63 protein-coding genes and 1 pseudogene (2 of these 64 running past the window's edge) are annotated in these 57,671 nt (G+C 38.4%); 52 read left to right on the top strand and 12 right to left on the bottom strand.

From position 1 onward, the window contains the following. The 3 genes from MHI10_RS13000 to MHI10_RS12990 form a co-directional block, all read left to right on the top strand. Positions 1–186: the final stretch of a DUF4362 domain-containing protein gene (locus MHI10_RS13000; RefSeq protein WP_340785962.1), read on the top strand. The gene continues 267 nt to the left of window position 1, outside the view; the window shows 186 of its 453 coding nt (coding positions 268–453); the start codon falls outside the window, past its left edge; it ends in the stop codon at positions 184–186. A gap of 118 nt (positions 187–304) precedes the next feature. After that, positions 305–679 carry a DUF5412 family protein gene (locus MHI10_RS12995; protein WP_340785960.1) on the top strand — a complete coding sequence of 125 codons (375 nt, stop codon included), beginning with the start codon at positions 305–307 and terminating at the stop codon, positions 677–679. 198 nt (positions 680–877) lie between these two features. Then, positions 878–1,033, top strand: coding sequence for a hypothetical protein (locus MHI10_RS12990; RefSeq protein WP_340785958.1), 156 nt, complete (start codon positions 878–880; stop codon positions 1,031–1,033). Positions 1,034–1,139: 106 nt separating this feature from the next. Here the strand turns inward: MHI10_RS12990 and MHI10_RS12985 are convergent, their stop codons facing one another. Further along, a complete protein-coding gene (locus tag MHI10_RS12985) occupies positions 1,140–2,027 on the bottom strand; it encodes a DUF1385 domain-containing protein (protein ID WP_340789231.1) in 888 nt (295 codons plus the stop codon). A gap of 189 nt (positions 2,028–2,216) precedes the next feature. On the opposite strand from MHI10_RS12985, the gene MHI10_RS12980 reads away from it, so the two are divergent. The 31 genes and pseudogenes from MHI10_RS12980 (at position 2,217) to spo0A (ending at position 30,231) form a co-directional block, all read left to right on the top strand. Next, complete coding sequence (locus tag MHI10_RS12980) at positions 2,217–2,639, top strand: DNA helicase (protein ID WP_340785956.1); 423 nt, start codon at positions 2,217–2,219, stop codon at positions 2,637–2,639. Between the two features lie 63 nt (positions 2,640–2,702). Continuing rightward, a complete protein-coding gene (aroQ, locus tag MHI10_RS12975; RefSeq protein WP_340785955.1) occupies positions 2,703–3,131 on the top strand; it encodes a type II 3-dehydroquinate dehydratase in 429 nt (142 codons plus the stop codon). A 19-nt stretch (positions 3,132–3,150) separates the two neighbouring features. Next, positions 3,151–4,209: a M24 family metallopeptidase gene (locus MHI10_RS12970; protein ID WP_340785954.1), complete on the top strand. Its 1,059-nt coding sequence runs from the start codon at positions 3,151–3,153 to the stop codon at positions 4,207–4,209. A gap of 17 nt (positions 4,210–4,226) precedes the next feature. Next, positions 4,227–4,784 carry an elongation factor P gene (efp, locus tag MHI10_RS12965; RefSeq protein WP_340785953.1) on the top strand — a complete coding sequence of 186 codons (558 nt, stop codon included), beginning with the start codon at positions 4,227–4,229 and terminating at the stop codon, positions 4,782–4,784. Positions 4,785–4,983: 199 nt separating this feature from the next. Beyond that, the gene (locus MHI10_RS12960) at positions 4,984–5,994 is read left to right on the top strand and encodes an NAD(P)H-dependent flavin oxidoreductase (protein WP_340785952.1); all 1,011 of its coding nucleotides are present in this window, start codon (positions 4,984–4,986) and stop codon (positions 5,992–5,994) included. Positions 5,995–6,467: 473 nt separating this feature from the next. Continuing rightward, complete coding sequence (locus MHI10_RS12955) at positions 6,468–6,677, top strand: stage III sporulation protein AC (protein WP_099424374.1); 210 nt, start codon at positions 6,468–6,470, stop codon at positions 6,675–6,677. Beyond that, a complete protein-coding gene (locus MHI10_RS12950) occupies positions 6,678–7,055 on the top strand; it encodes a pyruvate formate-lyase (protein ID WP_340785951.1) in 378 nt (125 codons plus the stop codon). Beyond that, the gene (locus tag MHI10_RS12945) at positions 7,055–7,966 is read left to right on the top strand and encodes a stage III sporulation protein AE (protein WP_340785950.1); all 912 of its coding nucleotides are present in this window, start codon (positions 7,055–7,057) and stop codon (positions 7,964–7,966) included. Before MHI10_RS12950 ends, MHI10_RS12945 begins: the two co-directional genes overlap by 1 nt. Then, positions 7,963–8,097, top strand: coding sequence for a hypothetical protein (locus tag MHI10_RS12940; protein ID WP_256376287.1), 135 nt, complete (start codon positions 7,963–7,965; stop codon positions 8,095–8,097). Before MHI10_RS12945 ends, MHI10_RS12940 begins: the two co-directional genes overlap by 4 nt. A 62-nt stretch (positions 8,098–8,159) precedes the next feature. Continuing rightward, complete coding sequence (locus MHI10_RS12935) at positions 8,160–8,540, top strand: hypothetical protein (RefSeq protein WP_340785946.1); 381 nt, start codon at positions 8,160–8,162, stop codon at positions 8,538–8,540. Beyond that, positions 8,537–9,073: a SpoIIIAH-like family protein gene (locus MHI10_RS12930; protein WP_340785945.1), complete on the top strand. Its 537-nt coding sequence runs from the start codon at positions 8,537–8,539 to the stop codon at positions 9,071–9,073. Before MHI10_RS12935 ends, MHI10_RS12930 begins: the two co-directional genes overlap by 4 nt. 195 nt (positions 9,074–9,268) lie before the next feature. Continuing rightward, positions 9,269–9,754 (top strand): acetyl-CoA carboxylase biotin carboxyl carrier protein, encoded by a 486-nt coding sequence (accB, locus tag MHI10_RS12925; protein ID WP_340785944.1) that lies wholly within the window; start codon positions 9,269–9,271, stop codon positions 9,752–9,754. Positions 9,755–9,769: 15 nt separating this feature from the next. Beyond that, positions 9,770–11,134, top strand: coding sequence for an acetyl-CoA carboxylase biotin carboxylase subunit (accC, locus tag MHI10_RS12920; protein ID WP_340785943.1), 1,365 nt, complete (start codon positions 9,770–9,772; stop codon positions 11,132–11,134). A 404-nt stretch (positions 11,135–11,538) separates the two neighbouring features. Next, a pseudogene (locus MHI10_RS12915) lies at positions 11,539–11,637 on the top strand (PD-(D/E)XK nuclease family transposase); the annotation flags it as partial. Then, a complete protein-coding gene (locus tag MHI10_RS12910; RefSeq protein ID WP_340785942.1) occupies positions 11,618–11,857 on the top strand; it encodes a hypothetical protein in 240 nt (79 codons plus the stop codon). The pseudogene MHI10_RS12915 and the gene MHI10_RS12910, both read left to right, overlap by 20 nt. Before the next feature lie 313 nt (positions 11,858–12,170). Next, complete coding sequence (locus MHI10_RS12905; RefSeq protein WP_340785941.1) at positions 12,171–13,106, top strand: hypothetical protein; 936 nt, start codon at positions 12,171–12,173, stop codon at positions 13,104–13,106. Between the two features lie 470 nt (positions 13,107–13,576). Further along, positions 13,577–14,650, top strand: a complete 1,074-nt coding sequence (locus MHI10_RS12900; RefSeq protein WP_340785940.1) for a mechanosensitive ion channel family protein — start codon at positions 13,577–13,579, stop codon at positions 14,648–14,650. Positions 14,651–14,791: 141 nt separating this feature from the next. Continuing rightward, the gene (locus tag MHI10_RS12895; protein ID WP_340785939.1) at positions 14,792–15,196 is read left to right on the top strand and encodes an Asp23/Gls24 family envelope stress response protein; all 405 of its coding nucleotides are present in this window, start codon (positions 14,792–14,794) and stop codon (positions 15,194–15,196) included. Between the two features lie 142 nt (positions 15,197–15,338). Beyond that, on the top strand, positions 15,339–16,982 hold the full coding sequence (locus MHI10_RS12890) for a glycerol-3-phosphate dehydrogenase/oxidase (protein ID WP_340785937.1): 1,644 nt from the start codon (positions 15,339–15,341) through the stop codon (positions 16,980–16,982). 27 nt (positions 16,983–17,009) lie between these two features. Beyond that, a complete protein-coding gene (gene glpK, locus MHI10_RS12885; protein ID WP_340785935.1) occupies positions 17,010–18,500 on the top strand; it encodes a glycerol kinase GlpK in 1,491 nt (496 codons plus the stop codon). 112 nt (positions 18,501–18,612) lie between these two features. Next, on the top strand, positions 18,613–19,002 hold the full coding sequence (gene nusB / locus MHI10_RS12880; RefSeq protein ID WP_340785934.1) for a transcription antitermination factor NusB: 390 nt from the start codon (positions 18,613–18,615) through the stop codon (positions 19,000–19,002). Positions 19,003–19,160: 158 nt separating this feature from the next. Then, complete coding sequence (gene folD / locus MHI10_RS12875) at positions 19,161–20,024, top strand: bifunctional methylenetetrahydrofolate dehydrogenase/methenyltetrahydrofolate cyclohydrolase FolD (protein WP_340785933.1); 864 nt, start codon at positions 19,161–19,163, stop codon at positions 20,022–20,024. Positions 20,025–20,175: 151 nt separating this feature from the next. After that, the gene (xseA, locus tag MHI10_RS12870; RefSeq protein ID WP_340785932.1) at positions 20,176–21,531 is read left to right on the top strand and encodes an exodeoxyribonuclease VII large subunit; all 1,356 of its coding nucleotides are present in this window, start codon (positions 20,176–20,178) and stop codon (positions 21,529–21,531) included. After that, positions 21,531–21,758, top strand: coding sequence for an exodeoxyribonuclease VII small subunit (xseB, locus tag MHI10_RS12865; protein WP_340785931.1), 228 nt, complete (start codon positions 21,531–21,533; stop codon positions 21,756–21,758). The genes xseA and xseB overlap by 1 nt, the downstream gene beginning before the upstream one ends. Before the next feature lie 3 nt (positions 21,759–21,761). Next, positions 21,762–22,643 carry a polyprenyl synthetase family protein gene (locus tag MHI10_RS12860; protein ID WP_340785930.1) on the top strand — a complete coding sequence of 294 codons (882 nt, stop codon included), beginning with the start codon at positions 21,762–21,764 and terminating at the stop codon, positions 22,641–22,643. Positions 22,644–22,731: 88 nt separating this feature from the next. After that, the gene (dxs, locus tag MHI10_RS12855) at positions 22,732–24,627 is read left to right on the top strand and encodes a 1-deoxy-D-xylulose-5-phosphate synthase (protein WP_340785928.1); all 1,896 of its coding nucleotides are present in this window, start codon (positions 22,732–22,734) and stop codon (positions 24,625–24,627) included. 6 nt (positions 24,628–24,633) lie between these two features. Beyond that, positions 24,634–25,452: a TlyA family RNA methyltransferase gene (locus MHI10_RS12850; protein WP_340785927.1), complete on the top strand. Its 819-nt coding sequence runs from the start codon at positions 24,634–24,636 to the stop codon at positions 25,450–25,452. Between the two features lie 169 nt (positions 25,453–25,621). Next, the gene (ahrC, locus tag MHI10_RS12845) at positions 25,622–26,071 is read left to right on the top strand and encodes a transcriptional regulator AhrC/ArgR (protein WP_340785926.1); all 450 of its coding nucleotides are present in this window, start codon (positions 25,622–25,624) and stop codon (positions 26,069–26,071) included. 16 nt (positions 26,072–26,087) lie between these two features. Continuing rightward, positions 26,088–27,785, top strand: a complete 1,698-nt coding sequence (gene recN, locus MHI10_RS12840) for a DNA repair protein RecN (RefSeq protein ID WP_340785925.1) — start codon at positions 26,088–26,090, stop codon at positions 27,783–27,785. A gap of 347 nt (positions 27,786–28,132) precedes the next feature. Further along, entirely contained in the window at positions 28,133–29,062 is a 930-nt protein-coding gene (locus tag MHI10_RS12835) for a SpoIVB peptidase S55 domain-containing protein (RefSeq protein ID WP_340785924.1), read from the top strand. 377 nt (positions 29,063–29,439) lie between these two features. Then, positions 29,440–30,231 (top strand): sporulation transcription factor Spo0A, encoded by a 792-nt coding sequence (spo0A, locus tag MHI10_RS12830; RefSeq protein ID WP_340785923.1) that lies wholly within the window; start codon positions 29,440–29,442, stop codon positions 30,229–30,231. Positions 30,232–30,446: 215 nt separating this feature from the next. On the opposite strand, the gene MHI10_RS12825 is transcribed toward spo0A, so the two are convergent. After that, the gene (locus MHI10_RS12825; protein ID WP_340785921.1) at positions 30,447–30,929 is read right to left on the bottom strand and encodes a hypothetical protein; all 483 of its coding nucleotides are present in this window, start codon (positions 30,927–30,929) and stop codon (positions 30,447–30,449) included. Positions 30,930–31,106: 177 nt separating this feature from the next. Between MHI10_RS12825 and MHI10_RS12820 the strand changes: the two genes are divergently transcribed. The 3 genes from MHI10_RS12820 to MHI10_RS12810 all read left to right on the top strand — a co-directional run bounded on the left by MHI10_RS12820 (position 31,107) and on the right by MHI10_RS12810 (position 33,043). Next, on the top strand, positions 31,107–31,907 hold the full coding sequence (locus MHI10_RS12820) for a copper amine oxidase N-terminal domain-containing protein (RefSeq protein ID WP_340785919.1): 801 nt from the start codon (positions 31,107–31,109) through the stop codon (positions 31,905–31,907). Positions 31,908–32,158: 251 nt separating this feature from the next. Continuing rightward, positions 32,159–32,635: a DUF2975 domain-containing protein gene (locus MHI10_RS12815; protein WP_340785917.1), complete on the top strand. Its 477-nt coding sequence runs from the start codon at positions 32,159–32,161 to the stop codon at positions 32,633–32,635. Between the two features lie 33 nt (positions 32,636–32,668). Continuing rightward, on the top strand, positions 32,669–33,043 hold the full coding sequence (locus tag MHI10_RS12810) for a hypothetical protein (RefSeq protein ID WP_340785915.1): 375 nt from the start codon (positions 32,669–32,671) through the stop codon (positions 33,041–33,043). Positions 33,044–33,051: 8 nt separating this feature from the next. On the opposite strand, the gene MHI10_RS12805 is transcribed toward MHI10_RS12810, so the two are convergent. Together MHI10_RS12805 and MHI10_RS12800 are read right to left on the bottom strand one after the other, a co-directional pair. Then, positions 33,052–33,603: a nucleotidyltransferase family protein gene (locus tag MHI10_RS12805; protein WP_340785913.1), complete on the bottom strand. Its 552-nt coding sequence runs from the start codon at positions 33,601–33,603 to the stop codon at positions 33,052–33,054. Between the two features lie 179 nt (positions 33,604–33,782). Then, positions 33,783–33,953 carry a hypothetical protein gene (locus MHI10_RS12800; RefSeq protein WP_340785912.1) on the bottom strand — a complete coding sequence of 57 codons (171 nt, stop codon included), beginning with the start codon at positions 33,951–33,953 and terminating at the stop codon, positions 33,783–33,785. Between the two features lie 809 nt (positions 33,954–34,762). Here MHI10_RS12800 and MHI10_RS12795 point away from each other — a divergent pair. Both MHI10_RS12795 and MHI10_RS12790 read left to right on the top strand, forming a co-directional pair. Then, positions 34,763–36,334, top strand: a complete 1,572-nt coding sequence (locus MHI10_RS12795; RefSeq protein ID WP_340785911.1) for a DUF342 domain-containing protein — start codon at positions 34,763–34,765, stop codon at positions 36,332–36,334. Further along, on the top strand, positions 36,334–37,065 hold the full coding sequence (locus tag MHI10_RS12790; protein WP_340785909.1) for a glycerophosphodiester phosphodiesterase: 732 nt from the start codon (positions 36,334–36,336) through the stop codon (positions 37,063–37,065). Before MHI10_RS12795 ends, MHI10_RS12790 begins: the two co-directional genes overlap by 1 nt. Positions 37,066–37,089: 24 nt before the next feature. Here the strand turns inward: MHI10_RS12790 and MHI10_RS12785 are convergent, their stop codons facing one another. After that, positions 37,090–37,323, bottom strand: coding sequence for a DUF2627 domain-containing protein (locus tag MHI10_RS12785; RefSeq protein ID WP_340785907.1), 234 nt, complete (start codon positions 37,321–37,323; stop codon positions 37,090–37,092). Between the two features lie 375 nt (positions 37,324–37,698). Between MHI10_RS12785 and MHI10_RS12780 the strand changes: the two genes are divergently transcribed. The 10 genes from MHI10_RS12780 to MHI10_RS12735 all read left to right on the top strand — a co-directional run bounded on the left by MHI10_RS12780 (position 37,699) and on the right by MHI10_RS12735 (position 50,528). Beyond that, entirely contained in the window at positions 37,699–38,793 is a 1,095-nt protein-coding gene (locus MHI10_RS12780; RefSeq protein WP_340785906.1) for a Glu/Leu/Phe/Val family dehydrogenase, read from the top strand. Positions 38,794–38,883: 90 nt separating this feature from the next. Further along, positions 38,884–40,296, top strand: coding sequence for a dihydrolipoyl dehydrogenase (gene lpdA, locus MHI10_RS12775; RefSeq protein WP_340785904.1), 1,413 nt, complete (start codon positions 38,884–38,886; stop codon positions 40,294–40,296). Positions 40,297–40,506: 210 nt separating this feature from the next. After that, positions 40,507–41,517: a thiamine pyrophosphate-dependent dehydrogenase E1 component subunit alpha gene (locus tag MHI10_RS12770; RefSeq protein WP_340785903.1), complete on the top strand. Its 1,011-nt coding sequence runs from the start codon at positions 40,507–40,509 to the stop codon at positions 41,515–41,517. Further along, the gene (locus MHI10_RS12765; protein WP_340785901.1) at positions 41,517–42,500 is read left to right on the top strand and encodes an alpha-ketoacid dehydrogenase subunit beta; all 984 of its coding nucleotides are present in this window, start codon (positions 41,517–41,519) and stop codon (positions 42,498–42,500) included. The genes MHI10_RS12770 and MHI10_RS12765 overlap by 1 nt, the downstream gene beginning before the upstream one ends. 90 nt (positions 42,501–42,590) lie before the next feature. After that, complete coding sequence (locus MHI10_RS12760) at positions 42,591–43,931, top strand: dihydrolipoamide acetyltransferase family protein (protein ID WP_340785898.1); 1,341 nt, start codon at positions 42,591–42,593, stop codon at positions 43,929–43,931. 132 nt (positions 43,932–44,063) lie between these two features. Continuing rightward, positions 44,064–45,743, top strand: coding sequence for a methylmalonyl-CoA mutase family protein (locus tag MHI10_RS12755; protein WP_340785896.1), 1,680 nt, complete (start codon positions 44,064–44,066; stop codon positions 45,741–45,743). Beyond that, positions 45,740–47,890, top strand: coding sequence for a methylmalonyl-CoA mutase (gene scpA / locus MHI10_RS12750; protein ID WP_340785894.1), 2,151 nt, complete (start codon positions 45,740–45,742; stop codon positions 47,888–47,890). The genes MHI10_RS12755 and scpA overlap by 4 nt, the downstream gene beginning before the upstream one ends. Next, the gene (meaB, locus tag MHI10_RS12745) at positions 47,890–48,972 is read left to right on the top strand and encodes a methylmalonyl Co-A mutase-associated GTPase MeaB (protein WP_340785892.1); all 1,083 of its coding nucleotides are present in this window, start codon (positions 47,890–47,892) and stop codon (positions 48,970–48,972) included. Before scpA ends, meaB begins: the two co-directional genes overlap by 1 nt. An 85-nt stretch (positions 48,973–49,057) precedes the next feature. Next, positions 49,058–49,498: a BrxA/BrxB family bacilliredoxin gene (locus MHI10_RS12740; RefSeq protein WP_340785890.1), complete on the top strand. Its 441-nt coding sequence runs from the start codon at positions 49,058–49,060 to the stop codon at positions 49,496–49,498. Positions 49,499–49,574: 76 nt separating this feature from the next. Further along, on the top strand, positions 49,575–50,528 hold the full coding sequence (locus MHI10_RS12735) for an aromatic acid exporter family protein (RefSeq protein ID WP_340785888.1): 954 nt from the start codon (positions 49,575–49,577) through the stop codon (positions 50,526–50,528). Positions 50,529–50,556: 28 nt separating this feature from the next. Here the strand turns inward: MHI10_RS12735 and prli42 are convergent, their stop codons facing one another. After that, on the bottom strand, positions 50,557–50,652 hold the full coding sequence (gene prli42, locus MHI10_RS12730) for a stressosome-associated protein Prli42 (protein ID WP_008404197.1): 96 nt from the start codon (positions 50,650–50,652) through the stop codon (positions 50,557–50,559). A 352-nt stretch (positions 50,653–51,004) separates the two neighbouring features. On the opposite strand from prli42, the gene mce reads away from it, so the two are divergent. Continuing rightward, positions 51,005–51,418, top strand: coding sequence for a methylmalonyl-CoA epimerase (mce, locus tag MHI10_RS12725; protein ID WP_340785886.1), 414 nt, complete (start codon positions 51,005–51,007; stop codon positions 51,416–51,418). Positions 51,419–51,420: 2 nt separating this feature from the next. Further along, complete coding sequence (locus tag MHI10_RS12720; protein ID WP_340785884.1) at positions 51,421–52,980, top strand: acyl-CoA carboxylase subunit beta; 1,560 nt, start codon at positions 51,421–51,423, stop codon at positions 52,978–52,980. Positions 52,981–53,312: 332 nt separating this feature from the next. Here the strand turns inward: MHI10_RS12720 and MHI10_RS12715 are convergent, their stop codons facing one another. The 6 genes from MHI10_RS12715 to MHI10_RS12690 form a co-directional block, all read right to left on the bottom strand. Then, complete coding sequence (locus MHI10_RS12715; RefSeq protein WP_340785882.1) at positions 53,313–53,729, bottom strand: GNAT family N-acetyltransferase; 417 nt, start codon at positions 53,727–53,729, stop codon at positions 53,313–53,315. A 25-nt stretch (positions 53,730–53,754) separates the two neighbouring features. Beyond that, positions 53,755–53,988: a DUF6366 family protein gene (locus tag MHI10_RS12710; protein ID WP_340785881.1), complete on the bottom strand. Its 234-nt coding sequence runs from the start codon at positions 53,986–53,988 to the stop codon at positions 53,755–53,757. A gap of 144 nt (positions 53,989–54,132) precedes the next feature. After that, a complete protein-coding gene (locus MHI10_RS12705; protein WP_340785880.1) occupies positions 54,133–54,519 on the bottom strand; it encodes a DUF5071 domain-containing protein in 387 nt (128 codons plus the stop codon). A 188-nt stretch (positions 54,520–54,707) separates the two neighbouring features. Continuing rightward, on the bottom strand, positions 54,708–55,316 hold the full coding sequence (locus tag MHI10_RS12700) for a cysteine peptidase family C39 domain-containing protein (RefSeq protein ID WP_340785878.1): 609 nt from the start codon (positions 55,314–55,316) through the stop codon (positions 54,708–54,710). Position 55,317: 1 nt separating this feature from the next. Then, positions 55,318–55,482, bottom strand: coding sequence for a hypothetical protein (locus MHI10_RS12695; protein WP_340785877.1), 165 nt, complete (start codon positions 55,480–55,482; stop codon positions 55,318–55,320). Between the two features lie 51 nt (positions 55,483–55,533). Beyond that, on the bottom strand, positions 55,534–56,175 hold the full coding sequence (locus MHI10_RS12690) for a DUF3885 domain-containing protein (protein ID WP_340785875.1): 642 nt from the start codon (positions 56,173–56,175) through the stop codon (positions 55,534–55,536). A 256-nt stretch (positions 56,176–56,431) separates the two neighbouring features. Here MHI10_RS12690 and MHI10_RS12685 point away from each other — a divergent pair, with 256 nt between their 5' ends. Beyond that, a protein-coding gene (locus MHI10_RS12685; RefSeq protein ID WP_340785874.1) for an FAD-dependent oxidoreductase crosses the window boundary here: on the top strand, positions 56,432–57,671 show its 5' portion. Its footprint extends 452 nt past the window's final position; only the first 1,240 of its 1,692 coding nucleotides appear in the window; the start codon lies at positions 56,432–56,434; its stop codon lies off the right edge, out of view.

Here is a 57,671-nt window from a genome sequence, read left to right as displayed (position 1 = left end):
TATGAATTTGAAAATGAAGTAATAAGCGTAACAATTGATACAAGAAGAGATGGTTATGGTCAAGGTAACATAGTTTATACAACTTGTACTTCAATAATAGTGAATGAAGATAACGAAAAAACAAGCTACGAACTTGAGGATTGTAGACCATCAATAGGAGACAACATAATTTTAACCATTGAATAGAGAAATCTTAGAAACTAGCTATAAAATAAAAGAAAATCGAACTTCAAGAATGTTGATTACGTCCTTTGAATAGTCTAAATATTTTTATAAAAATACTGATATAGGCTTATTTAAGGGAGTGAATGAAATAAGTAAGTTAAAAAAAATTACATCACTGGTTTTTGGAATCATTGTTTTGTATGGCATATTTTCTTTGTATCAAGTGTTAAACCCTACGTTAAGCAGTATTCAAGTGAATGAGAAAAATGAAGAAGGTATTTATGTTTCACCAGATAGGGAGAAAAGTATAACGGTTTATTTTAACGGAGGTCTAATTTTTCATAACGATGTAACCTATGTGGGTGTGTTAGAGGATTTTAACTCAGGATTGAAAAAGAATATTTTTCTGGTGATGCCAAGTGTTAGAGAGGTTCGATGGATAAATAATCAAACAATTGTTGTGAATGGTATAGAAATTGCTATTGATGATACCTATGACTTTAGGAATAAATAGAGAATTCTTATTCAATTAATGGGTGCTTCGTGTAGAGAAACCATTGTTCTATTCTTTAAGATTAAACGAAACAGAAGAAGGGCGTATTATGAAAAAAATAATTATTCTTTTGGCAATTTGTCTAACACTTTTTTTGTTGGTGTCATTCAGTGGAAAGACAAAGCGATATCTGACAAAATCATCGGAGAAATACCGTATATGGGCATGTTACATGAAAGTGGAAACAATAAATTAATTACAGATAATGGAGATTACGTGTTGGGTGTTTTTGGTTATTTAACAGATGAAGACGCTGCATCATCGTTTCCAAAAATCAAACTTGAGGAACGCCAAAATTTCATCGAAGCTTATTAAACGTATCCAATTGCGTATGTAGTAGTTGCTGAGGTTCGTTAACTAAATAGGAGACACAAAAAAAGCGATGCAAAGGAAAAACATACATCGCTTTTTTAACATTCAATTAATCATGCGCTAACGTAGCAGCAATTTCTGGATTTTTTTCGATTTCGTGTAGCTTTTTAAATGAAGCAATTGCTACTTCCACCATATCATCTTTAGGCTCTTTTGTTGTTAATAATTGCAGCCATAAGCCAGGGTAGCCTAAATAACGGAGCACTGGAACATTACGTACCGCATTCGTTGCTTGCAATACTTCAAAAGAAATACCTAGAACAACTGGAATTAATAAAATACGGCTAACTAAACGTACCCATAAAGGATCGACTGGCACAAGGAAATATGTAAACATGCCGACAAAAACGGTAAATAAAATAAAACTAGAGCCACAGCGATAATGTAAACGAGACTGTTTTTGAACGTTTTCAACCGTTAATTCCATCCCTGCTTCGTGACAATTAATGACTTTATGTTCGGCGCCGTGATATTGGAATACGCGTTTAATTAAAGGCGTCATCGCAATAATCTGTAAGTAACCGAGTAATAAAACAAGTTTAAAAGCCGATTCGATTAAAATTTGGACCGTTTTCCCTGGGAACCAAGGCTTAAATAATTCGGCCATAAACATTGGCACTAATGTAAAAACAAATTTACTAAATAAAAATGTTAAAACACCAACAACTGCAACGCCTAAAATTAACATTAACTTAGAAGGCTCTTCGCTTTCTTCTACGTGTTCCTCCCCTGGATCAACATCATAGCGATCTGATGCAAATTGGAGATGACGCGAACCGAAACTAGCCGATTCGATTAGCGCTACGACACCACGTACAAAAGGGATCTTTTTTAGTTTTTGATAAATCGGTTTTTTCTCTTTTTTAATATGGAAATAATCAATGGAGTCATCATTACGACGAACCGCTGTCACCATATGATCTTGCCCAGCGAACATCACACCTTCAAGAAGTGCTTGTCCCCCGTATACCGGCGCATTATTACTCACTTGCAGTACACCACTCTCTTTAAATAGATTCTAAATATTGATTCTATTATTGTACTAGATTTTATGAAAAAGCACTATGCAAAGGTATAGGAAATTTTTCGTTTGGTGAAACTTAAGTAAAAAAGAGGTGTATGCGCAATGGCAATTTTATCTACAGCGCTTTTAGTGACGATTTATTTTGTAGGGAGTATTAAACTGCTTCATTTATTCCATATGATTAAGTGGAGCCCGGTTAAGTTTATGAAAAAGTGGGAGTTTATTCATCCCAATATGTTTGAAAGATGGTTGATCTTTTTTATCGGTGTGTTTGTCATTGTATGTATCGTTTATTTTTTAGCACGAACAATTATCGGAAAATCCCCTTTTGCCTTTTCGCTCATTGCGGGGCTACTTATCGCGATTTTATTGGAGTTCCGAATTTTACATTTACCGATGGAGCTAAATTCGATTAAAAAGTTATCCATCCCTTTTATCATCATTGTCATTATCGGGTTACGCGTTCTAACAGAAACTGCCCAATACTATCGCTTACATTTGACGGAGAACTCGAAAGAAATGTAAGTATTGATGTCTGAAAACTCTATGATAAAATAGGAGGAGTAACGAAAAAAGGGGAATTCACATATGAAATTGGTAATATTGAATGGTCCAAATTTAAACCGATTAGGCAAGCGTGAACCAGAAATTTATGGCTCCGAGACATTAGCAGATGTGCAGGCGAAATGTGAAGCGTTAGCAGCAACTTTTGATGCGACAATTGATTTTCACCAATCGAATCATGAAGGCGTGCTCATTGACTTACTTCATGACGCGGCGGATCGCGGAATTGACGGCATAATTTTTAACCCAGGAGCATTTACACATACATCTATTGCGCTGCGCGATGCAATTGCGTCAATAGATGTGCCTGTAATTGAAGTACATATTTCCAATATTCATGCACGCGAAGCATTTCGTCATGAATCCAAATTAGCGGCAGAATGCATTGGTCAAATTTGTGGTCTTGGCACTTTTGGCTATGAGCTCGCAATGCGAAAGTTTTTACAGAGATAATAAACTAGGGGGAACTCACATGAAACTAGCAAAATTACGCCAAGCATTACTCGATCATGGTGTCGATGCACTATTAATTACAAATGAATATAACCGCCGTTACATGACAGGTTTTACAGGTACGGCTGGTGTTGCCATTGTTTCGCAGAATGATGCAGTATTTATTACCGATTTCCGCTATACAGAACAAGCGGCGGCGCAAATTACCGATTTCCGTATTGTTCAGCATAAAGGAACGATTTTTGAAGAAGTAGGTAAGCAAGCGGCATTAATGGGCATTAAAACGCTTGGATTTGAGAAAGATGCATTGCTTTATGGGTTGTATGAAGTGTATAAAGTGTCAGTAAAAGCGGATTTTGTTCCACTTTCAGGGTTAATTGAAAAAATTCGCTTGATTAAGACACCTGAAGAGATTAATATTATTAAGGTTGCATGTGAAATTGCAGATAATGCATTTACACATATATTAAACTTTATTAAGCCTGGTCAAACAGAGCTTGATGTTTCGAATGAATTAGAATTTTTCATGCGTAAACAAGGCGCGACAAGTTCTTCTTTTGATATTATCGTAGCAAGTGGTTTACGATCAGCGTTACCACACGGCGTCGCAACTGATAAAATTATCGAGCAAGGAGACTTTGTAACGCTTGATTTTGGTGCATACTATAACGGATACATTTCAGATATTACGCGCACAATTGCAGTAGGGCAACCTTCAGATAAATTAGTGGAGATGTACAATGTTGTATTAGCTTCTCAGTTATTAGCACTTGAAAAAGTAGGTCCAAGTATGACAGGTATTGAAGCGGATGCGGTCGCTCGTGACTATTTAAAAGCAAATGGTTACGGTGAAGCGTTTGGTCACTCAACAGGTCACGGGATTGGTTTAGAAGTGCATGAAGGACCTGGATTATCATTCCGGTCAGAAACGGTTTTAGAGCCGAATATGACGGTAACAATTGAGCCTGGTGTCTATTTACCTGGAATTGGTGGCGTTCGAATTGAGGACGATATTTTAATCACTAAAACGGGTAATGAAGTACTAACGCATTCGACAAAGCAATTAATCATTTTATAATTTGGAGGAAAAAACTCATGATCTCAGTAAACGATTTCCGTACGGGTTTAACAATCATCGCTGATGGTAACTTATACCGCGTACTAGAATTCCAACACGTAAAACCAGGTAAAGGTGCTGCTTTCGTACGTTCAAAATTACGTAACCTACGCAACGGTAACGTGCAAGAAAAAACATTCCGCGCGGGTGAAAAAGTAGAAAAAGCGATGATCGAAAACCGCAAAATGCAATATTTATATGCACAAGGTGACGAACATGTATTCATGGACATGGAGTCTTATGATCAAACAACTTTAACTGAAGCACAAATTGAAGATGAGTTATTATACTTATTAGAAAACATGGAAATTCACATCCAAACTTTCCAAGGTGAAATGTTAGGTCTTGAATTACCAAACACAGTTGTTCTTGAAGTAGCTGAAACGGAGCCTGGTATTAAAGGTGATACAGCTTCAGGCGGTTCAAAACCAGCAAAAATGCAAACTGGTTTAATGGTAAACGTACCATTCTTCGTAAACCAAGGCGACAAATTAATTATTAACACAGAAGAAGGTTCATACGTTTCACGTGCTTAATATAAAAAAGACAGACAATTTATTTTGTCTGTCTTTTTTTGACGTGGCTATATATTCTTAGCTGATGTCCATAATTGAGGGAATTTGATGTGAGGAAGCGTCTAGCTGTTGACGCGGAATAAATTTTAAACAGGAAAATACATACATTTATAACCGAATTTAACGAAAATAAAGTATAATTAAACAAAGGAGTGATTTTATGATACAAAATTTCGCTTTAAGAAAACCAGTGATTCAAGCACCGATGGCAGGAGTCACGTCACCCAAATTTGTTGCGGCATGTTGTGAAGCGGGCATATTAGGATCGATTGGAGCAGGCTATTTAAATGGGGCTGAAACAAAGGAATTCATTCAGCAAGTAAAAGCACTCACAGATAAACGATTTTGTGTAAACTTATTTGTGCAAGAAGAACCAAGAATTGATATTGGGGTACTGCAAGATGCGCGCGTTGCATTGCAACCATTTTATGAAGAGCTCGGGGTATCTAATACACAGCGCGTTGTTTCAACGGAAGTATTTGATGGGCAAGTACAGGCAGTTATCGATGAAGATGTGAAAGTTTGTACGTTTACATTCGGCCTTCCAAATGAAAAAACGATATCTAAACTAAAAGCACATGGTGTTTATTTAATTGGAACCGCCACGACTGTAGAGGAAGCGGTGGCAGTTGAAAATGCAGGCTTAGATGCAGTTGTAATTCAAGGTAGTGAAGCGGGAGGACATCGCGGCTCGTTTACAGATCCGATTGAACTGATTCCGACAAAACAATTGCTGCAAGATGTACGGGGGAAAATATCGATTAATTGTATCGCAGCAGGTGGGATTATGACGGCTGCGCATGTAAAAGAGATGCTGGAAGCTGGCGCAACGGCGGTTCAAATTGGCACAGCCTTATTAACGGCACATGAGTGTGAAATAAGCAATGTGCATAAAAAGGCGGTTTTGGAGTCGGAGCAAAAGGCAACTACTTTGACAAAAGCGTTTACTGGCAAATATGCGCGCGGCTTAAAAAATGAATTTACAGAAAAGCTAAAGGATTCGGTTGTCGCACCTTATCCAGTCCAGCATTATTTAACGCTAGCGATTCGCAAGGAAAGTGCTAAGCAAAATAAACCGCAATATTTATCGCTATGGATGGGTGAAAATAGTTATTTAGCGAAAGAGGCTTCCGTTCGAGAGATTGTTGATGAGTTAACCCCAACAGATTGAATTAATTATAGAAAGCGCAGAAATGGATGTATCCTTTCTGCGCTTTTTCCTGTAGTTATTTATGTTTAACTTAATTCAGCATTCATCTCCTACTTCTATAAGTAGGGGATGAATGCCAAAAAGGTAATTTTATTCAGTGAGGGTTCAAACCCCGGCTGAATTGGGGAACAAAGGCTAAAACCCGTCACGTCCTGTGACAACGCCTTTGTGATCAACATCGTGTTGACCCAAGCTCTGGCGGATGTCACAGATTTTTAAGGGAAGTTTTTCGAGCGAGCTCGAAAAAATCTGGACGCAATTACGCCGAGGCGTAATTGATTGACTCGCTCCTCTACCAAACAATTTCCGACACATAAGCTAAAGTCAGCTGGCTAAAAATTATGCATAAGAGAATTTGATGGCATGAAGTATCTATCTTAAGTGCTTAAATTCATTCAGGCTGCATATAGTTTCGGTAAGGGGGGAGGGCTTTTTTGGAATTGCAAGATGTGCTTCGAGTAGCAGGAGTAGGTTTAGTCATAGCACTTCTTCATATATTCTTTGAACAGCTAGGAAAAAAGGAGTTTTCATTTTTTTTATTCTTTGTAGCGTATCTGTATATAACAGTAGAATTAATACGATTTTTACGGTTGTTCTTTAATGAAATCGTCGTATTTTTTCAATGGTTATCTGTCATTAGTTAAATGAGTATACTATTTGCAAGTGTCATCTTTTTATTGCTCCTTCAGCTGATTAAACAATCTATGGACAGGCTTCATGCGATTATTCTCATCGTCTTTTTTTTTATATTTGCTCAATTCGTTATTCGACGACAGCTCATCCCGTCCTGGCAATTACTAGAGGAAACATTTAGGAAAGCCCCTTATACAAAAGGACTTTTATTCACCGCATTTTTATTAATTTTAAGTGATTTATTTTGTGAACTGTTAGCGCAAATGGAATATGATGCATTTGCTACTGTTGTGAAGCTGTCCATTCGATTAACTTTAGTTGGGTATTGGTTTAATGAATTACAACCAGCGTTTAAATCCGTCTTGGAATTGCTAGAGAGGTTACAATAATGGATTATTTTCTATCAATGTTTTCGCAACCGATTCAGTCAATCCTAACATCGATCTCATTCGTAGTCCTCTATATTTTACTCTATTTGCTACTAATTGCTGTTTTACCACAGCATACGGCGATTATCGAACAATTATTTATACTCCTCTTCATCGTGACATTCGCACAAAAAATTATGGATGCATTCCTCGTATTAAGTGAACTAATCACGGTGCTTCAAAGTTTTTTTATCCTAATGATTCCAATTATTTCGACCATGCTCATTGCGGTTTCAACGATTTTTACCTTTATTGCTTGGAATCCCGTCATCATAATGGTTATTCATTTTTTATTATTTATTTGTACGAAACTATTAATCCCATCGCTTTTGATTGCGCTATTTTTGGATGTTTGTACAAAAGTTTATCCAGCTATTTCATTCTCAAAAGCGGCTGATCTCATTCGGTCCTCATCTCTAAGCATAATTGTAGCTTCTGTTCTAGCACTCACGTCGATTTTATCTTTTTCTGGGGTGGCCTTTTTTCAATTAAATGATGCGGTGAAATCTCCTATAAAAAAATTAGTAGAACAAAATATACCCCTCATCGGCAATTTGATTGTAGAAGGGCTGTCTTTATTTCAAAAAACGCAATCAACCATATCGACTGTTTTCGGCATTACTTTTTTGGCAATTGTTTGGAGTGCGGCGTTTTATCCAGCAATGACGCTTTTACTGCATGCACTCATGTTTAAATTCATCGGGGCGCTCGTGGAACCTTTTTCGAATACACGGATCAGCAGTTTGTTTGATGATGTCGGTAAAACTTTGATGGTGCTCTGTGCAATCGCATTGTTACTCGGTTTTTCGATTATTTTTATTGTGATGCTCTGTATTGTTTTAATGCAGCTTTCATTTGGAGGTAACACATGATTGATATACTTTTGATTGTTTTACTCGGTAGCAGCCTATTATTTTTTGTAGAAGAAAAGGAGTGGCAAGTGTATGTGAAACTAGCACTTTATATTTCAGTCTCTCATTTATTCTTGTCCTTATTTGCATAAAGTATCAAACTCTCTCATACATTGAGATGAAAAAATGAAAAGGGGGCGCATTACGCAAACATGTGGATAAAAAACAAGCGAATCGTCCTCTTTTACTAATTGGGAGCGTCGTCGTAATCGTAGTAATATTTATGTTCACATTGAATTCAACAAATAAAGGACAACAGCGATTGACGGATGAACAGCAGTTGGCCCAAATTTTAAGTGAAATTGATGCTGTAGGACAAGTTCAAGTGTATTTTCATTATGAGCAAGAGGTAGAAAGCGGCAATTTCTTATCGCTCTCAAAAGGGCAAAAAATGACAGGGGTCATAATCGTTGCAGAAGGCGCGCATCATTCGACTGTAAAAAGTTTATTGAAAACGACGGTCAGCACAGCATTGCAAATACCAGCGCATCGCATTCAAATTGTCCCTATGCAAATGAAGGAGGAAGAAAAATGAAGGTAAAAAAACGTACAGTATGGTTTTTAACATTATTTAGTTTAGTGGCGGTAATTGGTGTGTATTATGCTGTAGATGGCAACAGAACAGGAAATATGCTTGCGATTTTTACAAGTGATACGTTAGATGAAACGGATATTTTAGGGGTTACTACAGACGTTACAAAAACAGTGAACTCAGAAAGTGATCTATTCCAAGAAATGCGTTTAGAATTAAGCAATAAAAGAAGCCAATTACGCGAACAGTTAACATTAAAAACGGCGTCCTCAGAATATACTGCCGAACAAAAAAGTGCAGCATTTGATGAAATGGAGCAGCTTATTAATCGAGAATCATCAGAGGCGACGTTAGAAATGCTTGTCAAATCATTCGGATACGACGACGCATTAGTCCGCATTGAGGATGAGAAAGTAGCGGTTACCGTGATGTCTGACGAAAACTCTACGAAACTAGCAGATGAAATTATTCACTTAATTAAAACGGAAGTAGATGAAAACGTAAAGGTAACAGTGGACATTAAGCCATTTTATTGAGAAAATAATAATAATGATGCATTAAATGGTGACTGTGTTATACAGCAGATAATGATAAGTTATTTGTTTTAACACAGTTATTCTCTATTTTATGTGATATTTTATTAATATTGCAAGAAAGTATTTCAAAAGTATTCAAAAAATTATAAAATAGATAATGTGTTATTATTATTTTGATTAAAGGGAGAGTTCAGAATGTTCAAAGTTCAAGAGATTAGAGAGATTATTAAATTAGTAGATGCGTCATCTATTGATGAATTTGTTTATGAAGCAGACGGGGCAAAAGTAAAGCTTAAGAAAAATAGCGGAGTTACAGAAGTAGTAGCACCAAAACAAGTAGTAGCAGCACCGGCTCCAGTAGCGGTAGTAGCAGCACCAGTAGCAGCACCAAAAGTGGAAGCACCAGTAGAAGTAGTAGCACCAGTAGCTGACACAACTGATTTACACAAAATCACTTCTCCGATGGTTGGGACATTCTATCAATCGCCAAACCCAGAATCACCTGCATTTGTTAAAGTGGGCGATAAAGTAGGCGACGAGTCAATCGTATGTATCGTTGAAGCGATGAAATTATTCAACGAGATTGAAGCTGAAATTAAAGGTGAAATCGTAGAAGTTTTAGTTAAAGATGGCCAATTAGTAGAATATGGTCAACCTCTATTCCTAGTAAAAGCTGAATAAGGAGTGCTGACACCGATGAAAAAAGTATTAATTGCAAACCGTGGTGAAATTGCAGTACGTATTATTCGTGCTTGTAAGGAACTAGGTATTCAAACTGTAGCAGTATATTCTGAAGCTGATGCAGATGCATTACATGTAAAATTAGCGGACGAGGCATATTGCATTGGTCCTAAATTATCAAAAGATTCTTATTTGAGTTTCCCAGCTGTTTTAGGCGTTGCGCAAAAAACAGGTGTTGACGGGATTCACCCTGGCTATGGTTTCTTAGCTGAAAACGCTGCATTTGCAGAAGCATGTGAAAATGCAGGTATTAAATTTATCGGTCCATCATCTGATGCGATTAAGATCATGGGGATTAAAGACGTGGCACGCGACACAATGGAAGCGGCAAACGTTCCTTTAGTACCAGGTACAGGGATCGTTCCTGATATCGAAACAGGTAAAGAATGGGCTGCAAAAATCGGTTACCCAGTCATCATTAAAGCAACTGCTGGTGGTGGCGGTAAAGGGATTCGCGTAGCACGTACGGAAGAAGACCTTATTAAAGGCATCGACATTACACAAAAAGAAGCGGCTGCGGCATTCGGTAACCCAGGCGTATACTTAGAAAAATTTATCGAGTATTTCCGTCACTGTGAAATTCAAGTGCTTGCAGATAGTCACGGCAATGTTGTTCACCTTGGTGAGCGTGACTGTACGGTTCAACGCCGTATGCAAAAACTTGTTGAAGAAGCGCCATCACCGGCTTTATCGGAAGAGCGTCGTGCAGAGATGGGTGAAGCTGCTGTTAAAGCGGCAAAAGCTTGTAACTATGAAGGTGCAGGTACAATCGAGTTCATCTATGATTACCAAGCGGATAAATTCTACTTCATGGAAATGAATACGCGTATTCAAGTGGAACATACGATTACTGAAATGATTACGGGTGTTGACTTAGTGCAACAACAATTAAAAATTGCTGGAGGCGCTGAGCTACCATTCCAACAAGAAGATATCACAATTAATGGTTGGGCAATCGAATGCCGTATCAATGCTGAAAATGCATACAAAAACTTTATGCCTTCAGCTGGTACAGTAGATACTTACGTAGTACCAGGTGGTTACGGAGTACGTGTGGATTCTGCTGTTTATGCAGGTTATACAATCCCACCATTCTATGATTCAATGGTTGCAAAACTAATTGTTCATGCGGATACTCGTGCAGAAGCAATCGCGAAAATGAACCGCGCATTATCAGAATTTGAAGTAGCTGGACCTGGAATTCACACAACAATTCCTTTCCACGAAGCTTTAATGAATAATGACGTATTCCAATCAGCGAAATTCAACACGAAATTCCTTGAAGAGAATGATATTTTAGGTACATCTGTTAAGGCTTAATTTGATTTAATAGAGTGTTTGTAGAATGATTTAAAAAATATATCGTTTTTTACCTTCTGACAATTTATTTTGTTGGGAGGTTTTTTTAGTTTTAAAAAAATTTTTTCAGCAAGTAAACCGCATAAATTTTAATTTTCTCATGCATATCCGCCATTCAAATCGCCAATTTCCCTAGTTTCCCAATATAAGCGGATGTTGTGTTTTATGAGGGAATTCATTATGCTCAGAGTAATAAACACCACGAAACAATCCGACAAAACTGCTTACTTCACGCTACTAAACGCCACCATCACTCCCTCTATAATTCACGTACCAGTTCCCAACCATGCTATAATCAAATCAACTATACAAGGTGAAATACCATTAATCGAAAAGCATTAAAACGCATCCCACTGTCCGAATTTATCGACCTAAAAATTGATTTTGCATTCAAACAATTATTTGGAAACGAGCAAAATGAAAAGATAACGATTGTCTTTTTAAATGCCATTTTGCAGAAAACAGGTCGCGATATCATTTGCGCCTTCACATTGTTTAAAGGCATGGCAAGACGGTTTATTAGATCCGTTAAACGATATATTAGCAAGGTGGTTGTTGCTACTCGGCATGGTTGATGCCCTTAAAGAGAAGGTTTATGTAGATATTTATAAAGAGCTGGAGGAATTGGTGATGAAGGATGAAAACTTGCAGGAAGCGTTAACGGTTTGGGAAAACATGAGTTAAAGCCCAGAGACAAGATATGCATACTTATCTCGCCTGAAATAAATGAGGGAATCGAAGAAGGTTATTAAGTAATTATGATTGATACGATATGTAATCGGGACGTAAATAATACGCTCTGATGTACGGAAATACAGTGAATATAGTGTGAAGTAGCGGAGTCCTGTGTGAAATTGCATCGGGCTTTTTTGGATATAGTAGAAACAGAGAGAATATGGTAAATTATCTTTAAGTGAACTCGTTCAAATAGAAGGTAATTTATATAAATTTCGTTTTGAAACGAAATAATAAGTATGATTGGGGACAATGAAGTTTAATGAAAATAGATAACAATCACTACATCGAGCAGTGTATGATAAATTATGAGGAAATAGTAAATAAGGCAAAGGAAAGAGCGGCTCAAGGCTATAGCGTATTAGAGGTAATGGTTCGATCGATATCCTATGGGCTATTAAAAATCGACTATGATAGATGGTTGGATGAGTGCTTTTCACATCAAGATTGGCAAAAGTGGAATGATTTAATTTATCAGGAAATGCGCTATAAATTACTTCCGGGATGTGCAGGAGGACGTGACCATAGTACAAATTTGTTACATATTTTAGAGGCATTCGCATGTGGGGATAACGAAACGATGGACCGAATTCTCCCACATGGACTCGGTTTAACTAAAAATGGCTACCCGTTTTATGTTGTGATGAGTAATCTTCTAATAGCGTTATGGTATAAAGATGAAAAACTATTACCAAAAGCGTTCTCTGCTGCCGAAAAATTTATCGGTACAAAGAAACCACAATGGGAGCGTTCGGGCGTTGCATTTATCCTTGCATTACACAATGAAGATTATGAGGGAATGGGAGAGAATTTACAAAGTATGTGTGCAGGATACATGCGGGCAGATTTCAGTAAGTCGTTGAAACGGTTATGTGTACCTGCACATGGTTTGTATTGCTTGGCGAAAAATTTATTGCCTGATGAGATTTTTCAACAAATAAAAATGCCAGAACACAAAAACTTTTCTAAAGGGTTTGCAAAATGGAGAAATGAAAATCAACATCCGGTATTAAATTTATACTTTGAATATCCAGAGCCACTAGAAACTCTTAATCAAATTTATAAGGCGCCAGTTGCTAAAAGCATCATTTCACAGCCACATCTTCATAGCGATAATCCATATCATTCACCGCAATTAAAGAAAAAGTGGTTTCTTGATGAGGAGGCAATGGTAAGAGCCTTTGCTGAAGAAATATAACATTAAGAACTTGCACTAGATCGTATATGACAAAATGTAAAGTTCATTTTGACTCATGACTTTACGAAAAACAAAAGAAATCATCTAAAGGGATAATAAAGGTGAAAATGTATAAAGAAGACGAGCCGCTATGAGTGATTTTATATAGTGGTTCGCTAAACGTCTATGTACTACACAAAATGCGGTTTTACGTATTGAAGAACTTGCGAAAGCATTAGACACGGGCGTAAATCACTTAATTGCTGAAGAATCATCTAATACAGAATATCTGTTTGAGAGAACCAGAATTAAATCTGGTTCTTTTTTATGTTTAAACCATCCCCCTATTTTTCATTAGCCAAAGTAACTACGCCCATGTTATGATGCAAGCGCAAATAGCAAAGTGAGACTGTATGCGGTGTCACTTATTGCTATTGTTACAGATGATTTATTGCCCGTTACCGCGGGATGAAAAAGGTGGAATTTTTTTGTTGGATTCAATTAAATGGTTTATACCAAATGTGGAGGCCCCAACTTGGACGGATGCTTTAGCGGCGACCGTAATCGTTGTTGTTGGTTTGGTCATTATTTTTCTTGTCATCCGCCCAATTGTGATGAAAACGGCGACATTTTTGGAAAAGAAACAGCATCCAGTATTAAGTGATATTTCGAAATATACGTTTCCGGCATTCCGTAATGCACTTATTTTTACGCTTGTTTTAACAGCGTTATCATTGCTTTTTGAAGTTTGGTTATTTGATGCCCCCAAAATGCAAAGGCTCATTAAATCTGTGTATATTTACTTTGTATTCAAAGCGTTATACGATATTTTAAGCTTTTACCTACGAAATCCTGCGCGCTTTGAAACGGATGAGAATCAAGATATTTTAACCCCTTTTTTCCTACGTATTAGTAAAGTAATTATAATGATCATTGCGATGTTTTCTATCGCATCAGTATGGAGTTTTAATTTAGAAGGTTTTTTAACTGCTCTTGGATTGACGGGAGTTGCCCTGGCGTTTGGGATCCGTGACACGTTGGCGCATATTTTTGGTGGGATGAGTGTCGCGCTCGATAAGCCGTTCCAAATTGGAGATTGGATTATGACAGCGGACGGGAAAATTGATGGGACAATAGAGGATATTAATTTGCGGAGTACGGTTATTCAAACAAGTGACCAAGGGCTTGTGTATGTCCCGAATTCCTTTTTAGTGAATCGTCCCATTTACAATTTGTCTAAGCGTGAGCAGCGTAAAATCGAACATTATTTATTCGTTTCGAACGAAAATAATGAAGAAAATATCGTGAACTTTATGGCATCATTGCATGAACAAATTGCCATGCATCCAAAAACATTGAAAAATATTATCCATGTTGCAATGGATGAACTGCGCCCGAGTTCTTGTCGAATCATCATTCGTTATTTTGCGAATACAAATGATACGGCAGAAATGCTTCGAATAAAGCAGGATATTTTATTTGCGGCGATGCATAGTATGGAACGGTTTGAAATTCAATTAGTGGAAACACGGCAAGAACAATTTGTATGGAATGATACGAATTAAAACATTAGATGATCGTAAGTCAATTATTTTAGGAAAACGTGTTCACAAGCACACATCGCCGCGTTAATTGTAGTATAATAAGCGTAGCAATCGTCTATATACTTTAACTGGCGACTTTACATAAGAGAGGATGTTTCACATATGGCTGAAAAACAACCAGTATCATTCGTACAACCAACACCGGTTGGAAAAGATGAAATCGGAAAAATTGAAATTGCACCAGAAGTGATTGAAGTCATTGCAGGTATTGCTGTGACGGAAGTTGAAGGTATTGCGTCAACGCGCGGTAACTTTGCATCGGGTGTCGTGGAACGTTTTGGTAAAAAAGTACACTCAAAAGGAATTAAATCGGCCATGTCTGAAGACGGTCATATTGTCATTGATGTATTTTGTACAGTGAAGTACGGCTTTGCGATTCCAAAAGTGGCGAAAGAAGTACAAACATCAATCCGCCAAGCGATTTTAAACATGACAGCAATTGAAACAAGTGAAGTGAATATTCATATTACAGGTATTCAATTTGAGACAGCGAAGGAAGTAGAATAAAATTCGTCGTTTAGATTGATCAAAATAACACCACGATGTAACCTAGCAGAGGATTTTTCAATGCTAGGTTTTTTTTATCTGGAAAATGGGGTTTATGGAGATTTTGGCGATTAACAGAATTTCAATGGAAGGGATTGGCAACATGAAGAAATTTTCGTTTTTACAACGTCCACAAACAATGAGTAATCTACAGCAGGAAACGCTCGATGTTTTTATTATTGGAGGAGGCATAACTGGGGCAGGAATTGCATTAGATGCTATAACACGTGGGATGCGCGTTGGCTTAGTAGATATGCAAGATTTCGCTGCGGGGACTTCTAGCCGCTCCACGAAATTAGTTCACGGGGGATTGCGCTATTTAAAGCAAATGCAAATAAAAGAAGTTGCGGAACTCGGTCGGGAGCGGGCGATTGTTTATGAAAATGGTCCGCATGTGACGACGCCGATTTGGATGTTATTACCGTTTTATAAAGGGGGCACATTTGGTCCGTTGGCTACGGCATTTGGGCTAAACGTGTATGATGTTTTAGCGGGTGTTAAAAAAGGAGAGCGTCGGTTTATGCTGTCAAAGGACGAGGCAATCCAGCAGGAACCGTTATTAAATAAAGAGAATTTATTAGGCGCTGGCATGTATGTCGAATATCGGACAGATGATGCACGGCTGACAATCGAAGTGCTAAAAGCCGCAGCAGAGCGCGGGGCATATGCGGTCAATTATATGAAAGTAATCAAAATAGATGCCGGGAATTTAGCTTTTACAAAGGTCACAGTAGAAGATCAATTAACAAAAGAACAGTATGTAATCAAAGCGAAAAAAGTCATTAACGCCGCGGGACCATGGGTAGATGAAGTGCGGAAATTAGATGCGGGGATTACTGAAAAGCACTTAATTTTGTCAAAAGGAGCTCACGTCGTGTTTGATCAGAAGGATTTTCCGTTGCAACAAGCAATTTATTTTGATACCCAAAATGATGGGCGCATGATTTTTGCGATTCCGCGGGACGGAAAAACGTATGTGGGCACGACTGATACATTTTATGAAGGGTCAATTGAGGAACCAACGATTACAGCGGACGATAAAAAATATTTATTGCAAGCGATTCATTTTATGTTTCCGCATTTACAATTAACGCAGCGGCAAATTGAATCGTGCTGGGCGGGTGTGCGTCCATTAATTCATGAAAATGGGAAAAACCCATCGGAAATTTCCAGAAAAGATGAAATTTGGCAGTCCGAGCAAGGGCTCATTACAATTGCAGGTGGAAAATTAACAGGCTACCGAAAAATGGCTGAAAAAATTGTGGATTTAGTAAGCGAGCAGCTTTCAAACGAATATCATCGAACATATCCAAAGTGCATCACAAAAAAGTTGCCCATTTCAGGTGGGGATTTAAGCGGCTCGGCATTTTTTGAACAATATGTCGAACGGCAAATCCGAAATGGTGTTGAAATCGGTTTAACGGCAGAACAAAGTGAAAGAATTGTACGGAGATACGGAACGAATTGTGCACAAGTTTTTAATTTCGCTGAGCAAAATGATACGTGTTTGAATGCCGATTTATACGGTGAACTGCATTATGCGATGCATTATGAAGCCGCTCTTAAGCCTGTTGATTTCTTCATTCGTCGTACGGGTGCACTACTCTTTAATATCAATCAAGTAAATGAAGTGAAAAAAGAGGTCATAGAGGAAATGGCTAAAACTTTACACTGGACAATGGCACAAAAATCCGAATATCATAAAGAATTACAGCAAGCGATTGATGAAGTGGCAAGCATTCATTGAATGAAAATGTTTGGGGGAAATTAAGCGATGGAAAAATATATTATGTCATTAGATCAAGGAACGACAAGCTCGCGTGCTATTTTATTTAATCAAGAGGGGCAAGTGGAATATGTTGCGCAACAGGAATTTAAGCAAATTTTTCCGAAGTCTGGTTGGGTGGAACATAATCCAAATGAAATATGGAGCTCTATTTTAGCGGTCATTGTGAGAGTATTATCGAAAAATAATATAAAAGCGCAACAAATTGCAAGCGTGGGCATTACAAATCAACGTGAAACAACAGTTGTTTGGGATAGGCATACAGGGGAGCCGATTTATAATGCAATTGTTTGGCAATCTCGTCAAACCGCTGATATTTGTGATGCATTAAAAGAAGCGGGACATGAGCAGCTTTTTCGAGAAAAAACGGGTCTTTTACTAGATGCTTATTTTTCTGGAACAAAGGTGAAATGGATTCTTGATCATGTGGAAGGGGCACGTGAAAAAGCGGGAAAAGGCGATTTGCTATTTGGCACAATTGACACATGGCTTATTTGGAAACTGACGGATGGTGCCGTTCATGTAACGGATTATTCAAATGCTTCGCGTACGCTAATGTACAATATTTTCGATTTGAAATGGGATGAGGAGCTACTCGATATTTTAGGTGTCCCAGCTTCGATGCTTCCAGAAGTTCGTCCTTCATCCGAAGTATATGGTGAAATTCCAGTGAATCATTTCTTCGGTCATTCGGTCCCGATTGCAGGCATTGCAGGGGATCAGCAGGCTGCGCTATTTGGTCAAGCATGCTTTGAAAAAGGGATGGTTAAAAACACGTTTGGGACGGGCTGCTTTATGTTGATGAATACAGGGGAGGAAGCGGTGCGTTCTGAACATGGGCTGCTGACGACAATTGCTTGGGGAATCGACGGCAAGGTGCATTATGCGCTAGAAGGTAGTGTTTTTGTAGCAGGTTCAGCGATTCAGTGGCTGCGTGATGGCTTGCGAATGATTCGAAGTACAGCTGAAAGTGAAAACTATGCGAAGAAAGTACAGGATTCGGATGGCGTGTATGTTGTTCCTGCATTTGTCGGCCTCGGCACACCGTATTGGGACTCGGATGTGCGTGGTTCTGTGTTTGGTTTGACGCGCGGTACGTCGAAAGAACACTTTATTCGGGCAACGTTGGAATCTTTAGCTTATCAAACGCGTGATGTTTTAACGGCAATGAGCTCTGATTCACAAATGGATATCAAAACATTGCGTGTCGATGGAGGAGCAGTGAAAAATAACTTCTTAATGCAATTCCAAGCGGATATTTTAAACATGCCGGTCGAACGTGCCGCTGTGAATGAAACAACAGCGCTTGGTGCAGCTTATTTAGCAGGGCTAGCAGTAGGCTTTTGGGACAGTAAGGCCGCGCTTGAAAAACATTGGCAACTAGACCGCCAATTTGAAGTGGAAATGCCTGTCCAGCAACGTGATGATTTATATAATGGATGGCAAAAGGCAGTGAAGGCAGCACAAGTTTTTAAATGAGTTTAATATCACGACAAAATTGATTTATAAAAATATAATTGAAACGGTGATATGATAATAAAAATGTGCTATTATAGGACTTAATGCTACTTATGAAGGAGAACTTTAATTTATGAAACGAACAGAAGCGCGCCAAAAAGCGTTACAAGTATTGTTTCAGTTGGACAGCACAGAACTTACATTTAAAGAGGCAATTGGACATGTACTTGAAGAAGAACAAAAATCGAATGCTTTTTTAGAACAATTAGTACGTGGAACAACTGAACATAAAACTGAAATTGATGCTGCGCTAGAAAAAAACCTAGAAAACTGGACGTTAAGCCGTCTACCGAAAATTGAAAGAACCGTGTTACGTTTAGCCGTTTATGAATTAATGTTTGCTAACACTGAAACGCCAAGTAAAGTTGTGATGAACGAAGCAATCGAGCTAAGTAAAACATTTGGTGATGAAAAATCAAGCAAATTTGTTAACGGTGTACTTTCTAAATTTACAGCCGAGTAAAGTGAAGCTTCAAATAGTTGGAGATTTCTGTGGATAAATTTGCGGGATGCAGCCAATTTGATAGAGAAGCCGAAGATGATTTTTTTTAGAAATGCTAGTTTACGTTTAGTAAGCTAGAACTTACATAAACTTTAGGAATCACTGGAAGGAGTCACATTATGTCAAGTGCAATAATTAATGGGAAAGAAATTGGTCAAGAAATTCGCGGTGAAGTAGCAATACGCGTAGAAGCGCTTAAAAAACAAGGTTTAACACCTGGTTTAGCGGTTATTTTAGTAGGGGAAAATCCTGCTTCAAAAACATATGTGGCAAACAAGCAAAAATCGTGTGAACAAATCGGCATGTATTCGGAATTAATCAAACTTCCGGAAGATACAACTGAGGAAAATTTGCTTGATCAAATTCGTACATTAAATGAACGCGAAGATATTCATGGTATTCTTGTACAACTTCCATTACCAAAACATATTAATGAAGATCAAGTAATCGCAACAATTTCACCTGAAAAAGATGTGGACGGGTTTTCACCGGTAAGTGTCGGTAAAATGATGCTAGGTCAAGAAACGTATTTACCATGTACTCCTTATGGCGTGATGAAATTACTTGAGTACTCGGGCATTGAAGTGGCAGGTAAACATGCCGTCATCGTTGGTCGTAGTCATATTGTCGGTAAACCAATGGGACAACTTTTATTACAAAAAGATGCAACGGTGACATACACACACTCAAAAACACCAAACTTACCTTCATTCACGAAGCAAGCGGATATTATTATCGCAGCTGTCGGACGTGCAAACTTTATTACAAAGGAGCATGTAAAAGAAGGCGCAGTTGTGATTGATGTAGGTATTAATCGCAATGAAGACAATAAACTATGTGGTGACGTAGACTTTGCAGATGTCGATGGCATTGCCTCTCACATTACACCAGTACCGGGCGGCGTAGGTCCGATGACGATTACAATGCTTCTATCAAATACCGTTCAATCGGCTGAAAAAGTACTTGCACGACAAACGAAGTAAAAAAAGATAAAATGTAGTAATACAGAAGCTGTTTTTCTGAGGAGAAACAGCTTTTCTTTTTGGAGAAAATTACGAATTTGATTAACGTCAATACAATAATACATAGTAATAATAATCCAAAATGAATCCACCAAAAAGGAGCAAATCGTTTATGACATCGTCTTCTTATTTAACCGTGAAAGCATTAACCAAATATATTAAGCGCAAATTTGATGCCGATCCGCATTTACGTGATGTTTATGTAATGGGGGAGCTTTCGAACGTGAAAATTCATAGTTCGGGACATATTTACTTTACATTAAAAGATGATGGCTCACGCATTAATGCGACGATGTTCCGCTCACAAGCATCAAAGCTTTCGTTTAAGCCTGAAGAAGGCATGAAAGTGTTCATTCGTGGTGATGTCAATGTGTACGAATCGAGCGGCGTTTATCAACTGTATGCCCAAACGATGGAACCAGACGGCATCGGGGGATTATTTGTTGCTTTTAATCAATTAAAAGAACAACTACAAAAAGAAGGGCTGTTCAACGCAGATTTTAAGCAGCCGATTCCGCAGTTTCCAAAAACAATCGGAATCCTGACTGCAACAACAGGGGCAGCCATTCGCGATATTACGACGACCATTAATCGCCGTTTTCCACAAGTAGAAATACTCATTTACCCAACGCTTGTCCAAGGCGCAGGGGCGGCACCGAATATTACTGAAAATATTTATTTGGCAAATCGCCATGAACTTTGTGATGTTCTCATTGTTGGGCGTGGTGGTGGATCAATTGAAGATTTATGGGCATTCAATGAAGAGATGGTGGCACGGGCTATTTTTGAAAGCCGCATTCCAATCATTAGTGCAGTCGGACATGAAACGGATACAACAATTGCCGATTTTGTAGCGGATTTACGTGCACCAACACCGACTGCAGCGGCAGAGTTAGCCGTGCCGAATCAGCAAGAGCTTTTCCAAAACGTATTAGCGAAAAAGTCGATGCTCCATCAAATGATGACAGCGCGTTTAACATTTGAACGCAATCGTTTAACAAAATTACAAAATTCTTATCCACTTGCAACTCCGGAACGATTATATCGTCCTTTTATAGAACAGCTTGCACAAATGGATAGCAAATTAGAAAATGCGCTAAACTTATATGTATTGAAACAAAAATCGGCTTTACAACAATTGAGTAGCCAATTAAAGCAGTTTTCACCACAGCATCAATTAACCGCATCGAAGCAGCAATTAGCGCATCGAACAGACCAGTTGAATCGTACTATGCAGCAACAACTGGCACAAAGTAAAGTGGAATTTGCGAATCATTTACGGATGTTGGAAGCGTTAAATCCATTAGCGATTATGAATAAAGGTTTTAGTATAGCGTATAAGGATGAAACCGTAGTAAAATCAACTATGGACTTAGAAAAAGATGATGTCGTAACCATTACTTTCCAAGATGGCTATGCACAAGCAAAAATATTGGGCACGCATGTACAAAAAGAGGAGGGAAAATGATGACAAAGCCAAATTTCGCGGCAGCGATGGCCGAGCTAGAAGAAGTTGTTCGCAAGCTAGAGCAAGGTGATGTACCTTTAGAGGAAGCAATCGATCTTTATAAAAATGGGATGGAGCTTTCAAAACTTTGTCATGATACACTTCAAAGTGCAGAGCAACAATTAATTTCAATCGTTGGTGAAAATGGTGAAAAACAGCCTTTCGACCAAGGAAATGGAGAAGATTAATTTATGGATAACGTATTAAAACCATTTATTGAATTCAATATTCCTGCAATTGAACAGGAAATGTATCAATTAGTTGAAAAAATTCAAGCGCCTGCACATTTAAAGGAATCGATGCTGTATTCTTTAAAAGCAGGTGGTAAGCGCATCCGTCCATTATTTGTAGCGGCGGTATGTGAAATGTACAAGCAACCATTAGCACCAAGTTACATTGTTGGTTCAGCTGTCGAAATGATTCATACGTATTCATTAATTCACGATGATTTACCTTGCATGGACGATGATGAATTACGCCGCGGCAAGCCAACAAACCATGTTGTTTATGGCGAAGCATTAGCAACATTAGCAGGAGACGCTTTAAACACATTGGCATTTGGCGTATTGGCGAGACTCGACATTCCTGCTGAACAGCGCATTGAACTAGTCGACTTATTAAGTGTCGCTGCAGGTGCGGAAGGCATGGTAGGCGGTCAAATTTTAGATATGGACGGCGAGCAACGTTTATTAAATTTACAAGAACTTGAAACGGTTCATGTCAATAAAACAGGTGCTTTATTACGTTTTAGTATCGAATCAGGTGCGGTATTAGCAAATGCACCAGAAAAAGAGCGCCGCGCATTAGTAGAATACGCACATCATATTGGCCTAGCATTCCAAATCCAAGATGATATTTTAGATATTGAAGGTACTTCTGAGCAATTAGGAAAAACAGCGGGTAAGGATGTTGCGAGTGATAAAAGTACATACCCTGCATTACTTACTTTAGAAGGTGCAAAAGAAAAGCTAACGCATCATTTTGAACAGGCAGTAAATGCACTGGGAAAAATTGAGACAAATACAGTACTTCTAGAACAATTAGCACAATATATTGTAAAACGATCAAATTAAAGTTGTTAAACTTTTGTCAAACGGTGTACATTGATATAATAGACAAATCACAATGGTGAATAAACTGATGAAAAGGTGTGTGGATGTGATGGATTTAACGAAGATTTCTAGTCCATCCTTTTTAAAAGACTTGAATAAAAAGCAATTAGAAGCACTCGCGAAAGATATTCGTGCTTTTTTAATCGAAAAATGCTCTGCAACAGGTGGTCATATTGGACCAAATCTTGGAGTTGTTGAATTAACGATTGCGTTGCATAAAGCTTTTAACAGTCCAAAGGATAAATTTTTATGGGATGTAGGGCATCAAGCGTATGTGCACAAAATTTTAACAGGACGTGCAGATCAATTTGATACATTACGCCAATTTAAAGGGCTTTGCGGTTTTCCAAAGTTAGTCGAGAGTGACCATGATATGTGGGAAACAGGTCATAGCTCAACATCATTATCAGCGGCAATGGGTATGGCAGCTGCACGTGATATTAAAGGCGCTAAAAACTTTGTCGTGCCAATTATTGGTGACGGTGCGTTAACGGGTGGTATGGCACTTGAAGCGCTGAATCACATTGGGCATGAAAAGACGCATATGGTCGTTATTTTAAACGACAATGAAATGTCGATCGCGCCAAATGTTGGGGCATTGCATGATGTGTTAGGCCGCTTACGTACAGCAAAGGAATATTCACGTGCAAAAGAAGATTTAGAATCGTTAATGCACAAAATTCCTGTCGTTGGAGATAAGCTTGCCTCTACAGCTGAACGTGTGAAGGATAGCTTAAAATATTTAGTCGTATCTGGTGTGTTTTTTGAAGAAATGGGCTTTAAATATTTAGGACCAATTGATGGTCATGATTTAGAAGCGCTTGAAAAAACATTAGAGTATGCAAAAAAAGTAAAAGGTCCTGTTTTAGTACATGTCCTTACAAAAAAAGGCAAGGGTTATAAACCTGCGGAGGACGATACAGTCGGCACTTGGCATGGTACGGGCCCTTATAAAATCGAAACTGGCGCATTTGTGAAGTCGGCAACAAAAGGTCCTGCATGGAGTAGTCTAGTGGCAGAATCAGTTCGTAAATGTATGGTTGAAGATGATCGTATCGTGACGATTACACCAGCTATGCCAGTTGGTTCGAAGTTAGAAGGCATTCAAAGAGATTTCCCGAAACGTTTCTTTGATGTCGGGATTGCCGAACAGCATGCGACAACGATGGCAGCTGGGCTTGCGACGCAACATATGAAACCGTTTTTAGCAATTTATTCAACATTCTTACAGCGTGCGTATGACCAAGTATTACATGATATTGCACGACCAAAATTAAATGTATTTATTGGTATTGACCGCGCTGGCCTAGTTGGTGCGGATGGCGAAACTCATCAAGGCGTATTTGACATTTCGTTTTTACGTCATATTCCAAATATAGTCTTAATGATGCCAAAAGATGAAAATGAAGGTCAACATATGGTTAAAACCGCATTAGAATATAATGACGGACCGATTGCAATGCGTTATCCACGTGGTAATGGTTACGGTGTTGAAATGGATGAAGAAATGAAAGCATTGCCAATCGGCTCGTGGGAAGTATTACGTGACGGTGAGGATGCGGTCATCTTAACATTCGGTACGACAATTCCAATGGCGATGGAAGCGGCAGAAGTGTTAGCGCAGCAAGGGACGAATGTTCGAGTAGTGAATGCTCGTTTCATTAAACCAATGGATGAAAAAATGTTGCATGAAATTATGAAAGCCGGTTTACCAATTTTAACGATTGAAGAATCTGTATTACAAGGTGGATTTGGTAGCGCAGTACTTGAATTTGCAAGTGATCAAAAATACCGAACAATAGCCATTGAACGAATGGGTATTCCAGATGAATTTATCGAGCATGGTGATGTGGACCAATTACTTGCTGAAATAAATGTGACAGCGGAAGAAGCAGTAAGACGCATTGAACAACTTGTCCCAAAAAAACAGTCAGGTAGGGTTTAATAAAGTATGACGAAACAACCGAAAGAACGTGTAGACATTTTACTTGTTGAACGTGGATTATGTGAAACACGCGAAAAAGCAAAGCGCTCGATTATGGCGGGGCTTGTGTTCTCAAATGAAATTCGCATTGATAAAGCAGGCGAAAAAATTGCGATTGATATGCCACTTCAAGTAAAAGGGTCAGATTTAAAATATGTATCGCGTGGCGGTCTGAAGCTCGAAAAGGCTTTAGAAATATTTGATATGTCAGTAGACGGCAAATTAATGCTCGACATTGGCTCATCAACAGGCGGTTTTACAGATTGTGCACTGCAGAACGGTGCGCGTCATTGCTATGCATTAGACGTTGGCTCCAATCAACTAGCGTGGAAAATTCGTTCCGATGAGCGCGTAACGGTCATGGAAAAAACCAATTTCCGTTATACGAAGCCGGAAGATTTAGTAGAAGGCTTACCTCATTTTGCAACGATTGATGTGTCGTTTATTTCACTAGCGCTCATTTTACCGGTATTAAAAACGGTATTAATGCCTGGTGGAGATGTGATGGCACTCGTTAAACCACAATTTGAAGCGGGACGTGAAAATGTCGGCAAAAAAGGCATCGTTCGTGAACCAAAAGTCCATTTAGCTGTGTTAGAAGAAACAGCGAAAATGGCAACAGCAACGGGATTTGTTGTAAAAGATGCTTCCTATTCACCAATTACCGGTGGCGAAGGGAATATCGAATTTTTATTCCATTTATACAACCCACATGAAGGGGAAGAAGTAGCGGCTTTTACTAATTTTGAGTCTGTTGTGAAAGAGGCACATGCACAGTTAAAATAATGAAAAGTACAAGGTAGGTCATTTATGAACCGAACTTGTACTTTTTATTTGTTGTAAATATGATTAAAAGACAATTTTGAGCAGATCTTTCGGGTTTTTCTTGAATTTCTTTTATGCAAATGTTAGTGTAAATATACATAGATTGAATAAAATTTAAGAGGTGACCTTGATGAATAAAGGCCAACGCCATATTCGCATTCGCGATATTATTACAAATAACGAAATTGAAACACAAGACGATTTAGTCGATCATTTAAAAAATGCAGGTTATAACGTAACACAAGCGACTGTTTCACGTGATATTAAAGAATTACATTTAGTAAAGGTTCCGTTACAAGATGGTCGTTATAAATACAGCTTACCTGCTGACCAACGTTTTAATCCAATCCAAAAGCTACACCGTGCATTAGCGGACGCATTTGTGTCAATTGATGGAGCGTCTCATTTTTTAGTAATGAAAACGTTACCGGGAAATGCGAATGCAATTGGCTCTTTATTAGATCATTTAGATTGGTCGGAAATTTTAGGGACAATTTGCGGGGACGATACGATTTTAATTATGTGTCGTACAGAAGTGGACCGAGAAGATATTAAAAATCGTTTATTAGAGATGCTATAAATCGAGGTGGATTTGTTTGTTAAGAGAATTAAGCATTCGCAACTTTGCAATCATTGATGATTTAACCGTTAGTTTTTTTGACGGATTAACGGTCTTAACAGGGGAGACTGGTGCAGGGAAATCGATTATTATCGATGCGGTTCATATTTTAGCGGGTGGGCGCGGCTCAACTGAATTTATTCGACACGGTGAAAAAAAAGCTGAACTTGGTGGACTATTTCAAATTCACAATGACAATCATCCGATATTTCACAAGTTAGAAGAGCACGGAATTGATGTGGAAGAAGGAACGATTATTTTACGCCGTGATTTGAATGATTCGGGTAAAAGTATTTGTCGTGTCAACGGAAAGCTTGTGCCACTCACGGTATTACGTGAAATTGGCGGGAGTTTAATCGACATTCATGGGCAACATGAAAACCAAGAATTAATGGACGAGAAGCATCATATCCACTTGCTCGACCATTTTGCGAGCGCGGCATTGCAAGACGTGAAAGCGCGCTATAAAACGGCATATGACACGTATCGTGAGCTAAAAAGAGAAGTGGCCGAACTAAGTATGGACGAGCAAAGAATGGCGCAACGAATTGATTTGTACCAATTCCAAATTCAAGAACTCGAACAAGCTGATTTAAAAGCGGATGAAGAGGATGCACTCAATGATGAACGCCGTCGCCTATTGAATTTCCATAAAATTTTTGAACATGCCAATATTGCATATGAGGCGATATCGGGTGAATCGAATGGACTTGATTTTATCGGCAACGCGATGGAGGCAATGGATAATATTGTCGTCTTAGATGAAACATTTAAAGAAGCATCTGAAGCAGTGACATCGAGTTTTTATGCACTCCAGGATGCAGCGTACCAAATTAAAAACGCGCTGGATGATTTGGAGTACGATGCAGAGCGTTTAAATGAAGTAGAGCAGCGCCTCGCACAATACCAAACGATGAAGCGTAAGTACGGTACGACGGTTGAAGAAATTCTTGTGTACTATGCAAAAATAGAAGAAGAATTGATGCAACTGATGAATCGTGATGAAACGATGCAAAAAAACGAACAATTGCTTCATGAAATGGAACAGGAATTAGCGCAATTAGCGAGTCAGTTGACGGTTATTCGCAAAGAAAATGCGCTTGTTTTAAGTGAGGCCATAATGGATCAATTACGCATGTTACATATGGAAAAAGCAAAATTTATCGTGAATTTTGAAGCGCAAGAGCAGTTTGATGCGAATGGGAAAGATAGCATTGCCTTTTATATTTCGACCAATGTTGGGGAACCACCGAAATCATTACCAAAAGTGGCATCGGGCGGAGAACTTTCACGTATGATGTTAGCGCTGAAAACGATATTCTCGACGTCAAATGGCATTACATCGATTATTTTTGATGAAGTAGATACAGGTGTTAGTGGTCGTGTCGCACAAGCAATTGCTGAAAAAATTGCGGCGATTTCGGTGAATTCTCAAGTACTTTGTATTTCGCATTTACCACAAGTAGCTGCGATGGCCGACCACCAATACTATATAAAAAAACAAGTCGAGCATGACCGAACATTTACAACGATTTCTGAAATGGAAGAAACTGAGCGCATTGAAGAAATTAGTCGGATGATGAGCGGCGCAGAAATTACCGAATTGACATTGCAACATGCATCTGAACTCATTCAAATGGCCAATGAACGAAAAAATGCGATGACAAAAGGATAAATGGGGAACACTAAAAACGCACCTTTCTAAATGAGGAAAGGATGCGTTTTTTGCTGTAAATTATATTTTCGATATAATTTTATTTTTTTTCATTATAAATTCGACATTAAATTTTCGCTTTTTATTTTGGTGGGAAATCATTATTTTAGTAAAAAGAGAGTAAGAATTCGCCAAAATAAATATTTCAAAAAACGATACTTATTAAGAAAACGCATGGAATCTGTCTTTTGAGGACTCATAAAATTATTCGTTCCATTTGGTACAAAATCAATTTCAATTACACCAAAAAATTTCCGTTCATAACTCATCCAAACTGTCACATAGTAAGCAAACAGAGGAGGTGAAATATGAAGCAAAGGTTGCGGTCATTACTCGTCGTCGTACTATTTTTAACATTTCCATTACAAGGCTTTGCAAAGGAATTAATTCCAATGGGTCAATCCATCGGTGTGCAGCTTCAATTGCCAAATGTTTTTGTCTCACATGATGTCTTGTTAGATTCAGGTGAATGGCTCAAACAGGGCGATCAGATTACGGAAGTTAATAATGAAACACTTTCTGATGTAACGGTGTTAAAAAATCAAAAGAAAGATGTTGAATTAACAGTTGAGCAAAAATCAGGAACAAAGAAAGTAAGTGTTTCAAAAGATCAATTGTTCAATTTAATGCCCTTTTTAAAAACCGAAACAGATGGGATCGGCACATTAACATTTATCGATCCGCAAACAATGGAGTATGGCGCATTAGGACATCAAATTGTCGACTCGATTTTAAAGCAACCCCCACAATTTGATGAAGGCTCCATTTTTACAGCATCCATTTCTCAGGTGAAAAAGAGCGTGCCAGGTCAGCCAGGCTATAAAATTTCGATTGTCAATAAATCATTAACACCACTGGGCACCGTTGCAAGTAATGAGCTTTACGGTATTTTTGGGAAATGGGAACAATCGCTACAACACAGTTTGCATCCGGCGCTAGAAATTATACATGCGGATGAATTAAAAGAGGGAAAAGCCCAATTATTAACGAGTATTGATGGTGAAAATGTAGAAACATTTGAGATTGAAATTAGTAAACAAGATGGAAACACTTTTACATTTTTTGTGACCGATGAACGATTAATTCAAAAGACTGGAGGAATTGTACAAGGAATGAGTGGCAGCCCGATTATACAAGATAACCGATTTGTAGGGGCTGTAACACATATGTTTGTGGAAGAACCGACAAAAGGGGCAGGAATACTTGTAATCGAAATGCTGAAAAAAAGCCCGAATTAAGAACCTATTGACTACACTTATCAAATAAGTGTAGTCTTTTTTTACTTTCTTTATTAAAATTGTACATAAGTGCATTCGACAAAAGAGGAGAATTAACGCTATTATTGTCGATATAATGTGAAATTATAATGCTTGATGCTCATTTTTTACTGTTTTAAAGGATTTTTTTTAATATTGTCGAAAACTCACTAAGTGAAAGCAAAAAAAACGGGATGTTAGACAAAATGATAAAGGCTATTTTTCTTCGCAATAATTTCTATTTCGATGACAGACAGTACAATGTGATGAAAGCTTTCATTTTTCACGGTGCATTGATGAAATATGACGTGCAGGATTGTAGTTTCCTTTAGGAACTTAAATTTAAAGGGGGATTTTGATTGACGAAAGTAAAAATTGCGATTGCGGATGATAACCGTGAGCTCGTAAAAACGATGGAATTATTCTTTAAAAACCATCCTCAAATTGAAGTGGTTGCTACGGCAGCGAATGGTAAACTATGTATTAAAATGTTGGAAGAGCACAAGATAGACGTTTTATTGCTAGACATTATCATGCCACATTTGGATGGCCTGGCTGTGTTAGAAACCATGTACAATGATGAACGTTGCGGAGATATCCAGGTCATTATGTTAACGGCTTTTGGGCAAGAGGATGTGATGAAGCAAGCTGTTAATTATGGCGCTTCGTATTTTATGTTAAAGCCATTTGAATTTGAACAGCTTGTACAAAAAATTCTCCATTGTGCCGGGCAACAAGTTGAAGTAGAAAAACGAAAAAGCATTTTACAACCGAATTCGTCAACAAAGCTTGATCAACGTCAACTAGATACAACGATTACATCCATAATTAAAGAAATTGGCGTTCCTGCCCATATTAAAGGGTATGCCTATTTACGTGAAGCGATTCAGATGGTTTTCCATGATATCGAGTTACTCGGCTCGGTAACGAAGATTTTATATCCTGAAATCGCCAAGAAATTTAATACGACGCCGTCACGTGTGGAACGTGCCATCCGTCATGCAATTGAAGTCGCATGGAACCGCGGTAGCTACGAGTCCATTTCCGAGCTGTTTGGCTACACTGTGCACCATATGAAGTCAAAACCTACCAATTCAGAGTTCATCGCCATGATTGCGGACAAGATTCGTATTGAGATGGTGGCGAGTTAAGGGCTTACTGGACAAGCTGGGGGAATATTTTCATATAGTGAATGAATACCCGATTAGACACGATTTAAACTTAAAATTCACCAAATATGTAAGTGTTTATTTTGACACGCCTTCATTTATTGGTTTCCTTGAAAACAATAAATGAAGGCGTGTCTTTTTTTACGGCCTTAGTGAATAAAATAGAACTCAATTTAGCGTATTCGAGAGACGGCTCCTCATTGATGCCATACATATTTATATAATTGATGACTTTTGGTTTTGTATAATAAGATAATGAAATCATCTCCGCCATTGCGCGCATCGTAGAAAAAATAGTCGCCAACTTCTGCTTTTATATCATTTTGATTAAAAATGTCGATTGTTTCTTTGGCATTTTGACGAATATCAATTGTTCTTTTTTCGAATTGCGTTATTTTTTGATTGGCATTACTAATATCACTGGCAGTAAGTTTTACAAAGCCTACATTACTCAAATCAATCGGTTTTGAATAATCGAATAATGTAAACCATTCCCCATCTCCGTGAAAACTAGCTTCTGTGATTAGTAAATTTGTTACTTCATCTGCTTCAGGTAAAGAAATTCCCCAATTACTTTCGAGTACTTCATATTCATTTGGTAGTAGGCTATTTATTAGTAAATTACATCCCGAAAATAACAAAATAATAGATACAATACACGCGATTAACCATTTATTCACAAAATCACCTCTCTATTGATGACGGATAAATAATTGAATGGTTGCATGTTGTTTTTTTCTTTAAGAAAGGCAAAATAGATTTACCCATTACTTCCTCTACAGCCCATGAAATGGATTGGAGAATAGCGATTTAATCTGGTAAAATTAATTTGTAAACAGTGTGAAAGAGGGTTCAACATGAAGAAATTTAAGAGATTAGCACTTTATGCTTTAGCAACAGGCATATTCGTAACATCATTTACTATTGGTAACGATGTTGTGCATGCAAACGAAGGTGAACGTGCAATCTATGATGGCAAAGTCCAAAATGGAAGAACATTTGGCCCGATACGAGCAATAGGCGACGAACTAGGTGCTCAAGTGGACTGGAACAACAAAGCTAAACTAGCAACTATAATCAAAGATGATAAAGTGATTAAGTTAAAACATGGCTCTAAAATGTTAATCGTAAATGATAACGAAATTAAAATGGATGTATCCTTACTTTTAGAAAAGGGGAAAGTTTATTTACCGTTACGATATATTAGTGAAGCGTTTGGAAATAATATCGGCTGGGATAAAGAAAAACAACTGGCCTATTTAGAAGATCGCGTGCCATATCTAATTATTTATGCGCAGCCGATTGATTATAGAAAAGGCTATGAACTCCTTGGAGATGCAGTAAATCATGCATCCAATTTATCGGGAGTCACGCAAAAGAGGGCACATTTAAAGCCTTATTTTACTGATACAATGAGTAATAAAATCATTCAGAATAATGGCTTAGGTTTTGAAGTAAATCCAGCAGCAGAACATCCATATATTAACGAATCTTATTCTTATCCAGATAGAAAAACGATGAAAATAAGAAAAGTATTCTTTGGGTATGAAAGTAAAAGAGGTTATGGTGATATTATTCATCAATTTACGCTTGTAGAAAAGAATGGCAAATGGGTAGTGAACGCTATTGAAGAAGAGTGGGCCCCATTCCGACCTTAATATATAAATTTGTTCTGGTGGCGAGTTTTACCTCAAACAATAAAAAGTTCATTCATATTTATCATTGATTCACCTCGATTGTTATATCGAGGTGAATTTTTTTGTTCTTTAGACAAAATATGCATAGGATATTTTTGTTTTGGAGCATGTTAAAATCTGTCTTTTTTATTGATTATCAATAAAAAAGTATTGACTTACAATGTGATGAACTTTATATTGTAATCAGTTGAAAATTTTGGAGGTGGATTGGATTGAGAGGGAATATAACGTCAAATATTTTAAAAATCTTATTAATTGTGTTTGCAATAGGTGTGCTATTCTTTGGTGGATATGTATTGCCAAGTATCGCAGAAGATATGAGAGCCTTAAACCCTGAACTTGATTATGCGAAGCTGCCTATCCTTGTCACTTGCGAATTGTTGTTGGTGTTCTTATTAATTGGATTAGGAATCATCTTATATTTACTTACCATTTTTGATCGTGGCTTAGTATTTAGTTCAACATTTATTCGATGGGTCGAAGTGTTAGTTGGAATGTGCCTTGTCGCGTCAATCGGAATCATTATTTTATTCCAATATACGAGAACTTTTGGGGGACCTGGGCCATTGTTAGCACTAATTATGATAGGTCTTACCGTTACGATATGGATAATAGCTGCGGTAATAATGTTAATTCGAGCGATAGTGAAAAGAGCCATATGTTTCCAAAGAGAGTCAGAAACATCGTAAATTTAGCTATCGAGTTGATAAAGGGGAGGACGAATGGAGCAATTTACAATAATGAAGCATTTAGTGACCATAGATGCAGAGAAAACAAAAGAACTGTATGACTCTTTACCGCTTGTTTCGGAAAAAGAACATTGTGGATGTGATAATTGTTGTTATTATGCAGAAGCCATTATAGAAATGCCCTTACAGATTCAACAATTTTTTCAGAAGTTCGGGATTGACCCGCGAAAAAAAGGAGAGATTTGGAAAGCTGCTGAATACGATGCTGGTACTTGTTTGTATATTGTAAATTACCGTTGTATTGGGAACATACAAGGTGCTAACCAATTAGGCTGGATAGAAATCGACGACGCTAAATTTAGTTTGACGAATTATCCAACCGCAATTGAAAAGGTGATAGGGCATTAAAATTTGCTTTAATCATTCAGTATTAAATTTGTCCATATAGTTTTCCATTTTTTCATTGCGACTCTTTGTTGATAAATGGGATGTAATCTTTCAGTCTTTAAATATTTTGGAGTGGGCGCAATTTTTAACTCAAATAAATCGGTTAATCCATAAGGAGCGATAATTTCAATCTGATTGTTTATCAACCTTGCGCCTATCGCTGTTGCAGTTTCAGGAAAATGACTTATCCCATCAAAAGAAGAACTAAAGGGCTGTAACTGATTTTTTAAATGCATGCGTGCTTGGTTTTTCACCGACCACGGTAAATTGGGAATGAAAGTATGTAATTGTGTTTCGAGCTTTTTTTCTGTTTCAGTTGTTACATCATTTTCTTGGAAATAAATGACGTCAATATCGTTAACAGAAGTGTGGATACTATGTAAAACATCCCATACTTTATTTCTTAAAACACCCGCACAAATCCAACAATCCTGTAATTCTAATGACTCAACTGTTTTTAGGATGGTCATAAGGATTAAATCGTTTCTAATGATTTTTATCAGTTCATCTTCATAATTCAAATTACGAACCCTCTTTCGTCCCTTTTCTTCATATGTTAATCGATTGGGTTGATAGTCGAGAAAAACTATGGCTCCCTAAAATGTCTATGTTTGTTTATTTAATTTACACCAACCAGACGAAATAATTACTTAAATTTTAGTCGTTCAATCTAAATAAAACGCACATTACGAAAGTTTACTTAAAAATTTAATCGATCCTTAATTTCCTCCAATAATTTCGTCTGCATTTTCAATTGCTTCGTTGTAATTATAGCGAACCACAGGAAAAAAATAATGGGAACGACGGTAAATAACAATCCGAAAATTGAGAAAAGGCTAAATAAAATATCGCCTAAGCCTACGTGTTTCATATGATAAGTCCCCCTTTTATTTACATAATTAGAAATTTACTATATTGAAATTGTAACATATTAAAGTTGATAATTACTGCAAATAATTAAACAAATTTTGAAAAATATGTTTAATTGTAAGTGTGAGGGGTATGATAACTTTAGTAATACTTTTACTTCGTTCGGTAAAGATTTAAACACTTATCGAGCGAAAAATATGCCTCAGGGGATATCACGGATTTTGAATTGTGGTAGCACAACGACAAAATCTAGATGCAATACCCAAGCATAATTCATTAGTTTTTACCTCCTTTCTTTTAGTTTAAATGATAAGAATATCGTATAAACTATCTTCAGCGTCCAAGGCGATTATGGACGCTCTTTTTTATCGGAAAATCGAATTAACTTTCCAAATAAAGTATAAACAAACGTCAAAAATTCATAAAAACGGAATTGTATTTATGAAATTTTTAGATAATAGAGTGTTTTTAGTGGGATTTTAAAGCAAAAATGATTAATGAAATATAAATATCTTATATTTCAAAATAAATCATACAATAGACTTATATTAAGACTTATTGAGTGGATTTTGATGGTAGTTAGAGCCTGAAATAATGAAGTTACTCCTTGATTATCAAAAAAATGTTATAAAATAATTCATTTCCACAAATACATTGAATAACTATTGATGGACCATTCGGACTATATAGATGCCTATTACTAGGAAGGAGGTAGGGAATGTACCGGGAAAAACGGATGTTCGCAATATTTTTCTAAACAAAAATCTAATAATTGTATATACTAGAATATAAGTGGAAGGGAGGATATACGTGGTTATTTTTGAAAATGGATTTATTGAAGTGTCAGAACAGAATGGGAAAATATTTGTAGAAACATTGCAAACTGGTTTTTTATTAAAAGATTTTGATACCATTGTACGCCTAAACCCTCGAATAAAATTAACAAACTTTGCAGTGTTAAAAAATGTATTGACGAATGTGTCAAAAACCCCAGCTGAAATTGGTAAGTGGCTTCCATCGATAACTGTAGAAGTTTCACGCGATAAAATGTCAGCTTCACTTTTTATTTATGAAACACTTGAAACAATTCGTGAAGACCTAGAAAAATTCAAACAAGATGTAAGTGGTTTATTAGCAGAGCACAATATTAAACATGGAATTATGGATATAAAATTAGAATCTGTTGTTTGTGGAAAAGCAAATTTAATTGCACAAGGTACCCCACCAATAAAGGGGGATGATGCCATTGTTACTTATTTGCAAATTCCAGAACGTAAACCCGTTATTCGCGAAGATGGCAAGGCAGATTATTATGATATGAACTTTATTTATGAAATCGACGAAGGTGCTTGGTTAGGGGAGAAAATCCATGCGCAACCAGGTATACCTGGCTACAACGTACATGGTGAAGTCATTCAAGCTCAAAGTGGTCGTGATATAGCGTTAAAATATGATCGCAAATCGGCTTATGAAATCGAGGAAGAGGGTAAAACTGTTATCCGTTCAAAAATAAGTGGTGTACTTGAAGATTCACAAGGGATGGTCGGCGTAAATCATCATTTACCAATTAACGGTGATGTCGGCATTGAGACTGGAAATCTCGAATTTAATGGCTCATTATCCATCCGTGGCACGGTTCAAGCTGGCTTTACAGTTATTGCACAAGGTGATATTTCGATTGAAGGTGCTGAAGGTGTGTCAGGCGCGAAACTCATCAAATCCATTGATGGCGATATTTTTATTCGTGGTGGTATTTTTGGGCTAGGGCAAACGCGTGTAGAAGCGGGAGGCAATATTTTTGTGAAGCACGTCAATGAGGCAAATCTTACGGCTGGGCAAGATGTAAACATTGGATTTTACGCACTCGGTTCTAATATTAATGGCCATTCAATTTTAGTTGATGAACGCAAAGGTAAGATTATTGGTGGAACTGCCATCGCAAAAAGTATGATTACAACAGCTGTTTCTGGCAATCGTTTAGAACGGCGCACGGAACTGATTATTAATAGTATAAATAAACAAGATGGCTTAGAGATGATTCAAAATAAGGCAGCTTTATTAAAAACTATGCAAGAAGATATTTTACAGCTGGAAGCTCAAGTGAACCGCGTGCTACCCGTTATTCGTAATTTGACGCGGCCGCAAATTGCAGCATTCGAACAAACGAAGCAAAAATTAGCATCTAATAAAGAAGAGGCGATGGATTTAGATCGAGAAATTAAGCAATTAATGCATGATCTACGCAATGTCGGAAGAGAGGAAATCCACGTTACGAAAGAAGCTTATTCAGGTACATATATCCAAATTGGTAAGAAGTCATCCATTTTATCTAATGCAACAAATGGTCGATTTTTATTAGAGTTTGGAGAGTTGAACGTCTAATGAAGAACATTCCGATTTATGCACATCGCGGCGCATCTGCCTATGAGCTTGAGAATACGTTGGAAGCGTTTGAGAAAGCGAAAGCATTAAACGCAGATGGAATTGAGCTAGATATTCAAGTTTCGAAGGATTCCATTTTAGTCGTATTTCATGACATGGATTTAACTCGGTTAGCCGGTGTAAGAAAAAACATTAATGAGTGTACGTTTCAGGAATTATCTAAATATAGTATCGGCACAAGATTTAAACGAATCCTATCAACGAAAAAAATTATGTCTTTTTCGCAATTAGTCAACTGGGCAAATCGCGAAAATATAGCGTTGAATGTCGAATTGAAAGAGTCGGTTTTAGCCAATACTGAGGCACTAAAAGACGAGATTAAAACATTAAAACTCCCAGCAAACAGTCATTTTTCATCTTTTCATATGGAGTTGTTAAAAATCGTGAAAGAAGTGCGTCCTGATTTTGAGACAGCATTTTTAGTGACGAAGAAATTTAATTGGCAATCATTACGAAATTTAGATTTCATTGACCATGTGCACGCGCACCGAAAATATTATAAACAACGCTATTTAGAGGCTTGTGATGAGGCGAAAAAAGGAATACGGTTTTATGGGATTGTCGGGTCCGAATCGTTTTTATCTAACCCACATCCAGCTGTGCTTGGCTGGATTACAGATTATCCCGATAAAGTAAGAAGAGTTCAACAAAAAAATACAACCAATACTTGAGACTTGCAAGTGTTGGTTGTATTTTTATTTTTGCCAGCGTGCGGCAACTTTTCCACGTTTACGATCACGGCGGAGAAGAAAACCAGCAAAGAAAAGGAATGCTGCGACAAAAAAGATGATGCCGACAATAAATTGTAACCAAAGCCATGGAAATGGTGAGATTAATATCCCAAATAACGTATCACGCATAAATTTAATGCCAGCAGCCATCATGATTGCTGGAATGACTAAAATGATAAATGCGACCATGCGAGCCATATGGAACCTCCTCTTAATAACTAAATTAATTTTACAATGGTAAAATAGAAAGTCAAGAAGATGGAAAGTATTCCTTAAAAAGATAAGGGAATTGTGACGAATAACGACATTTTAATTATACCTCTATAATTTTGAACCCCATAAATCGAATCGAATTTAATAAAGAAGCAATCACCCTTTTTAATAGGAGGAATTATCAGAATATTACAACTAAAATAATTTCCGAAGTTTATGGTTGATTGTTTTTAATTTTGAAAGTATTGTAAATTTAAAGATAAATAGAAAATGCGTGTTCAAGCAAATATTTATCATTGTCAACAAAATAATAATAAAAGCGAGAAGTAAGCGCTTTCTTATCAGAGGAGAGATGTTAATATGGAAATCTTCAAGTATATGCAGAAATATGATTATGAACAATTGGTGTTTTGCCAAGATGAGGCGTCGGGACTAAAAGCCATTATTGCCATCCATGATACGACGTTAGGTCCAGCTCTTGGAGGTTCACGTATGTGGACATATGCCTCAGAAGAAGCGGCGATTGAAGATGCACTTCGACTTGCTCGTGGAATGACTTATAAAAATGCAGCAGCTGGATTAAACTTAGGGGGCGGTAAAACTGTCATTATTGGTGATCCATTCAAAGATAAAAATGAAGAAATGTTCCGCGCTTTAGGCCGTTTTATTCAAGGATTAAATGGGCGTTACATTACAGCAGAAGATGTAGGAACGACGGTAACAGATATGGATTTAATCCATGAAGAAACAAATTATGTTACAGGTATTTCACCAGCATTCGGTAGTTCTGGTAATCCATCTCCAGTTACAGCTTACGGGGTATACCTTGGGATGAAAGCTGCGGTAAAAGAAGCTTTCGGAAATGATTCTCTGGAAGGAAGAAAGGTTGCAGTGCAAGGCTTAGGAAATGTTGCGTATACACTTTGTGAGTACTTGCATAAAGAAGGCGCGAAATTAGTTGTGACGGATATTAATCAAGCAGCCATTGATCGCGTTGTAAATGATTTTGGTGCAACAGCGGTCTCACCAGATGCGATTTATGACCAAGACGTGGATGTGTACTCGCCATGTGCGCTAGGTGCAGTTATTAATGATGCCACGCTGCTGCGACTAAAAGCGAAAGTTGTTGCAGGCTCAGCGAACAATCAATTAGCGCAGTCAAGCCATGGGGAAGCGCTTCATAAAATGGGCATCGTGTATGCACCGGATTATGTCATCAATGCAGGTGGCGTAATTAATGTAGCGGATGAATTGTATGGGTACAATCGTGACCGAGCGATGAAGCGTGTCGGATCGATTTATACAAGCTTAGAGAAAATTTTTGAAATATCAAGAACAGAAAATATCCCAACCTATTTAGCGGCGAATCGTTTAGCTGAAGAACGAATTGCACGCGTGGCCAAATCGCGCAGTCAATTTTTACAAAACGAAAAATCCATTTTGAATGGCCGATAAAAGAAGTTTCGACTAGTGAGTTGAGGTGAATTTCACTAGTCAAAATTTTTACCGGAAGTTGAGAGAAATTTGCGAATAGAGGTGTCCAGCATGGCGAAAGAGTATGATGTCGTTATTTTAGGTGGAGGGACGGGTGGTTATGTTGCCGCCATCCGCGCGTCGCAATTAGGTTTAAAGACGGCTGTTGTAGAAAGTGGGAAGCTAGGGGGCACATGCTTACACGCAGGTTGTATTCCAACGAAATCATTACTTAGAAGTGCCGAAGTATATGTACAATCGAAACGTGCAGATGAATTTGGTATTGAAATACAACAAAGCATCCTTAATTTTAGCAAAGTTCAAAAGCGTAAAGAAACTGTTGTTGAACAATTGCATAAAGGTGTTCAACATTTAATGAAAAAAGGGAAAATTGATGTGTATCACGGTTTTGGTCGTATTTTAGGTCCTTCCATTTTTTCGCCGATGCCTGGGACAATTTCTGTTGAAATGAATGATGGCTCTGAAAATGAAATGCTTATTCCGAAAAACGTCATCATTGCATCGGGTTCGAGACCGAGAAAGCTTGCGGGCGTCGATATTGATGGTCAAACGATTTTTACATCGGATGAATTTTTAAACATTACGAAACTGCCAAAATCCATCATTATTGTTGGTGGGGGTGTGATTGGTATTGAATGGGCATCGATGTTGCATGATTTTGATGTGGACGTCACGATTATCGAAGTGGGACCGCGTATTTTACCGACGGAGGATCGCGATATTTCAACGGAAATGATGAAGCTGTTAACGAAGCGTGGCATCAATATTTACACAAATGTTGAGTTGAATCCTGAAACGATTACGAAATCGGAACAACAGGTGACAGTAAAGCTTTCCGGGTTAGAACTGACAGCTGAAGCGATGCTCTTGTCGATTGGCAGACAAGCGAATGTTGAAAACTTTGGTATTGAAAATACGGATATTGAAATTGCAAATGGATTTATTCAAGTAAATGAATCATTTCAGACGAAGGAAAGCCATATTTATGCAATAGGGGATGTAATCGGTGGTATGCAGCTAGCGCATGTTGCTTCACATGAAGGGATTTCTGCAGTGGAGCATATTGCCGGTGTGCTTCATATTCCATTCCATTATGCGAATGTCGCGCGAGGCGTATATAGTTATCCAGAAATTGCAAGTGTTGGTTTAACCGAAGAGCAGGCGAAAAATCAAGGCTATAAAATTAAAACAGCGACTTTTCCGTTTAAAGCGATAGGCAAAGCGGTTGTTTACGGAGAGACGGATGGTTTCGTCAAAGTCATTGCGGATGAAGAAACGAATGATGCGATTGGTTTCCATTTGATTGGTCCGCATGCTACGGATTTAATTTCGGAAGCAGCACTTAGTCTCTTTTTAAATGCTTCACCGTGGGAAGTGGGTCAGATGGTACACCCGCATCCGACACTGAGTGAAGTCATTGGTGAAGCGGCGTTAGCGATTGAAGGTAAAGCGATTCATTATTAACTTGATTCAGTGGGGTTCAACCCCCAGCTGAAGTAGGGGAACAAAGGCTAAACCCGTCACGACTTGTGACAACGCCTTTGTGACCAACATCGTGTTGACCTAAGCCCCGGCGGATGTCACGGATTTTTAAGGGAACATTTTCGAGCGAGGCCGAAAAAATCTGGACTAAAGTTAGCCGAGGCGTAATTGATAAGGGAGGAGCTGTTTTATATGAATGAAACGGGAATAACGCATGATCAGATTGGTTTAACAGAGGAAGATGTACTTAAAATGTATGAAACAATGCTGCTTGCACGTCGAATTGACGAACGCATGTGGTTATTAAATCGTGCAGGGAAAATTCCTTTTGTTATTTCTTGTCAAGGTCAAGAAGCTGCTCAAGTAGGTGCTGCATTTGCACTGGATAATCAAAAGGATTATATTGCACCATATTATCGTGATATGGGTGTCGTTTTACACTTTGGCATGACAGCAAAGGACTTAATGCTTTCTGCGTTTGCTAAAGCGGAAGACCCGAATTCTGGCGGACGTCAAATGCCAGGACATTTTGGGCAGAAGAAAAATCGAATTTTAACGGGCTCTTCTCCTGTTACGACACAAGTGCCACATGCTGTTGGTGTAGCGCTTGCTGGTCGTTTACAAAAAGAGGATTTCATCACATTTGTAACGCTCGGTGAAGGTTCCTCAAACCAAGGGGATTTTCATGAAGGGGCCAATTTTGCGGGCGTTCATAAATTGCCTGTCATTATTATGGTGGAAAATAATCAATATGCGATCTCAGTCCCAGTAGAGCGTCAACTCGGCTGTGCAAAAGTATCGGATCGCGGCATTGGCTACGGGATGCCTGGTGTCACAGTAGATGGCAAAAATCCGCTCGAAGTGTATAAAGTGGTGAAAGAGGCGGCTGACCGTGCACGTAATGGTGAGGGACCTTCTTTAATTGAAGCAGTCACATTCCGTTTAACGGCGCATTCGTCGGATGATGATGATCGCCAATACCGAACAGCCGATGATATCGCAGAAGGACGCGCAAAAGATCCGATTTTACTTTTCGAAAAGTATATAAAAGATGCAGGCATTGCGGATGATTCTTGGTTCGAACAAATCAATGAGCAACTAATGGTCATTGTCAATGAGGCGACGGATTATGCAGAAGCCGCTCCTTATGCAGCGCCTGAGGATACACTGAAATATGTTTTTGCGGAAGGAGATGAAGCATAATGGCTGTGATTTCCTATATTGATGCGATTAATATTGCGATGAAAGAAGAGATGGAACGAGATGAGCGCGTTTTTGTTTTAGGTGAGGATGTCGGGCGTAAAGGGGGCGTATTTAAAGCGACTGCGGGTTTATACGACCAATTTGGTGAGTACCGCGTGTTAGATACCCCACTTGCAGAAAGTGCGATTGCAGGTGTGGCGATTGGTGCAGCTATGTACGGCATGCGTCCAATCGCTGAAATGCAATTTGCTGATTTTATTATGCCTGCAGTGAATCAAATCGTTTCAGAAGCGGCTAAAATTCGCTATCGCTCGAATAATGACTGGGACTGTCCAATTGTTGTGCGTGCGCCATTCGGAGGCGGGATTCATGGTGCGCTTTATCACTCGCAATCCGTAGAAGCATTATTTGCAGGGACACCGGGTTTGAAAATCGTTATTCCGTCCACACCGTATGATGCAAAGGGCTTATTGAAGGCGGCCATCCGCGACCCAGATCCGGTATTATTTTTCGAGCATAAGCGGGCATACCGTTTGATTAAAGGGGAAGTACCGACTGAAGATTATACGATTCCGATTGGTAAGGCGGATGTGAAGCGTCAAGGGGATGATGTGACAGTCATTACGTATGGATTAGCGGTGCATTTCGCGTTACAAGCAGCAGAACGTCTAGCGAAGGATGGTATTGAAACGCATATTTTAGATTTGCGCACAGTGTATCCGTTAGACCAAGAAGCGATTATTGAAGCGGCGAAGAAAACAGGGAAAATCTTGCTCATTACGGAGGATAATAAGGAAGGGAGCATCATCAGTGAGGTGGCGGCTATTATTGCAGAGCATTGCCTTTTTGATTTGGATGCCCCAATTAAGCGACTAGCGGGACCCGATGTGCCAGCTATGCCTTATGCGCCAACAATGGAAAAATTCTTTATGATCAATCCTGAAAAAGTAGAGCGCGCCATTCGTGAATTAGCAGCATTTTAACTTTTTCAGATTCACCTTACCTTTATAAGTGGTGAGATGAATCAAGACGTATTTATGTCGAGGCATAATCGATTCATAGGGGGATGCAAAATGACGATTCAAAATATTACAATGCCGCAATTAGGGGAAAGTGTGACGGAAGGAAAAATCGATAGTTGGTTAGTGAAAGTGGGCGACAAGGTAAATAAATACGACCCAATTGCGGAAGTAACGACCGATAAAGTAAATGCCGAAATTCCGTCTTCCTTTACTGGAATTGTGAAAGAATTGATTGCAATAGAAGGCGAAACATTGCCGGTTGGTGCGATTGTTTGCTCGATTGAAGTAGAAGGTGCAGAACTACAGCCAGCACCAGTAGCAAGCGATTCAAATGTAAGCTCAGCTATTTTAAATGCAGGGGTGCAGCGCCAACAGCCACAGCCGCCAGTAGTTGTGGAAACGCCTGACAAGAGCGAGCGTCCTAAACGTGCAGTCGGTCGATTTTCACCAGCAGTGCTGCTATTAGCCTCACAAAATGATATTGATTTAGCACATGTACAAGGGACAGGACTTGAAAATCGCATTACACGAAAAGATGTGGAAGCTTATATTGCGGCTGGAAAACCTGAACGGCAAGTAGCTGAAAGTTCGCAACTACAAGTCGTCGAGCAGCCACAATTAAATGAGTCAGAAAAAGTGAGCGTACCAAAAGTTACACCGAGTCGTACGGAAAGTGTCCTGACAGCTTCAGGGGATATTGAAATTCCAGTTACATCTGTACGCAAAGCGATCGCGAAAAATATGGTGCGCAGTTCACTTGAAATTCCACATGCTTGGATGATGATGGAAGTCGATGTAACGGAGCTTGTTGAATATCGCGATCGCATTAAATCGGAGTTCAAGCAAAAAGAAGGCTTTAATTTAACGTACTTTGCCTTTTTCTTAAAAGCAGTCTCTCAAGCTTTAAAAGAATATCCGCTGATCAATTCCGTTTGGGCCGAGGATAAAATTATCCAAAAGAAAGACATCAATTTATCGATTGCGGTTGCAACGGATGATGCGCTATTTGTGCCTGTCATTAAAAATGTGGATGAAAAATCGATTAAAGGCATTGCGAAAGAAATTCACGAACTTTCTACAATTGTACGAAATGGCAAATTAAAAATGGAGCATATCCAAGGTGGAACGTTCACGGTAAATAATACGGGTTCATTTGGTTCTATCCAATCAATGGGCATTATTAATTATCCACAAGCAGCTATTTTGCAGGTGGAAAGTATTGTAAAAAAACCTGTGATAGTACAGGGGAATATGATTGCACCACGTCATATTGTGAATTTATGTTTGTCATTAGATCATCGAATTTTAGATGGACTAATTTGCGGGAAATTCCTAAGTCGAGTCAAAGAATTACTCGAAAATGTCGATAAACAGAAGATGTCAGTCTACTAAAAACACTGGGGAAGCCTGTAATTACGGGCTTTCTTTATTTTTTTTTCTTTATTATCTGAACATTCTCGGGTAATATATAGTACAGGAATAGAACAAGGGGGGAAGCTACATAGCGTCCATATGACAACAAATATGAAAGACATTGAATTTCAAACGACGAGTTATGAACAATGGCAAGAAGAGGCAGTAAAAGCTTTGAAGGGGAAACCATTCGAATCCCTATTTACAAAAACAATGGAAAACATCACGTTAGAGCCACTTTATACACAAGAAACATTGATCGAAAAATTAGGTGAACAATTAGCGAAACAAGTATCAACGATTCGTACATTAACGAAAGCATCGAATTTTGATATAGCACAGCAAATTGTTGGAGAAGATGCTGCAAGTTTCTTTGCCAATTTACAAGAAAGCCTTGCACGTGGCAATGATGTTATTACAATTAATAGCCCAGTTGCCTTTGAATGGAATGAAGAAGCGCTTGGTCAATTAGCGGATTATTTAACTGAATATTCATTTAAACTGAATGTGCAATCAACTAACGATCAATTATTAAGCGTTTTCACAAAAATTGACGCAGCCAAACGTGCGACAGTAGAAGGGTATATACTTTCACCTGAAGCTGTAGAATTAGCGGATTATCCAAACGTACGCACATATGCAGCAAATACGATTCCGTTTCACAATAATGGCGCAAACGCGGTACAAGAATTAGCAATCGCATTAGCGCAAGCATCACAGTATGCAAAGAATGTAGGAGATTTTAAAGCTTTCGAAAGTAAATTCTTTGTAAATTTTGCAATTGATACACAGTTTTTCGCAGAAGTTGCAAAAATCCGCGCGTTTAAAGTGTTATGGAAAGCATTTGCTTCAGCATTCGGCACTGAAGCAAGCGCTGTCCCTGTAGTAGTTGAAACATCTGTGCGTAGTTTTTCAAAGCTCGATGTATATGTCAACTTACTACGCGCAGGCAATGAAGCATTCGCAGCAGCAATTGGTGGCGCGGATGTTGTAACAGTCCATCCACATGATTGCTTAACAAAGACTTCGGATCAATCGGTTCGTATCGCTCGTAACGTGTCCCTCGTTACGAAAGAGGAATCGCATGTACTGAACGTGCTTGACCCTGCAGGTGGCTCGTACTTTGTTGAGTCGTTAACAGCGGATTTTGTGAAAGAAGCATGGGCATTATTCCTTGAAATCGAGCTAGCTGGCGGTTTGGATGCGTATACAGCACTTCAATCGGATATTGATGCAGTTTACAACAAACGCATTCAAGCGGTCGAAACACGTAAGCATTCATTAATTGGCACGAATATTTATGCAAATCCGGTTGATGCATTGGCAACAGAAGAAAACGGCCAATTTGCGGATGTGAAACGTTTAGCCATCCCATTTGAAGATTTACGTACAAACTTCGCACAAGCAGGAATTAAACCAGCCATTTTAACATTTGGTGAACTTAAAAATTACAAGCCACGTGCTGATTTTGTACAAGGTTTCTTTGCTACAGCAGGTGTAGTAGCGGAACAAACAGAAGGCTTTACATCCATTGATGAGGCGAAAGCATGGTTAGCGGATACAGCATTTGATTATGTTGTGATTGCCGCTACTGATGAGGATACGAAAGCGCTAGTTCCAGCATTACTAGAGGGCAAACCTACAACGGTTATTTTGGATGCAGCAGGTAAGTATAAAGAAGACGAAGCGACTTGGACAGCAAATGGCTTAAATGGTTTTATTTTTGCAGGTCAAAATATTATAGAGAAACTGAACAGCGTAGTAGCGAGCGTGAAGGGGGTACAACAATGAGTAAAGTGAATTTTAATTCCGTTGTGATTGAAGATGTTTTAAACCAAGAGCAGCGTAGTTCAACAGGCTCATTTCTGACAAACGAAGGCATCGAAGTGAAATCAGTTTATAATGCTGAGGATATTCAAGATGTTAAACATATAAATGATGTAGCAGGGGTTGCACCAAATACGCGCGGACCATACCCAACAATGTACGTTGCGCGTCCTTGGACAGTACGTCAATATGCAGGTTTCTCAACTGCTGAGGAATCAAATGCCTTTTACCGCCGTAACTTAGCGATGGGTCAAAAAGGGTTATCGGTTGCCTTTGACTTAGCGACACACCGCGGCTATGACTCGGATCACCCTCGTGTAAAAGGGGATGTAGGTAAAGCTGGTGTAGCAATCGATTCAATCGAGGATATGAAAATTTTATTTGCGGGTATTCCGTTAGATCAAATGTCAGTTTCGATGACGATGAATGGCGCTGTATTACCAATTTTAGCGTTTTACATCGTTGCAGCAGAAGAACAAGGAGTTTCACCAGAAAAACTTGCAGGTACGATTCAAAATGATATTTTAAAAGAATATATGGTGCGTAATACATATATTTATCCACCTGCAATGTCGATGAAAATTATTGCCGATATTTTTGAATTTACAGCGAAACATATGCCAAAATTCAACTCAATTTCAATTTCGGGCTACCATATTCAAGAAGCGGGTGCGACGAATGATATCGAGCTAGCATACACGCTTGCAGATGGTCTAGAATACGTACGTACTGGTTTAAAAGCAGGAATTGATATTGATGCCTTTGCACCGCGTCTATCATTCTTCTGGGCAATCGGTATGAATTACTATATGGAAATTGCAAAAATGCGTGCAGCACGTCGTATTTGGGCGCAAATGATGTCAACATTCAATCCGAAAAATCCGAAGACATTAGCGCTACGTACGCACTCACAAACATCGGGCTGGTCTTTAACAGAGCAAGATCCATTCAATAACGTAACAAGAACTTTAATTGAAGCGAACGCAGCGGCAATGGGTCATACGCAATCACTTCACACGAATGCTTTAGATGAAGCCATTGCATTACCGACAGACTTCTCTGCTCGAATTGCACGTAATACACAGTTATTCTTACAAGAAGAAACGGGTATGACAAAAGTAATCGATCCATGGGGCGGCTCTTATTATGTGGAGAAATTAACAGAAGAGTTAACGGAAAAAGCATGGGCATTAATCGAGGAAATTGAAGAGCTTGGTGGGATGGCGAAAGCGATAGAAACAGGTCTTCCAAAAATGAAAGTTGAGGAAGCTGCTGCAAAACGCCAAGCGAAAATCGACTCGAAAACAGAAACAATTGTTGGCGTAAACAAATTCCGTTTAGCTGAAGAGGAGCCAATTGATATTTTAGATATCGATAACGCTCTTGTACGTGACCAACAAATTGAACGTTTAAATACGATGAAAGCAGACCGTGATGAAGCGGAAGTACAAAAGCATTTAGCACGTTTAACAAAAGCTGCGCAAGATGGCGGGGAAAACTTACTAGCTGTTGCGGTTGATGCGGCTCGTGCACGTGCTTCATTAGGTGAAATTTCAGATGCGATTGAAGCGGTGTCTGGACGTCATAAAGCGATTATTCGTTCGATTTCAGGCGTTTACTCAGCGAACTTTTCTGATAATGAAATGATTGCAGAAGTGAAGGACATGACAGAAGGCTTTATCGAAAATGAAGGGCGTCGTCCACGTATTTTAGTGGCGAAAATGGGTCAAGACGGACATGACCGCGGTGCGAAAGTAATCGCAACAGGTTATGCAGACTTAGGCTTTGACGTAGATATTTCGCCATTGTTCATGACGCCAGAAGAAACAGCTCAAATGGCGAACGAAAACGATGTACACTGTGTCGGCGTTTCAAGTTTAGCTGCAGGTCACAAAACACTTGTACCAGAGTTAGTGGCAGAGCTGAAAAAATTAGGGCGTGAAGATATTATCGTTATTTGCGGTGGCGTTATTCCAGCACAAGACTATGATTTCTTATATGAATCAGGTGCGGCGGCGATTTTCGGTCCTGGTACAGTAATTCCAGTATCAGCGATGAAAATTATCGAAGAAATCTACAAAAAGCTTGGCTACGAGGAAGTGGCAGAATAATGACGAAAGATAATCAAGAGCCAAGCGCTTTATTTGTGATGGAAGGCGTAAAGGGCGGGCATGATGGCATGAATTATTCTAACCCAAAAAAATTCCGCAAAAAAAAGCAGGAAAATCTTGATATTTCGAAATTAGCGGAGCAAGTTCGTGCAGATGATCGCACTTCCTTAGCGAAGGCCATTACGCTGATCGAAAGTTCGAACACGGTTCATAAAGAAGAGGCTCAAAAGCTTTTACAAGAATTATTACCTCACACAGGAAACTGTATTCGTATTGGGATTACAGGTGTGCCAGGTGCCGGGAAAAGCTCCTTCATTGAAGCGTTTGGGACAATGCTTAGTAAAATGGGCAAGCGGGTTGCGGTACTTGCGATTGATCCAAGTTCTTCGCTGTCTGGCGGAAGTATTCTTGGGGACAAAACACGGATGGAAGAGCTTGTGCGTCAACCGAATGCCTTCGTGCGCCCATCACCGAGCGCGGGGACATTAGGTGGCGTGCATAAAAAATCACGTGAGACGATGCTCCTATGTGAGGCAGCAGGCTATGATGTCATTCTTATTGAAACAGTCGGCGTAGGACAAAGTGAAACGTATGTGCGCGGCATGGTGGACTTTTTCCTACTGCTTGTTTTAACAGGCGCAGGCGATGAATTGCAAGGAATGAAAAAGGGGATTATGGAGCTTGCGGACGGCATTATTGTGCATAAGGCGGACGGGGATAATACTCGTTTTGCTCGTAAAACGATGCAAGAATATAAACAAATCCTCCATTTCTTACAACCATCTACACCAGGGTGGATGAGTACATCTTTAACCGTGTCATCCATGGAGAAAAAAGGGCTCGACGATGTTTGGAATATGTTAATGGCGTTTGAGGAAACGGTGAAAAAATCTAATTATTGGTCGATTCGCCGCCATGCGCAAACGCGTGATTGGTTCCATTCGATGATTACCGATCACTTAATCGATTCATTCTATCAAAATTCTGAACGCAAAAAACAAGTGCGATCATTAGAGGATGATATATTAAAAGGTCGACTTACTGTAACACAAGGTGTGAACGCACTTTTTGAGGAAAAATAAACTCATATTTTGTAGTGAATGTCCTTTGCAGTTCTATACGTGCACTGCTATTATTAAAGAGAACTTTGAAAGGGGATAATTACTTATGAATATGGATTATGATTTATTTATGCAGCAAATGACAACAACGGCACGTGCTGAAATGGAAGCTGCAGGTTATGAGCAACTGCGCACACCAGAAGAAGTTGAAAATGCGTTTGCTCGAAAAGGCACTACTTTAGTAATGATCAACTCTGTATGTGGATGCGCAGGAGGCATTGCTCGTCCAGCAGCAACGCATTCGGTTCATTATGATAAACGTCCGGACCACCTTGTAACAGTGTTTGCAGGTCAAGACAAAGAAGCAACAAATGCAGCACGTTACCATTTTGGTGAAGATCACATTCCTTCATCTCCATCATTTGTATTATTAAAAGATGGACAAGTGGTAGCTGAAGTAGGCCGTTTTGAAATCGAAGGGCATGATCCAATGTCTGTCGTAACAAATCTGCAAGGAAACTTTGAAGAATATTGCGAAGAACTATAATTTTACATGTCGTGTACGTCCTTAAGAATGCTCTTAAGGACATGCACTTCCTAAATGATGGGGGAATAGCTCCGATATGAAAAGATTTTCAATCGGCTATCGTACACTAAAAACGGCTTTCGGTGCTGCTGTTGCGATCGCAATTGCCCAGTATTTTGATTTGCAATTTTTTACGGCTGCAGGTATTTTAACAATCCTGTGCATTCAGCCGACAAAGAAAAAGTCCGTTCGTGCAGTGTATACACGGATTATTGCGAGTTTGACAGGCATGTTTTATGCGTTTATCTCTTTCGAAACATTTGGTTATACACCCGTTGTATTAGGCGTTGTTTTACTGTTATTTATCCCGACAATTGTGTCATTTGGTGTAGCAGAAGGCTTTGTATCGAGTGCTGTTATTTTAATGCATCTCTACTCAACAGCGGATTTTACGGTGGATTTGCTCGTCAATGAGCTTTCTCTCATGGCTATCGGGTTTGGAATGGGGCTCATTGTCAACATGTATATGCCTGATATCGAATCGGAACTTAACTTTTATCGTCTGAAAATTGAAACGATTTATAAAAGGATTCTGTTTGAAATTGCGAGCTATTTACGGAACGGTGATACGATGTGGGATGGCAGGGAGCTGATTGAAGCAGCAAATGTGTTAAATGCTGCAAAGGCGCTTGCGTTTAAAGACGTAGAAAACCATTTAACGCGGAAGGAAAATTTTTATTATGTTTACTTCGATATGCGTGAAAAACAGCTTGAAATTATTGAGCGGGTACTGCCTAAAATTACAGCGCTGCCTGTCATGACCGTACAAGCGCCGTTAATCGCAGCGTTTTTAGAAGAGTTAAGTGAAAATGTTCATTCAGGAAATACAGCGAGCCACTATCGTGAGAAATTAGAAATTGTGAAAGAGGAGTTTGCAAAAATGCCTTTGCCACAAGATCATGAAACTTTTTTAGCAATGGCTGCGCTGTATCAATTTATTGAGGAAATGGACGAGTATTTAGTCATTAAACAATCATTTAAACCGAAGTAATAAAAAAATGGATGTTATGAAACATCCATTACATAATTGCAGCAACGCCCATTGCAACTGTTGAAATTAACATAATAACAACCATTGAATAAACGACGATTTTCTGAAATTTTTTGTTACTCATATTTACCGCTCCTTCGTTTGGACTAGTAATAGTGTAACAAATCTTGAGGAATTCTCAAGTACATTTAACTTGATTCAGCAGAATTCTTCCAATTATTTAAGTTGGGTAGTAATGCCAAAAAGTGCAATTCTATTCAAAGTGGGTGCAAACCTCAGCTGAATCGAGGAATACATTACAGGCTAAGCGCTATGTCTTTCGTTAACGTTAGAATAGCCTTGGTGTATCTGGAATTTTCATAATCTTAAAATGCATCAGAACATTTAAATAGATTGTGTGACGCTAAAAGGCGGTATTGTATACTGGATTATCGCAATCTTGCAAAATGTTGGACAGTTAAAGGAGAGTATTACACGTGGAAAAAGTAGATCATATTGGTATTGCTGTTCGGGATATTGACGAACGAATTACATATTACACAAATACGTTAGGTTTAAAATTATTAAAAGTAGAAGAAGTAGAATCACAGCAAGTAAAAGTCGCTTTCATTGATGCAGGCAACGTGAAAATCGAATTGCTTGAGCCAATGAGTGAAAAAAGTGCAATCCATGGCTTTTTAGAAAAGCGCGGAGAAGGCATTCATCATATTGCGTTTGGCGTAACAGGTATCCGTGAGCGCATGGCAGAGCTACGTGAAAAAGGCGTACGCTTACTTTCAGACGAGCCAGGACCCGGTGCTGGTGGCGCTGAAGTAGCGTTTTTACATCCGAAAGATTCTTATGGTGTACTTTATGAATTATGCGATAAAAGTGGAAAAGGGGATAACTAACAATGACAATTACACTAGACATGTTTGATAAAATTAACGAACTTTATGACCGCAAGCAAGTTATTGAATTAGGTGGCGGTGATGCCCGCATTGAAAAGCAACACGAAAAAGGCAAAAAGACGGCTCGTGAGCGTATTGCATTACTTTTAGATGAAGGTTCATTTGTAGAAATTAATCCATTCATTACACACCGTACTGTAGACTTCGGTATGGAAAAATTAGAAGGACCTGGCGATGGTGTTGTCACAGGTTTTGGAAAAATTAACGGCCGTAACGTTTATTTATTCGCACAAGATTTCACGGTATTTGGTGGAGCACTTGGTGAAATGCACGCGAAGAAAATCGCAACTGTAATGGATTTAGCTGCGAAAAACGGTACACCATTTATCGGCATTAACGATTCAGGCGGCGCGCGTATTCAAGAGGGCGTATTGTCTTTAGATGGCTATGGTCATATTTTCTACCGTAACTCGATTTATTCGGGCGTTATTCCACAAATTTCAGTCATTATGGGACCATGTGCTGGTGGCGCGGTTTATTCTCCAGCAATCACAGACTTCATTTTAATGGTGGATAAAACATCTCAAATGTTCATTACAGGACCAAAAGTTATCGAAACAGTAACAGGTGAAAAAATTTCAGCTGAAGGTTTAGGTGGTTCGAAAGTACACAATGCGGTATCAGGTAATGCACACTTCCGCGCAGAAGATGAAGATGCAGCAATCGCTCAAATTCAGCAATTACTTTCTTACTTGCCACAAAACAATAAAGAAAAAGCACCAAAGCAACCGTATACAGCAGGTGACGAGTACCGTTCTGAGCTTGTAGACGTTGTGCCAATTGACCAAACGAAATCGTATGATGTGCGTAAAGTAGTGGAGCAAGTAGTGGACGAAGGTTCATTCATGGAAGTGCAAAAAGAATTTGCGAAAAACATCGTTGTTGGTTTCGCACGTATCGCAGGTGAATCAGTTGGTTTAGTATGTAACCAACCAAAATTCCTAGCAGGCGGTTTAGATATCGATTCATCAGATAAATTAGCACGTTTCGTACGTACTTGTGACGCATACAACGTGCCTGTTATTACTTTCGAAGACGTATCTGGTTTCTTCCCAGGTGTTAAACAAGAACATGGCGGAATTATTCGTCACGGCGCGAAAATCCTTTATGCATACTCAGAAGCTACTGTACCAAAAATTACAGTTATTTTACGTAAAGCTTACGGTGGTGCATATGTAGCTTTAAACTCTAAATCTATTGGTGCGGACTTAGTATTTGCTTGGCCAAACGCTGAAATCGCGGTAATGGGTGCAGCAGGTGCAGCAAATATTATCCATGCAGGTGAAATCGCAAAATCAGCAGATCCAGAAGCAACACGTGCAGCGAAAATTGAAGAGTACAAAGAAAAATTCGCAAACCCATACGTAGCAGCTTCACGCGGTATGGTTGATGACGTAATCGACCCACGCGAAACACGTATTAAATTAATTCAAGCACTAGATATGCTTTCTACAAAACACGAAGAACGTCCGTACAAAAAGCACGGAAATATTCCACTATAATTTTTATTTAAAAGATACAGCTTGAGAGAATAGCTGAATAGATTACTGGGGAGGGCAGAAACGTTGGTTGAACAGCGTTTCTGCTTTTTTTTGTGAAACTTTGAGGGGAAGGGATTTAGTGGTTGAAAATCATGGAGAAACATACATGATTTTATGCAAAGTAGAAATACAACTATATCAACGTTTTGTGTCATTTGTATAAAAAGATGTATAAATAAGGGTGGTAAAGAAAAGCCATGAACGCTGATTTAACAACATTCATGGCTTGATGGCGTATCCCCAAACTTGTATTTGGGAACGTTTTTTAATAATTAAATGTATCTTTATGTAATTTATCGTAAATATTCCTTGGCAAGAGTAGGATTTGTATATATAGCCATACCAGTTTTCAAATCTTTAAAACCTAACTTCTTATAAAATGATTCGTTGCCCGTAGTAGAAATAAGATGAATGCAGGAATGTTCTTTTAATTGTTCTAATAAATCTTCAATTAATTTACGAGCAACCCCCATTCCCTGATAATCAGCATGGATAATCACATCATAAACAGCTGCATTAAAAACTCCATCACCAATAGCTCTAGCAAATCCAATAACAGTGTCATTTTCTATCGCAAATACATAATGTGTGCTATTTTCAAACACTTTCTTAATAATTGCTTCATTATGCTTGTTCCAACCGACTGAACGATAAACAGACTTTAATTGTGCTAAATCTTTATTTTTAAATGAACGCTCTAATACAAACATTTCGTACCTCCTATTTTTATAAATGTTAAAGCTCCCCAAGCGGTGTTCGGGAAGATTTTAAAATGCTATAAACAATAAAAATTACAAGAACAACTAAAATTAATACTCCGATTTCTTTGGTACTCATTCCAGTAGTATTAGGCATACCAGATTGTGTACGATTAAGGTTATCATTGAAATTCCCAGAAGGATTGTTTTTTTGTTCTTCTCGGTATAAACGCTCTCTTTCCTGTTCTGGCGTTTCTTTTCTTGTAGACATCTAAACACCTCCTAAGTTGATATATTACTATTTCTAGAAGTTGCTGATAGATTCCTTTAAAACGTCCCCAACCCTCGTTTGAGAACGACTTTTGGAAAATTTATTGCACTAAAGCACTTCGTTCGTTGAATATGAGGGATTTATTTAAATTGTTTCCAAAATTTCTTTTGCTATTTCATCAAGTTCTTCTGCGAGTTCATTATGTGTAGGTGTTTCGGATACTCTTGTTAAATACTCTCTAAACTGAACTCTCGATTCTATAGGCAATTCTATAACTAAATAGTGTAAAATGAACCACTTCCAGTTATCATCATCAGAAGATAAAACATCTTGCACATGTGGTATAATTTCTTCTGGAAAAGTTAAAAGTAGTTCTAATACGCTTGTTGCTACTGGCCAATTCATATCTTGAATCCATTCAAGGAGGTTAGGTAGTAAAGGTAATATTTTATCTCTATCCATTTTTTTTATCATTTCTACTCGGTCATTATCAAATTTATTTCTTGGCAAAAGTTCTTTAAAGTTATCCATATACATCTCTCTTTCTTATTTCCTTACTTTGGTCGAAGTATAATCTTCCCAAGGCGAGGTTTGGAGGCGTTTACACATTATCATTTCTATTTTTCCTTTTTATATCTATATATAATAAAACGCTAAACCATATAGCAGGGTATAAAAGTAACCAGTAACTAAGTCTAGAAATATCAAAAATATTCGCTTTATTTGGCGTCTACGGTTATGTAAGTATTGCTATAAAAAAGCATATAAGTTTGCTTTATATCCCATAACTTCTTAAATTCATTAATCGGAACTTTGCGATTATAGCTTCCGTGATCATCTCCGTAATTCACCAAATGCTTCAACGACTCTGAAAGATAAATATAGTCCATGTCATAGCCTACAACAGGGACAAAATGCAAATGATTACGATCTTTCTGAGTCTTAACAAAAACAATTACGGGATTACCTTTACTCACTTCATACTTTAATGTATCAATATTTCCTTTAAAATAGTTTGTTTTAAATCCCTTTTCCCTTAAAACTGTACGGATTCCTTTTGGATATACATTGCCTGCCTTCGTTTTACTAGGGAAATTTGTATATAACGCTTCACCCGTTGCCTCCATTCCAAAATGGCGCAACACATACGCTGTTGAAAATGCTGCACACTCCAAATTCGTTTGAAAATCGATTCGGTTATTTTTTTGAATAAGGTAGTTAGTCGGATAATTTCTTTTCCGTAAAACAGGTATAGGGATTGTCATTAAATAGGCATTAATAATTGCTGATATCACAACCCATAAAACAATTGTTCTAACGATAAACATGCTAATTTTCCTGCCTTTTTTCAACAAATAATAAAATTAGTGTTGCTAATGGCCCTAATACAAGGGAAAGTAAAAACCAGTTTAAGCCTGTTCTATTTTTCCCTTGTGCAAGTGCTGCATTTATTAAGGCTAATGTACCCCAGCCTACGAAATATTCGTTATCCATCTACTGTCCCTCCTATTGCATATAAACGTATAAAAGTTGCTACTATTGCAATCATTTAAACACTTTATCAATTCCATCTCTGTCGTAATCTAATATCCAATCATTGTATGTATTATAAATGTCCCGTATAGCTTCAGGGCAGGTAGCAAGCAAATCACAGCCACGATCATCGTACACGTGAAAAATGGTTTTCTTTTTGATATTTAAAAAGTATACTCTATGAAAAGTGCTTGGTTGGAATCCTAAATCTTTATTACATACTGCCTTTAACAATGAACGATAGTTAATATCAGACGGTTTACATTTGAGACTAAATCGATGTGTTTTATATTTTTCGTCTTCATCATCTTCTAGGAAAATATAAGGCATTTCTGCATGTTTCAATTTATATAAGATTGATTTTTCATAAACATAGGGAGACATAATCCTCTTTTTGTGCTCGTAGGGTTTTCCATCGCCAAAATCATGCACATCTACTACAACAAAAATTTCCTCGTTTTGTAAATGTAATGCTTCAAATAATGTAACAGCCCTTTTATTAACTCCTTGTACATAGGGACTGTTTTCATAATGGTGTTTTCTATCCCATCCGACGCCTAATTCGAAACGTATGCCAGTATCCCAGTTATAAAACACGGGTGGTCTAAGGTTAAAGTTTGGGAAATTTTCATTAATATAGTCATTTATAAGCATAGATGTACCTCTTTTCTTAAAAGTTCCAATTACGTTACTATTTTAACATAAATTTCAAGTGCATTAATGCTATCGATAAAAATAGCTAAAAAGTAAAGTTGAAATAAAATTTATTTTTGGGGGAAATACTCCATAATAATAATTACCATCAAAGTGCCTTAAATTAAAGATCAACCCAATATTGACAATATACCTTGCGGGGTATAAACTGAGGGTAGTAAATGAATAGTAAATCACATAAATGGAGGTATTCAAGATGAAAAAAATCGTAGTCGTTGGTGGGGTAGCAGGCGGTGCATCTGCAGCAGCACGTATTCGTCGTTTAGATGAAGAGGCGCAAATTGTGATGTTTGAAAAAGGACCACATGTGTCGTTTTCAAACTGTTCATTGCCTTATCATTTAAGTGGCATTGTCGAAAATAGTAATCGTTTATTATTAATGAATCCACAATCATTTGAATCAAAATATAATATTGACGCGCATGTAAATAGCGAAGTTGTAAAAATCAACCGTACCGAAAAAACAGTAACGGTAAAAAATAGCGATACAGGTGAAACATATGAGGAAAGCTATGACCAATTAATTTTATCACCAGGAGCAAGCCCGATTGTACCGAATTTAGAAGATGTTCAATTGCCGCATGTATTTACGGTGCGTAATGTTGTAGACATTGAGCGTTTACAGCAAGCAATCGTAGCAAAAGATGCGAAAAATATCGCGGTTATTGGTGGCGGATTTATCGGTGTGGAAGTAGCTGAAAACTTGAAGCTTGCTGGTCGTGGCGTATCTCTTGTAGAGTTTGCCCCACAAATTTTAACGCCATTTGATGACGATATGGTGCAAATTTTACACAAAGAAATGGTGGACAAAGGTGTAGAGCTGATTGTTAATGATGGTTTAGCGAAAATTTCGGAAACAGCTGTTACATTAAACTCAGGCAAAGAAGTTCAAGCGGATATCGTCGTATTAGCGATTGGGGTGCGTCCTGAAACGTCACTTGCTTCGGAAGCAGGGCTCGAAATCGGCGAAACAGGTGCCATTAAAGTGAATCAAAATTATCAAACGAATGATCGCTCGATTTACGCAGTAGGGGATGCGATTGAAGTGTATCACCGTCTACTGAATAAGCCGACACGTTTAGCATTAGCAGGACCTGCGCAACGTCAAGCACGTGCTGTAGCCGATCATATTTATGGCATGCCAGTTGTGAATAAGGGAGTAATTGGTTCATCTAGTATCCAAGTATTTGATTATAATGCCGCAGCTACTGGCTTAACAGAGCGTGTAGCAAAGCAAGCAGGATTTAACATAGAGGCGGTGTATGTTATTGCACCGGATAAAGTAGGATTAATGCCTTCGAGTAATCCACTTCATTTTAAATTGATTTTTGAAGTGCCAACAGGTCGCATTTTAGGGGCTCAAGCGATTGGTAAAGGAAATGCTGACAAGCGTATTGACGTGATGGCGACGCTTATTACGATGAATGGTACGATTG

Source organism: Solibacillus sp. FSL K6-1523, assembly GCF_038005225.1.
Classification (GTDB): Bacteria; Bacillota; Bacilli; order Bacillales_A; family Planococcaceae; genus Solibacillus.
This window is presented reverse-complemented; position numbering and strand designations above follow the sequence as displayed.

Coding starts and splice junctions, on each gene's coding strand:
- MHI10_RS12990 (WP_340785958.1), top strand. CDS start 878: ATGGGCATGTTACATGAAAGTGGAAACAATAAATTAATTACAGATAAT.
- MHI10_RS12985 (WP_340789231.1), bottom strand. CDS start 2,027: ATGTTCGCTGGGCAAGATCATATGGTGACAGCGGTTCGTCGTAATGAT.
- MHI10_RS12980 (WP_340785956.1), top strand. CDS start 2,217: ATGGCAATTTTATCTACAGCGCTTTTAGTGACGATTTATTTTGTAGGG.
- aroQ (WP_340785955.1), top strand. CDS start 2,703: ATGAAATTGGTAATATTGAATGGTCCAAATTTAAACCGATTAGGCAAG.
- MHI10_RS12970 (WP_340785954.1), top strand. CDS start 3,151: ATGAAACTAGCAAAATTACGCCAAGCATTACTCGATCATGGTGTCGAT.
- efp (WP_340785953.1), top strand. CDS start 4,227: ATGATCTCAGTAAACGATTTCCGTACGGGTTTAACAATCATCGCTGAT.
- MHI10_RS12960 (WP_340785952.1), top strand. CDS start 4,984: ATGATACAAAATTTCGCTTTAAGAAAACCAGTGATTCAAGCACCGATG.
- MHI10_RS12950 (WP_340785951.1), top strand. CDS start 6,678: ATGAGTATACTATTTGCAAGTGTCATCTTTTTATTGCTCCTTCAGCTG.
- MHI10_RS12945 (WP_340785950.1), top strand. CDS start 7,055: ATGGATTATTTTCTATCAATGTTTTCGCAACCGATTCAGTCAATCCTA.
- MHI10_RS12940 (WP_256376287.1), top strand. CDS start 7,963: ATGATTGATATACTTTTGATTGTTTTACTCGGTAGCAGCCTATTATTT.
- MHI10_RS12930 (WP_340785945.1), top strand. CDS start 8,537: ATGAAGGTAAAAAAACGTACAGTATGGTTTTTAACATTATTTAGTTTA.
- accB (WP_340785944.1), top strand. CDS start 9,269: ATGTTCAAAGTTCAAGAGATTAGAGAGATTATTAAATTAGTAGATGCG.
- accC (WP_340785943.1), top strand. CDS start 9,770: ATGAAAAAAGTATTAATTGCAAACCGTGGTGAAATTGCAGTACGTATT.
- MHI10_RS12910 (WP_340785942.1), top strand. CDS start 11,618: ATGCCATTTTGCAGAAAACAGGTCGCGATATCATTTGCGCCTTCACAT.
- MHI10_RS12905 (WP_340785941.1), top strand. CDS start 12,171: ATGAAAATAGATAACAATCACTACATCGAGCAGTGTATGATAAATTAT.
- MHI10_RS12895 (WP_340785939.1), top strand. CDS start 14,792: ATGGCTGAAAAACAACCAGTATCATTCGTACAACCAACACCGGTTGGA.
- MHI10_RS12890 (WP_340785937.1), top strand. CDS start 15,339: ATGAAGAAATTTTCGTTTTTACAACGTCCACAAACAATGAGTAATCTA.
- glpK (WP_340785935.1), top strand. CDS start 17,010: ATGGAAAAATATATTATGTCATTAGATCAAGGAACGACAAGCTCGCGT.
- nusB (WP_340785934.1), top strand. CDS start 18,613: ATGAAACGAACAGAAGCGCGCCAAAAAGCGTTACAAGTATTGTTTCAG.
- folD (WP_340785933.1), top strand. CDS start 19,161: ATGTCAAGTGCAATAATTAATGGGAAAGAAATTGGTCAAGAAATTCGC.
- xseA (WP_340785932.1), top strand. CDS start 20,176: ATGACATCGTCTTCTTATTTAACCGTGAAAGCATTAACCAAATATATT.
- xseB (WP_340785931.1), top strand. CDS start 21,531: ATGACAAAGCCAAATTTCGCGGCAGCGATGGCCGAGCTAGAAGAAGTT.
- MHI10_RS12860 (WP_340785930.1), top strand. CDS start 21,762: ATGGATAACGTATTAAAACCATTTATTGAATTCAATATTCCTGCAATT.
- dxs (WP_340785928.1), top strand. CDS start 22,732: ATGGATTTAACGAAGATTTCTAGTCCATCCTTTTTAAAAGACTTGAAT.
- MHI10_RS12850 (WP_340785927.1), top strand. CDS start 24,634: ATGACGAAACAACCGAAAGAACGTGTAGACATTTTACTTGTTGAACGT.
- ahrC (WP_340785926.1), top strand. CDS start 25,622: ATGAATAAAGGCCAACGCCATATTCGCATTCGCGATATTATTACAAAT.
- MHI10_RS12835 (WP_340785924.1), top strand. CDS start 28,133: ATGAAGCAAAGGTTGCGGTCATTACTCGTCGTCGTACTATTTTTAACA.
- MHI10_RS12820 (WP_340785919.1), top strand. CDS start 31,107: ATGAAGAAATTTAAGAGATTAGCACTTTATGCTTTAGCAACAGGCATA.
- MHI10_RS12810 (WP_340785915.1), top strand. CDS start 32,669: ATGGAGCAATTTACAATAATGAAGCATTTAGTGACCATAGATGCAGAG.
- MHI10_RS12800 (WP_340785912.1), bottom strand. CDS start 33,953: ATGAAACACGTAGGCTTAGGCGATATTTTATTTAGCCTTTTCTCAATT.
- MHI10_RS12790 (WP_340785909.1), top strand. CDS start 36,334: ATGAAGAACATTCCGATTTATGCACATCGCGGCGCATCTGCCTATGAG.
- MHI10_RS12785 (WP_340785907.1), bottom strand. CDS start 37,323: ATGGCTCGCATGGTCGCATTTATCATTTTAGTCATTCCAGCAATCATG.
- MHI10_RS12780 (WP_340785906.1), top strand. CDS start 37,699: ATGGAAATCTTCAAGTATATGCAGAAATATGATTATGAACAATTGGTG.
- lpdA (WP_340785904.1), top strand. CDS start 38,884: ATGGCGAAAGAGTATGATGTCGTTATTTTAGGTGGAGGGACGGGTGGT.
- MHI10_RS12770 (WP_340785903.1), top strand. CDS start 40,507: ATGAATGAAACGGGAATAACGCATGATCAGATTGGTTTAACAGAGGAA.
- MHI10_RS12765 (WP_340785901.1), top strand. CDS start 41,517: ATGGCTGTGATTTCCTATATTGATGCGATTAATATTGCGATGAAAGAA.
- MHI10_RS12760 (WP_340785898.1), top strand. CDS start 42,591: ATGACGATTCAAAATATTACAATGCCGCAATTAGGGGAAAGTGTGACG.
- MHI10_RS12755 (WP_340785896.1), top strand. CDS start 44,064: ATGAAAGACATTGAATTTCAAACGACGAGTTATGAACAATGGCAAGAA.
- scpA (WP_340785894.1), top strand. CDS start 45,740: ATGAGTAAAGTGAATTTTAATTCCGTTGTGATTGAAGATGTTTTAAAC.
- meaB (WP_340785892.1), top strand. CDS start 47,890: ATGACGAAAGATAATCAAGAGCCAAGCGCTTTATTTGTGATGGAAGGC.
- MHI10_RS12740 (WP_340785890.1), top strand. CDS start 49,058: ATGAATATGGATTATGATTTATTTATGCAGCAAATGACAACAACGGCA.
- MHI10_RS12735 (WP_340785888.1), top strand. CDS start 49,575: ATGAAAAGATTTTCAATCGGCTATCGTACACTAAAAACGGCTTTCGGT.
- prli42 (WP_008404197.1), bottom strand. CDS start 50,652: ATGAGTAACAAAAAATTTCAGAAAATCGTCGTTTATTCAATGGTTGTT.
- MHI10_RS12720 (WP_340785884.1), top strand. CDS start 51,421: ATGACAATTACACTAGACATGTTTGATAAAATTAACGAACTTTATGAC.
- MHI10_RS12715 (WP_340785882.1), bottom strand. CDS start 53,729: ATGTTTGTATTAGAGCGTTCATTTAAAAATAAAGATTTAGCACAATTA.
- MHI10_RS12710 (WP_340785881.1), bottom strand. CDS start 53,988: ATGTCTACAAGAAAAGAAACGCCAGAACAGGAAAGAGAGCGTTTATAC.
- MHI10_RS12705 (WP_340785880.1), bottom strand. CDS start 54,519: ATGGATAACTTTAAAGAACTTTTGCCAAGAAATAAATTTGATAATGAC.
- MHI10_RS12700 (WP_340785878.1), bottom strand. CDS start 55,316: ATGTTTATCGTTAGAACAATTGTTTTATGGGTTGTGATATCAGCAATT.
- MHI10_RS12695 (WP_340785877.1), bottom strand. CDS start 55,482: ATGGATAACGAATATTTCGTAGGCTGGGGTACATTAGCCTTAATAAAT.
- MHI10_RS12690 (WP_340785875.1), bottom strand. CDS start 56,175: ATGCTTATAAATGACTATATTAATGAAAATTTCCCAAACTTTAACCTT.